The following is a 55,044-nucleotide window of genomic DNA, read 5'->3' as shown; positions in this document are numbered from 1 at the left end:
GAGTGCCCGCCGACGGTGAGATAGCTCCCTTCGCGCAGCGCGTCGCGGTCGGACGCGGTCAGCGCGGAGGTGTCGAGCGCTACCCCTTGCACCACCGCACCGCCGCCCGGCAACAGGTGCACGGCGCCGCTGACCCGCAGGTGCGTCGCCGCCGCGGGCGCGAGCAGCGCCACGGCGCTGGCCTGCCAGCGCGGAGGCAGCGTGGCGGTCCAGGGCACGACGGCCGTGACGGCCGTGCCCGCAGCCAGTGCAGGAGGCGTGGCCGCAGCGCTGACATCGAGCGCTCGGCCCGCCAGCAGCAGCGCCCCGTCGGCGCCCTGCTGCAAGGTACCCGTGAGCCGCGCCGGCAGCGCGCCGACGGCGGGCAGCTTCTCGATGCGCGTAGCGCGCACGAACTCGCCGGCGCCATCGGCGGCCTGCAGCACGCCATAGACCTGGACCGGGTCCCCGGCCCGCATTTCGGCCAAGCTCCCATAGCCCGCCAGCACGGTGACCGGCCCGCGCGCTGAATCGCCATTGACGGCCACGGCCTGGCCCCAGACCGTGAAGCGGCCCGCGCCCGGGGCTACATCGGCCACGCTGCCCACGAGCTGCGAGGCGATCCGCACGCGCACCGGGGTGGCCGCCGCATCGAGATCCACATAGGCGTACTGGCCGACCTGCAGGTCCGCGAGCGCTAGCGGCACGGCGGTGACGAGATCGGGCCGGCGCTCGAGCGCAGCGTGGCTGTCGTCGAACCGGGTGCCGTCCACGATCACGCTGCCCAGGCCGGTCACCGTGCCGGCAACGATGCCGGTGCCGCCGGTGCCCACGCCGCTGCCGTCGCCGCTCGCGATGAAGCCCGATCCGGGTCCCGCACCGCCGCCGCCGCAAGACAGCAGCAGGAACGCGAAGGCGCAGGCCAACAGGCGAAGCAAGGGTTTCATGGGTTCGGCTCCTCCGGCTCCGCAGGAGTGGACTCCCACGGCGCCGACCAGAAGTAACTGCCGATGCGCACGCGTACGCGGCTGTCGGCGCTGGCCTGGTCGGCTTGGTGGAGGCGGGTTGCCTCCTCGATCAGTTGACCGCGCGCCTGCGACCACAGCGTGCGCGCGAGCGCGTGCATCCGTGCGGCAGAGGCGGGCGTCAGGCCCGCGGCAAACACGCTCTGTTCCAGCAGCGGCTCGCCTCCGAGCACGTTGGAAACGGCGGCCGCGGCATGGTCCGCGAGGTTGGCCGCGAGCAGTTCGAGGGCGTCGCGCGAACCGGCCGGCGGCACGAAATCCGTGCGCGTGCTCACCACCCATTCCTGCGCGTCGCGCACGTCCACCCGGGCGATGCCGAGGCGGATCAGCTCCTGCAGCACGGTGAAGGGATGGACGTCCTGCGTGACCGCGCGCACGAGCGATTCGAACGACGGGGCGGCACCGGTTCGCGGCAGTTCGCGCGGCGCCCCGTTGCCGTCGGCATAGGCCCGGTCCGCGATCCAGCGGGCAAACACCCGCGCGCTGGCCGCCACCGGCTTGCTCACGCCGGCCGGCTGCCCGGTGAGGCGCCATGCCCGCACGTCCTTGCGATGCACGCCGCTCAGGACGCTGATGGCCGAATCGGTGCCGCCTGGCCCTGACTGCTGCAGCGCGGCCACGGCCTGCTCGATGAAGACACCCTTCAGCGCCGCGGCCAGGTGCGGGTAGTCGACGCCGGCATGCAGCAGCAGGCGCACGGCCGGACCCAGCACCGCGAGCGCAGCCTGCAGCACCTCATCGGGACGATGGGGGGCGGCAGCGGCAGGGCGAACCTGCTGTACCGGGCGCGGTTTGCGGGGCATGGCTTGGGGCGCCGGCGAACAATGGCTCGGCGATTCTTGCGTATCGTAACGCGCCGGTGGCATTGCATGGTAATTTTTCCCATGTAATCTCCACATCCCGGCGTCACCGCGCCGCAACCAAGGAGATGCTCATGTGCAACTGGAAAATCCAAGCGGGCGCGATCCGGCGCTGGCTGAAGCCGGGGCTGGCCCTCGCGGTAGCGGCTGGCCTGGCCGCGTGCGGCGGTGGTGGCGGCTCGACGAGCGCGGACAGCACCGGCTCGGGCGGCACCGGCACGACGGCCTCACCCACGGTCGTCTCGTCGGGGGTCATCACCGCGTTCGGCAGCGTGTTCGTCAACGGCCATCGCTTCGGCACCAACAGCGCCCGCGTGATCGACGACGACACGGGCGTTGCCACGGCGGGCGCCGTCGGCCTCGAGGTGGGCATGGTGGTCGACGTGCGCCACCGCGACAACGCCGCTGAGGCGGACGAGTTGCACGTGCATCCCCTGGTGCGCGGCTTCATCGACGCGGCCGACACCACGACGGGCCGCATCACGGTGATGGGCCAGACCGTGCAACTGAGCTCGGCCACCGGCTTCAGCGACCATCGCGCCTGCCTCACCGCCGCCACGCCCTGCACCGCCATCGCCACGGCCGCGGGACTCGGCGCGACCACCGGCGCCGGCAGCACGGCCACGCCGGGCAGCTTCGTCACCGTCAACGGCTTCCTGTTCAACGGCACCGGCACGGCGGCCAATGTGGTGGCCACGCTGGTTTCGGTGGCCGATGCACCGACGGGCGCGTCGCCCTTCAACTTCAAGGCCGAAGGCGTGGCGACCGTCACGACCACCGGGGTGAGCATCAACGGCTTGCGGCTGGACCTGTCGCATACGGTCTGCGTGATCGCCGGCCAGCCGGCCAATTGCACCGGCCTGGCCAACGGCCAGGTGGTGTCGGCGGGCTCGGCAAGCGCCCCCGCGCTGCCAGCCACCGTGCTGGCGGCGGACCGCGTGCGGCAATCGGCACGGGTGGAGGTCGAAGCCGCCGGCAACAGCGTGGAGCTGGAAGGCGTGGTCTCCACCGTGGGCACCGGCAGCTTCGTCGTGCGCGGCATCACGGTCAATGCCTCCGCGCTGCCCGCCGGTACGGCGCTGCCCGCGGTGGGTGATGAAGTGCGCGTGCTCGGCACGCTCTCGGCCACGGGCGACACGCTGCAGGCCACCAGTCTCGCCGTCGAACACCAGGCGCAGGCAGCGCGGCTGGCGCTGCTGGGCGACGTGACCAGCGTCACTGCCGGCGCGGCGAGCGGCACCTTCACCGTCACGGTGCTGGGACAGCCGATCACCGTGAATGCGCAGACACGTCTGGCCGACATGTCGGTGCGCGACTGGGATCGGCGCGATCCGACGGTGAACGCGTTCAACATCACGAGCTTCGCCTCGTACCTCGCGGCCAGCGTGTCGCAGCACGTGCAGATCGTGGCGGAGAGCGATGCCTCGGGCGCGCTGGTCGCCCGTTCCCTCACCATCCTGCCTGCCGCCACCGAGGTCGCGGTGGCCGGCCCGGTCGATGCGAGCCCGGCGCCGGTCGGCGGCACGCCCACCGTGTTCTTCGTGCATGGCATCCGCGTGAGCGCGGCGCCCTCGGCGATCGTCACGGCCAGCAACAACCGCGGCTCCGGCTCCGGCCGGACGACGACGACGACCGTGGCAGCGGGTGATCAGGTGGTGGTGACCGGGACGCTATCGGCCGGCAGCATCGTGGTCGCGGCGACGCCGAGTGAGAGCAACCGGGTGCTCGATGTCGGGACCTTGCGCGCGGAGGATGACGATCATGATCGCGGCTTGTTCTAAGTCGCAGTCCGGGTCGTGAAGGAAAGAAGGGATGTCATCCCGTAAAGAAGGATGTCATCCCGGGCTTGACCCGGGATCCATGCGGCGCCTGATCCACCGCCGCATGGATTGCGGGTCAAGCCCGCAATGACATCGTTGGCTCCCCCAATGACATCGTTGGCTCCCGCAATGACATTCGGGACGCCTTACGCGAGAAACAGCGCCTGCAGATCCGACAGGAAATCGAGGCCGCGCTCGGTCGGCTTCACGCGTGCAAAGTCGCGCTCGATCAGCCCCTTGGCCTGCGCTTGCCGCAGCGGCTGCTCGATCGTCGACAAGGGCAACCCCGTGCGCGCGGTGAAGTCCTGCAGGGCGAAGCCGTCCGCCAGGCGCAAGGCGTTGAGCATGAACTCGAAGGGCAGGTCGGCGCGCGTGACCTCCTCGTCCTGCGCAATGGCGTTGCCGGCGAGCGCGTTCTCCATGTACAGCTTCGGGTCGCGATTGCGCACCTGCCGCACGACCCGGTGCGGGAAGGAAAGCTTGCTGTGCGCGCCCGCGCCTATGCCCAGGTAATCGCCGAACTGCCAGTAGTTCCAGTTGTGCCAGCAACGATGTCCGGGCTTCGCATAGGCCGAGACTTCGTAGCGCTCCATCCCGGTGGCCGTGGTCATCTCGGTGATGCGATCGAGCATCGCGTACGCCAGGTCCTCGGGCGGCGTGACCGGCGGGAACTTGGCGAAGTACGTGTTCGGCTCGATGGTCAGGTGGTAGATCGACAGGTGCGGCGGCAGCAAGGCCATCGCCTGCGTCACGTCCGCCTCGAGCTGCTCCAGCGTCTGGCCGGGCAACGCGTACATCAGGTCGATGTTGAAGGTCTCGAAACTGGCCGCGGCCTCTTCCACGGCGGCGATCGCCTGGCCCGCGTCGTGCACCCGCCCCAATGCCTTCAGGTGCGCGTCGTTGAAACTCTGCACGCCGACCGAAAGCCGCGTGACGCCGGCGGCGCGAAACGCCTTGAACCGATCCTTCTCGAAGGTGCCGGGATTCGCTTCCAGCGTGATCTCGGCATCCGCCGCGAGCTTCACGCGCGCGCGCACGTCGGACAGCAGCCGGTCGATCGCTTCCGGCGAAAAGAGGCTGGGCGTGCCGCCGCCCAGGAAGATGCTGTGCACCTCCCGGCCCCACACCAGCGGCAGCGCCGCTTCGAGGTCGGCGCGCAGGGCGTCGAGATAACGCGCTTCGGGCAGGGCCGCGGGCTGCCATCCGGTGCCGGACCGCCCCAAGCCGGATGCCCCCACCTGCAGGGCCGACCCCGCGAACGTGACGGGCGCCAGTTCGTGCGAATTGAAGTCGCAATACGGGCACTTCTTCAGGCACCACGGCAGGTGGATGTACAGCGCGAGCGGCGGCAGCGCAGTCAGCTGCAGCGTGCCGGGGCGCATGTAGTGCTGGATGTCGTTCACAGCCATCTTTCGCGCATGAGCTGCACCATCTGCCGCGCCGCCTGGCCGCGATGGCTGTGCGCGTTCTTCACCTCGGGCGGCAACTGGGCAAACGTCTGGCCGAAGGCGGGGATGAACATGACGGGATCGAAGCCGAAGCCGTGGCCGCCCGCCGGCGCGCGAGTGATTTCGCCCACCGCTCGCCCCACCGCGATCAGCGGCTCGGGATCCTGCGGCGTGCGCACGGCGACCAGCGTGCTGACCAGCGCGGCGCGCCTTTGCGCCACGCCCTCCATCTGTTCGAGCAGCGCCTTCACGTTGTGGTCGTCGCCCTTGGGATAGCCGAATTGCGTCGCGTAATACGCGGTGTCCACACCGGGCAGGCCGCCGAACGCGTCGACGCACAGGCCCGCGTCGTCGGCGATCGCCGGCAGGCCCGTGTGCTGCGCCGCATTGCGCGCCTTGGCCAGCGCGTTCTCGACGAAGGTACGGTGGGGCTCCTCGGCCTCCGGCACGCCCAGCTCGCCCTGCCGCACGAGCGCGATGCCCAGCAGCGCGAACAGCGCCTGCAGTTCGGCGAGCTTGCCCGCGTTGTTGGAGGCGAGGACGATGCGGTCCATCACGCGCCCAGCGCCTGCTGCTGCAGCCGCACGAGTTGGGCGATGCCCTGCTCCGCGAGGCGCAGCAGTTCGTCCATCTCGGCCCGGGTGAAGGCCGCGCCTTCGGCGGTGCCCTGCACTTCGACGTAGTGGCCGGCGCCCGTCATCACGACGTTCATGTCGGTGTCGCAGGCGACGTCCTCGATGTATTCCAGATCGAGCAGCGGCGTGCCTTCGACGATGCCCACCGAGATGGCGGCGACCGGGCCGATGACGGGCGAGGCGGCGAGCTTGCCGGATTGCAGCAGCTTGTTCACCGCGTCCTGCGCGGCCACGAAGGCGCCCGTGATGGCGGCGGTGCGGGTGCCGCCGTCGGCCTGCAGCACGTCGCAGTCGAGGGTGATGGTGCGTTCGCCCAGCTTCTTGAGGTCGAACACCGCGCGCAGCGACCGGCCGATCAGGCGCTGGATCTCCTGCGTGCGGCCGCTTTGCTTGCCGCGCGCCGCTTCGCGATCGCCGCGCGTGTGGGTGGCGCGCGGCAGCATGCCGTATTCCGCCGTGACCCAGCCCTCGCCGCTGCCGCGCTTGTGCGGCGGCACCCTTTCTTCCACCGACGCGGTGCACAGCACCCGCGTGCCGCCGAACTCGATCAGCACCGAGCCTTCGGCATGGATGGTGAAGCCGCGCGTGATCCGCACGGGGCGCAACTGGTCGGCGGCGCGACCGCCGCTGCGGGAGAAAGTCGTCATCGACGAATGATAGGCAAGGGGGAGAGGACCTGCCTGACGGATGTCATTCGCGGACTCGACCTGCACGTTCACCCCCTGGATGCGATTGCGGGCTTGAGCCGCAATCCAGGCAGTGGATGTCATTGCGGGCTTGAGCCGCAATCCACGGCGGCGGTGGATCAATCGCTGCATGGATCCCGGGTCAAGCCCGGGATGACATCCTTCGGCGCGGGGCCGCGGCCCGCAAGGCTCAGGCCTTCTTCGCCGCCGAGCGCCGGATCGCCTCGTTGATCTCGGCGATCGAGCGTTCGATGGCCGCGTCATCGAGGTCATCGACCAGCGTGTCGAGCACGCCGGCCTGGATGGTCGAGGCGAAGACGCCGTCCATGATGCTGTCGGTGGAGATGCCGCGCGTGGACTCGAAGGTGTCCGGCGTCTCCCATTCCATCGCGATCACGGTGACGTTGTCCGAGTGCTCGCCGCCGTTGCGCAGCGCGCTCTCGACCAGGTCGGGCACCGCCTCGGAGACCGGCTTGTTCGACAGGTCGCGGACGATGTCGTTGTCCTCGATGCTGCCCCACAGGCCGTCCGAGCACAGCAGGATCTTGTCGCCCTGCTGCATCTGCACCGGGCCGGTGACGTCGAAGACCGGCTTGGTGGGAGAGCCAAGGCAGGTGAACAGGATGTTGCGGTTGATCCGGTCCATGCGGATCACGCCGGCGTTCTGCTGCTCAAGGTACGAGTGGTCGCGCGTGCGCGTCAGCAGTTCGCCGTTGCGCACGACGTACAGGCGCGAGTCGCCGCAATGCACCCAGGTGGCATGCGTGCCCTGCACGATGGCCGCCACCAGCGTGGTGCGGGGCGTGTCGAGCATGCCCTTCTCGCTGGCGTAGCGGATGATCTGGTGGTGCGCGGCCATCAGCGAGGTGGAGAGGAATTCCGCCACGTCCTTGACGACGGGCCGGGCTTCCTTCTGGTACAGCGCGGAGATGGTCTGCAGCGCGAGCTGCGCGGCGACCTCACCCTCGGGGTGGCCGCCCATGCCGTCGGCCAGCAGGAACAGTCCGGATTCGCGGGTATAGCAATACCCCATCCGGTCCTCGTTCTTTTCGCGCCCGCCCTTGCGGCTGATCTGGAAGACGGAGAATTTCACTTTGCCTTCGCTCCGAAGCCCGTCTTCTTCATGGTCTTCTTGGTGTCGGTCACCATGTTGTCGAACTGCAGCCGCATCTTCTCACCCACCGACAACTTCGTATAGCGCCGCTCGCCCTCCCGGCTCAGCTCCTTCTGCAGGGCGAACACCGACTGCGGACGCGACAGCGGATCGAGCGACATGCACCATTCGACCACTTCGATCAGGTTGTCCGAATAGACGCCGCGCAGGCGCGACAGCGCCAGCGAGAGGCGGTCCTTCTCGAGCCGCTGGGGCGCGTCGTTGGGCGGGTAGCCCTGCATGCAGGCATAGATGCAGGCGCCGATGGCGTAGATGTCGGTCCAGGGCCCCATGGAGGAGTCCCTGCGATACATCTCGGGGGCGGCAAAGCCGGGGGTGTACATCGGGCGAATGAAGTTGCCTTCCTTGGACAGCACTTCACGCGCCGCACCGAAGTCGATCATCACCGCACGGTTGTCATCCGTGATGAAGATGTTGGCAGGCTTGATGTCAAGGTGCAACATCTTGTGCTGGTGCACGATGCGCAAGCCCCGCAGGATCTCGTCGAACAGCGAGCGGATGGTCGACTCGCGAAACACTTTTTGCTTCTTCAGCTCGCGCGCGGTGATGACGAAGTCCTGCAGGGTCGCGCCCTCCAGGTAGTTCATCACCATGTAGACGGTCTCGTTCTCGCGGAAGAAATTGAGCACGCTCACCACCGAGCTGTGCGAGATCTGGGCGAGCGAGCGGCCTTCTTCGAAGAAGCTTTTCAGGCCGAGGCGATAGAGCGAGAGCTTCTCGGGCGCCACCTGCGGCAGCAGTTCGCCGGGCGGCCGCGTGGCCAGCGAGGAAGGCAGGTATTCCTTGATCGCGATCTGCTGGCCTTCGTTGTCGACTGCGAGGTAGACGACGCCAAAACCCCCCGCGGACAGCTTGCGCACGACCCGGTAGCCACCGATGACGGTATCCGGCGGCAAAGGAGCCGGTTTGAGCTTTGACATAATTTGAGATGTTGGAACGCTGCGGCGCTCCTTCGCAATCCCCGAAATCCCCCGCAACGAACGCAAAGACTTCTGAATGCCAGTTTACAGCATGACCGGTTACGCCTCGGCACAACACAGCTCAGGTGAGGCCGCGTCCGGTCAGGAAGTCGGCAAAGGAGCAACAGGCCGCCTGGGCCTGGAGATCCGCTCGGTCAACAGCCGCTTCCTCGACCTGTCTTTTCGGCTGGGCGAGGAACTGCGCGCCCACGAACCGCAGCTGCGCGAACTGATCACCGGCCGCATCAAGCGCGGCAAGGTGGAAGTGCGCGCCGGCGTGGAAGGCACGGAGGGCGAGGCCCTGCGCGAGCCCTCGACGGCCACGCTGCAGCGCCTGTCTGCCGTGCAGGACAGCGTGCGCACGTGGATGCCCGACGCGCCCGCGCTGTCGGTCGCCGAGATCCTGCGCCTGGCCGCCGCCGAAAGCGGCAGCGACGGCGACTGGGGCGAGCGCCTGCAGCAGCTGGCGGTCCAGGCCGTGGCCGACCTTCTGGCCGCCCGCGAGCGCGAGGGCGCACGGCTGGCCAAGATGCTGCTGGGCCACCTGCAGCAGTTGCGAACGCTGGCCGAACAGGCCCGCCCGCTGGTGCCGCAACTGGTGGAGCAGCAACGCCAGCGCTTCCTGGAGCGCTGGAAGGAAGCCATGGCGATGGGCGACGCGGGCGCGACGGTGGAAGCGGCGCAGGACCGCGCCCTGACCGAAGCCACCTCCTTTGCCATCCGCATCGACGTGGCCGAGGAGCTGACGCGGCTGGCCGCGCACCTCGACGAGATCGAGCGCCTGGTCAACAAAGGCGGCGAGGTCGGCAAGCGCCTGGACTTCCTGATCCAGGAACTGCACCGGGAGGCCAACACGCTGGGATCGAAGTCGGCGGCCCTGGAACTGACGAAGATCTCGGTCGACATGAAGGTCCTCATCGAGCAGATGCGCGAGCAGGTCCAGAACATCGAATAAGCTCGCTTATGGATTACCCCGGAAATCTGTTCGTGGTCGCCGCGCCCAGCGGCGCCGGCAAGTCCAGCCTGGTCAAGGCACTGCTGGAGCTCGACTCGCATGTCCAGCCTTCGGTGTCGCACACCACCCGCCCCCCGCGCGGGCAGGAAAAGCATGGGCGCGAATATTTCTTCGTGCCCGATTCCGAGTTCGACCAGATGGTGCTGGCGGATACCTTCGTCGAATGGGCGCATGTGCACGGCCGCCGCTACGGCACCTCCAAGAAGGCGATCGAGGACCGCATCGCCCACGGCGCCGACGTGATCCTGGAAATCGACTGGCAGGGCGCGCTGCAGATCAAGCGGATTTTTGCCAACGCGATCCTGATCTTCATCCTGCCTCCGAGCTGGGAAGAATTGCGTTCGCGCCTGGAGCGGCGGGGCGAAGACGCCCCCGAGGTGATCGAAACCCGACTGGCGAACGCGGCTACCGAGATGGCGCAGGCAGAAGAATTCGACTTCGTTATAATCAACGAGTTATTTGAGCGCGCGCTTTTCGACCTGAAAGCGATCGTGCATGCCCAGCGGCTCAAGTTCCTGTCGCAGCGTCGCGCCCGTGCGGACACCTTCGCCGCCTTGGGCATCCACTAAGCACTCCCGGAGAAAATCATGGCCCGCATCACCGTCGAAGACTGCCTCGAGAAAATCCCCAACCGCTTCCAGCTGGTGCTGGCCGCGACCTATCGCGCCCGCATGCTGAGCCAGGGCCACGCGCCCAAGATCGAGAGCAAGAACAAGCCGGGCGTGACCGCCCTGCGCGAGATCGCGGAAGGCAAGATCGGCCTGGAGATGCTCAAGAAGGTGCCGGGCTAAGCGGCTCGCGCGCAGACAAAAGGCACCGCCGAGGCGGTGCCTTTTTCATTACACGGGCTATCCGGGGCCAGGGGAAGGCGCCCGATTCTTGACCCTGATCGCTGGCCTGCAGTTGCTAGCCCCTATGATGGGACCATGAGTGCGGTGCTCCCACCGATTTCGGGCAGTGGCAAACGCCCCAGCAGTCCCATCCGCCCCTCCCCCGCCGCAGCCAACGCCGCTGCTGCGAGCTTTGCTGCGCTGACTGCGCGGCTCGACTACCTCGAGTCGGCCGAAGTCGACCTGGTCCGCAAGGCCTATCGCTTTGCCGACGAGGCGCACCTGGGCCAGATGCGCGCCAGCGGCGAGCCTTACATCACCCACCCGATCGCGGTCGCGGCACAGTGCGCCGAGTGGAAGCTCGATGCGCAGGCGCTGATGGCGGCCCTGCTGCACGATGCGATCGAGGACTGCGGCGTCACCAAGCCGCAATTGATCGAACGCTTCGGCGTGGCGGTCGCCGAGCTGGTCGATGGGCTCACCAAGCTCGACAAGCTGCAGTTCAACACGCGCGAGGAGAACCAGGCCGAGAGCTTCCGCAAGATGCTGCTGGCGATGGCGCGCGACGTGCGCGTGATCCTGGTCAAGCTGGCCGACCGCACGCACAACATGCGCACGCTCGAAGACGTGCCGCGCGAGAAGTGGCATCGCATTGCCAGCGAGACGCTGGACATCTACGCGCCCATCGCCCACCGGCTCGGCCTGAACACGACCTACCGCGAGCTGCAGGAGCTCTCGTTCAAGTATCTGCGGCCGTGGCGGTATGCGGTGCTCTCCAAGGCGGTCTCGCGCGCGCGCAGCCGCCGGCGCGACCTGATCCAGAAGGTGCATCGCGACATCGAGAGCGGCTTCGAGACCGCCGGCATGAAGGTGCGCATCTCGGGGCGCGAGAAGACGCTGTTCTCCATCTACAAGAAGATGGACGAGAAGCACCTGTCGTTCGCGCAGGTCACGGACATCTACGGCTTTCGCATCATCGTGCCGACGGTGACCGACTGCTACACCGCGATGGGCCTGCTGCACCAGTTGTACAAGCCGGTACCCGGCAAGTTCAAGGACCACATCGCGATCCCGAAGATCAACGGCTACCAGTCGCTGCACACCACGCTGGTGGGCCCTTCGGGCGTGAACGTCGAATTCCAGTTGCGCACCGAGGCGATGCACCTGGTGGCGGAGTCCGGCGTCGCCGCCCACTGGCTGTACAAGGCCAGCGTGCCGCAGGAAGAAAACACCGAGCGCCTGGGCACCAAGTGGCTGCAGTCGCTGCTGGATATCCAGAACGAGACGCGCGATGCCGCGGAGTTCTGGGACCACGTGAAGATCGACCTGTTCCCCGATGCGGTCTACGTCTTCACGCCCAAGAGCCAGATCCTGGCCTTGCCGCGCAGCGCGACGGTGGTCGATTTCGCCTATGCGATTCACTCCGACGTCGGCGATCACACGGTGGCCGCGCGCATCAACGGCGCGCAGGTGCCGCTGCGCACCGAGCTGAAGAACGGCGACGTGGTCGAAGTGGTGACCGCGCCGGTGTCCACGCCGAACCCGGCGTGGCTGGGGTTCGTGCGCACCGGTCGCGCGCGCTCCAAGATCCGCCATCACCTGAAGACGCTGGCGCAGGCCGAGTCGCAGCAGCTGGGTGAAAAGCTGCTGGCGCAGGCGCTGCGCGCCGAGGGCATGGAGCGGCTGCCCGCGGACAACGAGCTGTACCACCCGATCTGGGACAAGCTGCTGCGCTTCACCGGCAACCGCAGCCGGCCCGAGCTGCTGACCGACCTGGGCCTGGGCAAGCGCATCGCGGGCATCGTCGCCAAGCGACTGATGACGCTCCTGTCCGAACTGGGCGAGAAGCCCGACGCCCTCCTGATCAGCCGGGAGCGCTTCACCGCGCACGAGAACGTGTCGCAAGGCGGGCTGACGCTCGATGGCAGCGAGAACGCCTCGGTGCAGTTCGCCAGCTGCTGCCGTCCGGTGCCGGGCGATTCCATCCTCGGCTACCTGGGACGCGGCGAAGGCCTGGTGGTGCACACCGCCGACTGCACCGTGGCCAAGCGCCTGCAGCACAAGGATTCGGAGCGCTTCATCGGCGTCGAGTGGGCCGAGGAGCCGGTGCGTTCCTTCGAGACCGGCGTGCTGGTGACGGTGGCCAACGGCAAGGGCGCGCTGGCCCGGGTGGCGGCGTCGCTGGCCAATGCCGAGGCCGACATCACGCACGTCGACATGGACGACGAACGCGCGCAGGACGCGACGGACCTGCGCTTCGTGATCGCGGTGCGCGACCGCTCGCACCTGGAGTCGGTGCTGCGCAACCTGAAGCGCACGCCCAGCGTGATGAACGCGCAGAGGATACGGGCGGGGAGCTGAGGAGCTGGATGACATCCGGGAACGATGTCATTGCGAGCTTGACCCGCAATCCACGCACACCTACGCGGCCTCCGGCGCCGGATACCGCACCTCCAGGATCTCCACCCCCTTCACGCCCGCCGGCGTCACGAGCTTCACCACGTCGCCCTCGCGCGCCTTCAGCAGCGCGCGCGCAATCGGCGAGATCCAGCTCACCTGGCCATGGGCGCTGTCCGCCTCGTCGATGCCCAGGATGGTGATCGTGCGCTGGGCCCCCGTGTCTTCCTCGGCGTAGCTCACGGTCGCCCCGAAGAACACCTGGTCGTGCCCGTGGTGCAGCGAGGGATCGGTGACCTCCGCGATCTCCAGGCGCTTGGTCAGGAAGCGGATGCGGCGGTCGATTTCGCGCAGGCGCTTCTTGCCGTAGATGTAGTCGCCATTCTCCGAGCGATCGCCGTTGCTGGCCGCCCAGTGCACCACCTCCACGACCTTGGGCCGCTCCTCGTCGATCAACTGCAGCAGTTCGGAGCGCAGGCGCGCGTATCCCTGCGGCGTGATGTAGTTCTTGCCGCCGGCGGGCAGCGCGGGCAGCGCCGCGCCCTCCTCGTCTTCCTCGCTGTCGCTCTCGCGCGTGAAGGCCTTGCTCATGCGGCAAGCATACCCAGTGGCACGAGGCCGCGACAGCGCCCGCGTCCTACAGCGACAAGGGCACGCCGCCGAATGGACGAGCCTTTCTCCGGCCGCACGATGCGTTGTCCGAGGACCCGCGCCATGACCACCGAATACGCCGCTCTCCCCGTCATCAATCCCATGGCCGAAGAGGCCTACTGGCGCGAGGCCTATCGCCGCGAGCCGTACTACCGCGACGATCTGACCTACGACGATTACGGGCCCGCCTATCGCGTGGGTTACACCGGTCCGGTTCGGCGCCAGGGAGAATTCGAACAGCTCGAAGGTGCGTTGAAGCGCGATTTCGACCAGGTCCGCGGCCGCTCGCGGCTGCGCTGGGAGGATGCGCGCGAGGCCACCCGGGCGGCGTGGCGCCGGGCGACGGCTGGCAAACGCGCGCACTGAATCTGTCCAAAAATCAAGTGACTTTTATTCCAGCTTCTCCCCTGCAAATGGGGGAGAAACAATCGTGCGCTCTGTCCAACAATGGCTCGCAGGACCCAGGACCGCGTCGCAGCGCCACCCGACCTTGAACTCTCAATCGCCCCTGTCAGACCCCGCGCCGTATGTGCCGCCAGAGCTCAGCCGGCCGCTGGTGGCGGTGCTGCCCTTCCGGCCGAACGGCGACAACGCCGACCTGCGCATCCTCGGCGAGGAAATCGCCGACCTGCTGCGCGAGCGGCTCGCCGCGGATCCCGCGATGCAGGCAATCCTGATCAGCTCCGACTTCCTGGCCAAGGCGCCGCCGCATGCGCTGGAACTGATCTGCCGCGAACTGCGCATCGGCCACCTGATCTCGGGCAAGTGCCACGGCACGGCCAGCGAGCCGTCCCTCTATGTCGAGCTGAGCGACACCCGCGAATGGCACATTCGCTGGGCGAACTTCTACCGGGGCGGCGCCCGCGCCCTGCTCGCGGCCGAGGGCGAGGCCATGCAAAGCATGGCAGGCCAGCTGCGGCGGATCCTGGTCGAACGCCCCCCGCACTGATCTCCTCTCCTGCGGAGATCCCCCGTTTGGAGGATGTTCGCCTGTCGAGCGGCTTCCTAGCATCGGCCCAGGGGAGAGCACAACATGGCCAGTTATTTCGTCGCCTGCGAGCCGCAGCCCGATGGTGCCTATCCGGTCCACGACCGCAGCCGATGTCCGCCGCGCTGCTTCCCGCGCGAGGCAAGCACCGAGTATCTCGGCGAGTTCCTCGATGGCCAGCAGGCGCTCGCGGTGGCGCGCCTGCGCTACCGAAAGGCGCGGGATTGCGCCTGCGCCACGGTGGCGCCGCAGCGGGTGCTGGAACCGCCGCCGGTCTGTCTCGACGCGCTCGGCGCCGTGGGCGCGCTGCGCCCCTGAAGTGCTGCGGGGAAGCGTCAACGCCGTCCTACGTCAACAGTCCAGGGCCCGCGCCCATACTGGGCCGGCATGCCCCTCAATGCCATCGATCTGCTGTTGCTGGCCGTCGTGGCCATCGGCGCCCTGCTCGGATGGGTGCGGGGCTTCCTGTTTGCTGCGCTCGACCTGGTGACGCTGGCCCTCAGCCTGGGCGCAGCTTTCCTGGGCTACCGCGGCGTCACCGGATGGGTGGCACAGATCGCGCCTTCCCTCGGCATCTGGATCGCGCCGCTCACGTTCGTTGCCATCTTCCTGCTGGTGCACGTGATTCTCGGCGGCGCCGTGCTGCGGCTGGCGCTGCGCCTGCCTGAGCGCACGCATCGCAACGTCGGCAACAAGTTGCTCGGGATCCTTCCCGGTGCGGTCAATGGGGCGATGCATGCGGTCGTCGTGGCCGTGCTGCTCCTGACGCTGCCGCTCGGGCCGCGCGTGGGCAGCTGGGCCCACGAGAGCAGCCTGGCAGCGCGCTTCGCCGCGCCCGCCGAGTGGGTGGAGGTGCAGCTCGCGCCCGTCTTCGGCCCGGCCGTCGAGCGCACGCTGCAGGCCGTGACGGTGGACCCGGAGTCGCGCGAAAACATCCCGCTGCAGTTCCGCGTCACGCAGGCGCAGCCGCGGCCGGACCTGGAAAGCGAGATGCTGGAGATGGTGAACGCCGAGCGCCGCGCGGCGGGCCTGAAGCCGGTGGCGCCCGACGTGCAGCTGACGGAACTGGCGCGCGCGCACAGCTTCGACATGTTCGCGCGTGGCTACTTCTCGCACGTCTCACCCGATGGCAAGGACCTGGGCCACCGCCTGCAGCAGGCCAGGGTAGGTTACCTGTCCGCGGGCGAGAACCTGGCGTTCGCGCCCACGCTGTACACGGCCCACACGGGGCTGATGCACTCGCCCGGCCATCGGGCCAACATCCTGCGGCCGCAGTTCGGGCGCCTGGGCATCGGCGTGCTCGATGGCGGCAGCCACGGCCTGATGGTGACGCAAGACTTCCGGAATTGATCATGAAGGACACCGAAGCCCTGGCCGCGACTCCGGTCGATCCGCGCGAAGCGGCCGAGTCCGCCGGCCTGGTCTACGTGAACGACGAGGAGCCTGGCATCCGGCGCGAGCGCAAGGGCGAGGCGTTCGTGTACTTGCGTCCCAACGGCGATCCGCTGAAGGACGAGACGACGCTGGAGCGCATCCGCAAGCTGGCCATTCCGCCCGCCTACACCGACGTCTGGATCTGCCCCCGCGCCAACGGCCACCTGCAGGCCACCGGCCGCGACGCCCGTGGCCGCAAGCAGTACCGCTACCACCCGCAGTTCCGCGAGGTGCGCGAGAGCACCAAGTACGAACACATGTTGGAGTTCGCGCGGGCGCTGCCGGACGTGCGCGCCAGGCTGACCGAGCACATGGCGCTGCGCGGGCTGCCCCGCGAGAAGGTGCTCGCCACCGTGGTGCACCTGCTGGAGACCACGCTGATCCGCGTGGGCAACGACGACTACGCGAAGGAGAACAAGAGCTACGGTCTCACGACGCTGCGCAATCCGCACGTCAAGGTCGAGGGCTCGGAGCTGCGCTTCCAGTTCAAGGGCAAGAGCGGCAAGCAGTGGCGGCTGCAGGTGAAGGACCGCCGCGTCGCCAAGATCATCCGCGCCTGCCAGGACCTGCCCGGCCAGCGCCTGTTCCAGTACCGCGACGACGACGGCGAGGTGCGCGAGGTCACCTCCGCCGACGTCAATGCGTATCTGAAGGAGATCACCGGCCGCGACATCACCGCCAAGGACTTCCGCACCTGGGCGGGCACGGTGATGGCGGCGCTGGCGCTGCAGGAGTTCGAGGCCTTCGACACCAAGGCCACGCAGAAGAAGAACCTCAAGCAGGCGATCGAGCGCGTGTCCTCGCGCCTGGGCAACACGCCGACGATCTGCCGCAAGTGCTATGTGCACCCCGAGGTACTGAACGCGTACATCGAGGGGCAGTTGCTGCTGGAGATCAAGGAGGAAGTCGAAGAGGAACTGCGGCAGGACCTCTCGCGCCTCAGGCCCGAGGAGGCCGCGGTGCTGGCGATGCTGGAGTCGCGCTTGCAGCGGACGCTGGAGGGCTCGCTCAAGGAGAGCCTGGAGGTGGTGAAGAAGAAGACGCGGGTGAAGGCGGCTGGGAAGAAAGCCACGGTTCGTGCCAGCGAATAGCCGATAGCCGTCAAGCGCCTGCCAACGGATGTCATTGCGGGCTTGACCCGCAATCCACGACTTCGTTCATCCGGGGCCGTCTGGATCCCGGGTCAAGCCCGGGATGACATCCTGAAAGATATCTGAAGACATCCTCACGACATCCTTTTCCTGCGCTGCAGGTGGGGCGCCTACCGCCCCCCGTGCCGGCACTTCACCAGCACCCGCAGCACCTCCGCCACGCTCCACGCCTGCGCGACGCAGCCGCGCGGGGTGAAGGGCGGCTCGGCGTCGAAGACCTCGCTGATCGAGCCGATGCAGGCCTCGCTCAGGTGGGCGGCAAAGCCATCCATCAAGCGCTCGGCGCCGCGGTAGTCGTCCGGGTGCACCTTCAGCCAGGCATCGGCATACGGGCCGGCCAGCCAGCCCCACACCGTGCCCTGGTGGTAGGCCGCATCGCGCGCGCGCAGGTCGCCGTCGTAATAGGGCTTGTAGTCGGGATGGCCAGGCGCCAGCGAGCGCAGGCCCACCGGCGTGAGCAGCATGCGTTGCGCGACGTCCAGCACGCTGTTCCAGCGCTGCGGCTCCAGCACCGGGTGCGGCAGTGAGATCGAGAACAGCATGTTGGGGCGGATCGCCGCGTCGTCGCCGTTCTCGCCGTCGACCACGTCGTACAGGCACGAGGTCTGCGCATTCCAGAAGCGCCGGTTGAAGCTTTCGTAGGTGCGCTGCGCGTGCTGCGCCATTTCGCTGGCGCGCGCCTCGTCGTGCTCCTCGCGCAGCCAGCGCTCCATCAGGCGCAGCGCGTTGTAGAACAGCGCATTCAGTTCCACGGCCTTGCCGCGCCGCGGCGTCACGACCCACCCGTCGACCTTCGCATCCATCCACGTGAGCTGGTAGCCCTCCGCCCCCTGCTTCATCAGGCCGTCGCGCGCATCGACACCGATGTTGAAACGCGTGCCACGCAAGTGGTGGTCGATGATCGAGAGGAAGGTGGGCATCGCCTGGCGCAGCGTGAGCCGGTCGCCGGTGACGGTGACGTAGCGGTCCATCGCATGGAAGAACCACAGCGTGGCATCGGCCGTGTGGTACAGGCCGTCGTTCTGCCCCTCGGGAAACATGTTGGGGATCAGGCCGTCGCGCACGTAATGCAGGAAGGTGCGCAGGATGTAGCCCGCCTCGGCGTGGCGACCGGTCGCGAGCGTCAGGCCTTCCAGGCTGATCATCGTGTCGCGGCCCCAGTCGGTGAACCAGTGGTAGCCGGCGATCACCGTGCGGGCCTGGTCGCCTTCGGCCAGAGCGCGCGCGGCGTCGGCCTGGCGGCTGAAGGGCGAGATGATGAACTGGTCGGCGGCCAGCACCAGTTCGGCGGCGCGGCCGCTGCGTGCCTGCGGGTCCGCCTGTTCCAGCAGGCGCTCGCGCCGCGCGTGTTCCGCCTGCAGCGCCTGCTGCGGCGTGAGCGCATCGACCTTGTCCCAGCTTTCGGTGGACGCGATCAGCGTGCACTCTTCGCCGGGATGGAGCTGCGCGCGAAAGCGCCCCGGCGTCCACTCGCTGCCGCGCGCCGGATAGCCGCGCGCAGCCTCCACGCGGTAGAAGAATTCCTGGCAGGCGCCGCCTTCGAGCACGAGGTCGGCCTCGCGCCCCTGCAGCATCATGCGCAGGGGCGGCAGGTGGGTGTCGCGGGTCGAATGCACTTCGCAGCGGCGCCCCTGCACCTCCACGCGGCAATGCACGTCGCACTCCTGCGAAACCGGCGCTTCGTGGCCGCGGAAGTTCATGCGCGGTCGCAGGATCAGGCGCACGGGTTCGCTGCCGCCGCTGACGCGGTAATTGACGTGCACCGTGTTCTGGCCATAAGGCAGCACGATGCGCTTTTCCACCTCCACGTCGCCGACCCGATAGCGCCACACGGGCAGCCCCATCTCCAGCCGGAACTCGGTCAGCACCTCGGGCAGTTCATACCTGCCCTCGGATCCCTCTTCGCCGGACAGGCGGATCACGCGCTGGTCGGCCAGGCGCAGCCACTCGCCGATGTGGGCCAGCATCACGGTGCGGCCGATCGGAGTCGGCAAGGCCGCGATCAACAGGCCGTGATAGCGGCGCGTGGCGACACCGGCGATCGAGCCGGAGGCATAGCCGCCCAGCCCGTTGGTCACCAGCCATTCACGGGTCAGCAGGCTTTCCGGGTTGTCGTTGTTGCCCTGCCAGGGCATCGTGTTCAGGATGGCTTCGGCCAACGGCTTCCTCCACGGCATGCGGTGCGAGTACGGCGAGCGCGTGCGGCGGCAGGCGCCAGCTTTGCTCCCCATCGGGTTCGGACATTCCATTGCCGCCATAGACCGGCGCCTCGCTGTGCCACAGCAGGCGCCAGCGGCAGCCGGCCGGCGGCGCCAGCAGCGGCTCGGGCATCGGCAGCAGGGGCAGCGTCGCACCGAGGTTGATCACCAGGAGTCGGTCGTCGCCCCGCGGATCGAGAAAGCGCAGCAGGAAGGCCTCCGGCCCCAGCACCGCGCCATGCATGCGCTGCCGGTCCTGCAGCGCGAACACCGGGTCTTCGCGCCGCAGGCGCAGCAGGTCGCGGTGCAGGCGCACGATGTGCGCATTGCGTTCGCGGTCGGCGTGGTCCAGCTTGCATCGTCGGAATGTTTCTTCGTCGGCCGGCAAAGCGAGCAGCTTGCCACCATCTTCGCTCGCGATGTTGGGGAACTGCACGAGGAACTCCTGCCGGCCGCGGCGAATGAGCGCGTCCAGTTCTTCTCCGTGATCGGCGAAGTACAGGAATGGTGCGCGCGCGGCGAACTCCTGCCCCTGGAACAGCAGCGGCGTGCTCGGCGTCAGCAGCAAGAGCGCCGTCAGTGCGCGCAAGCGGCCGGGCGAGGTCAGTTCGTGCAGCCGCTGCCCGCGCGCGCTGTTGGCGATCTGGTCGTGGTTCTGCAGGAACTGGATGAAGGCGGTGGCTGGCGCGTCCAGCGCCGGTTGGCCGCGGCGCTTCTTCTGCCAGGCGTAATACTGCCCCTGGTACAGGAAGCCCCATTTGAGCGCGGAGATCAGCTCCTGCGGCGTGCCGCGCGTCTCCGTGTAATAGGCTTCGCAGGCGCCGGTGCCGGCCACGGTGGCGCTGTGATGGAAGTCGTCGTTCCAGAGCGCGTCGAGGCCCATGCCGCCCTGCGCGACCGGGCGGACCAGCACCGCGTGCTGCGGCTCGTTCTCACCCGCCAGATAGATGCTGCGCCCGGGTGCCGCGGCACGGGCGCGCTCGGCGATTTCGCCGACGATGTGGCGCGGGCTGGCATCGAACAGGCATTGGGTGGCGTCGATCCGCAGGCCATCGAAGTGGAATTCGCGGATCCAGTAAGCCGCGTTGGCGGCAAAGAACTCGCGCACCGGGCCGCTGTGCTCGTCGTCGAAGTTGATCGCTTCGCCCCACTCGTTCTCGTAGCGCTCGCTGGTGTAGTGCGGCGAGAAGCGCGCCAGGTAATTGCCGCTCGGGCCGAAATGGTTGTAGACCACATCGAGGATCACCCCGAGGCCGATCGCGTGCGCGCGATCGATGAAGTGGCGCAGCGCATCCGGGCTGCCATACAGCCGCGTCGGCGCGAACAGCTGCACGCCGTCATAGCCCCAGCCGAAAGCGCCGTTGAATTCATTGACGGGCATCAGCTCCAGCACCGTGATCCCCACGTCCTTGAGGAAGGGCAGGTGCTCCTCGGCGGCGGCATAGGTGCCTTCGGGCGTGAAGGTGCCGATGTGCATCTCGTAGAGCACCTGGCCCTGCGCGCTCACGCCCTTCCAGCCGCCGTCGTTCCAGCGATAACTGTCCAGGGGCACGATTTCCGACGGCCCGTGCGGCCCCTCGGGTTGCCAGCGCGATGCCGGATCGGGGAAGGCTTCGCCGCCGTCGAGGCGGAAGCGGTAGCGGTGACCGGGCCGAGCCTGCGCCGCCAGCCCGGCGAAGTAGCCTTCGCCTTCGTCTTGCAGTGCCACCGCCGGCACGGCCTTCTCTTCGAACAGCACGTCGACGCGCCGCGCGGCCGGCGCCCACACCCGGAAATGGGTGCCTTCGCGCGGCCGGTACTCTGCTCCTGTCGGAAGTCGCCTGCTTGCAGTCATCGCACCACACCCATTGCCTGAGGTAGACCAACGATTGTCGGTTCCGGGCGGGGCGGCGTACATGGCGCAGCTGTGCGCCGGCGCAGCCAGTGCATGCAGGACAGTTCGCGCAAGACGGAGCGCGTCGCAGCGTGGCGAGGTGAGGCGAGGCGACGCGCTATCGTGCCGCGAAGAGCACAACGCGCACTTCGCTCAGGCAGTCGGAAGCGGAATTTCCTGCGCGACCGCGTGGGCGGCCGGGACGCTGCGGAGTTCGCGGCTGATGTCGTGCAGCGAAGTGAACAGGAAGGTGCCCTGGTGCAGGTCCACGCCCGCGTACCACTGGCAATAGGCGGTGTCGCCGCTGACCGCCCGGACGATCATGGGCGCACCGCCAGCCTTCAGGCGGACTATGTCTCCCGTATGGAACTGCCGGTCCGGATTGGTCACGCGCCATTCTCGTCGTAACTCTCCCCAACAGCGCGTCAGTCTGATACTCGCGCGGCGTAGGACATTCCGCACAGAGGCTGAGCTGCAACTGCATGCAAGTGGCGTCACACGTTGGAACAGTCGCCCTAGCGACGGATTAATTTGCTGTTGTGCTGCTAAAGTTCTCATCCATGAAACTGCCGACGCGGCGCCTGATCGTCCTTGCCATGGCAGGGCAGTTGGCGAACGCGTACGCGGGAGACCTGTCGCCGCACGCCTTCGCGACGCTGACGCAGGTCGACTACTACCGCAACGTGACGCAACAGGAACTGGTGAGCTGCGGCGAATCCGTCCAGGCCTTGCTGAAGCGCAACGCTTCATGGGACCGCGAGGGCAACTGCATCGTCATCGGCCAGCAGCTCTGTCGCGCCGACTTCGAAGCGGCGCTGCGGGAACTGCGCAAACCCGCCGCTCGCGCTGCACTGAGGGCCTACCACTACGCCTTCGTCACCGCCCTGAACGGCATCGCGCCACAGAAGAACGAACCGCGCGACGGCTACGAGCGCCGGCAACAGGAACTGCAGCACCTGCTGGCGCACGCCTGGACGCGGTTCGAGCTGGCCGAGTAGATCCCGCGTCCTCTAGCTTGCGCCGGCGGCCGCCTCGAACACGGCAGCATGCACAGGGCCGATGCCGGCCGGTTGCCAGGGTTCGCGTTGCAGCCCCGACAGCGTGAACGCAATCGCGCCCTCGCGCCAGGGCAGCGTGGACAGCTCGATGCGGGCCGCGTCGCCTTCGATGCGGCCGAACGACGCCTCGAAGTCGACGAACGCTTCCAGTTCGACGCGGCTCGCCTCGCCCAGCTCGATGCGAGCCTGGATGCGCACGGCCTCCGCATCCCACACCGGGCGCTCGCGCACGAACAGGAAACGGTCTCCGGCGACACAAGCGATGCGGCGCGGCCCGGCGGTGTCCTGCCAAGCCCGCGCGCCCGTGCCGGTGCCGGGCAGCCGCTGCCACAGTTCGTAGTAGTCGGCATGCACGCCGAACTCCTCGACCTGCTCGCCCGCGAAGGCCATGCGGCCGACGTCCTGCGAGCGCCGGAACCGGAAATCGATCATGCGGTGCCACCAACAGCGGTCGCCGCTCACCGTGGTGATGCCGGCGAAGGCTTCCTGCCGCACCAGCCAGCGCAGTTGCTGGACGGAACAGTCGGCAGGCGACGCCACGCCAGCGAAGGAGGGGCGATCGGCCGGCACCCTCACGTCCGCGTGCCAGTGCGGCGTCTGCAGCCAGAACACGCGCGTTCGGGTGTCCTGCGGCTCGCTGCCCACGCGCAGGACCTTGCGTTCCCAGACGCCCAGGTAGTGCCGCGGCACCTCGTTCATGACGGCTCCCCGCGCACGGCAGGCAGCCGCCGGAAAAAGTCCATGTCGTGGTTGGGCCAGAGCTCGGCGCCAGTCTCGGCCGCCAGGGCCTTGAGCTTGCGGATGCTGGCGATCGCCTGGGCCTCGCGGCCCTGCCAGAGACCGCCGGGGGCGACCTCGTCGTCGAGGTTCTCCTGCAGGTCGGCGGCGTCGCCGCACAGCAGCACCGGCGCGCCGGTCGGCAGCTCGATCCACATCGACATGTGGCCGGCCGTGTGGCCCGGCGTGGCGACCGCCTGCACGCCCGGCGTCAGCTCGTACTCGCCCTCGCGCACGGTGAAGGGCAGCGGCCGGCCGGCCTGGTCCAGCAGTTCGTCGGCGAAGACGGCAACGTCCTCGCCGCTGCGGGCTGCTTTCAGTTCCTCCTGCTGCACGTGGATCTCGGCGCCGCAGCCGCAGCGGCGCAGCTCCCGCAGGCCGCCCGCGTGGTCGAAGTGCAGATGGCCGACGAACACCACGTCGACGTCGGCCGGCGTCAGCCCGAGCCGTGCCAGGTGCCGCGGCAGGCATTGCTCCTCGCCCATCTCGGGCGCGCCGAAGGCGAACACCGCGGGGTCGTAGTGGCGCGCGCGCAGCGCCGGATCGGCGATCTTGGCGTGATCGCAGCCGACGTCGTACAGGATGCGGCCATTGGGCGTTTCGACCAGGTAGGCGAGGATAGGCGCCTCGATCGTCTGCCCGGCGCCGCGCCGGTACGTCGAGATTGACTTGTCGTAGCGGTGCGTGGCAGTCAGCAGCGGCCACAGGCGCGTGGCGCGCGTCACGGTTGCGCCTCCAGCGTGGCCGCGGCCATCTCGCGCAGCACGTGCCCGGTGCACGCGACCGAGCCGAAGATCCCCCCTTCGACCCGCAGCATGGCGAGCGCGGGGGCCTGCAGCGCCGGGTCGCTGGCGGCAGTGGCGTCGGCCACCGTCACGCAGCGGAATCCCCGGTCGGTCGCCTCGCGCACGGTGGAGTGCACGCAGACCTCGGTGGTCACCCCGCAGACCACCAGCCGTTCGATCCCGTGCGCCTGCAGCAGCGCCTGCAGTCCGGTGCCGTGGAAGGCGCCGTAGCCGGGCTTGTCGATCACCGGCTCGCCGGCCGCGGGCCGCAGTTCGTCGATGAAGTCGTGCCCGTGTTCGCCGCGCACCAGCAGCCGGCCCATCGGCCCGGCGGCGCCGATCGCCGCGCCCGCGGCGGTGCTGCGCGCCAGCTTGGCCGGCGGGCAGTCGGACAGGTCCGGCAGATGCCCTTCGCGGGTGTGCACCACCAGCCACTTGCGGGCGCGGGCCGCATCCAGCAGGCGCCGGATGTTCGCGATCGGCTCGGCCAGGCGCGCGACGTCCAGCCCGGCGCGGTGCGCATAGCCACCCGGCGCGCAGAAATCGCGCTGCATGTCGATCACCAGCAGGGCGCTGGCATCGGCGCTCACGCAGCCTCCTCGCTCATCGAAGATCGTCGGGGTCGGGTTCATGCAGGCTCCGGGGCGGCCATGGATCGCTTCACACGGCGGTGAGAAAGGACACGCCGACCGCGCCGAGGAAGCCGTCGGCGCGCGCCGGCGTGCCGGGGGCCAGCACCGCGCCGTAGTCGGGCGCGAGGATGCGGCTGACGCGATGGACGTGGAAGCTGCGCACCAGATCGCGTACCGGCACGACCTGCGCACAGGCGTCGCCATAGAGCTCGCGGTGGTAGGCCGGCAGCCGGTGCCACGCGAGCACCGGGCGCTCGTGGTGTGCGTTGTGGTAGCCGAAGTTCAGCCACAGCAGGTTCAGAACGGGGCTGTCGATGCCGACCACGTTGGTGTAGGTATTGAGCTGCTCGTAGACGCGGTCGCGGACCTTGTCTTCGGGGATCGGCTGGTCGCCATCGATCGGATAGGCGTCGTAGGTGTGCTGGAAGCAGTCGGCGAAGCGCAGCACCGTCACGAACACCAGGTAGGCCAGCGCATAGAGCACCAGCGCCTTCGGCGACCACCAGCCCAGAGCGACGATCGCGGCGAGCCGCACCAGCGCGATGGTGACGATGCGCTTGCGCGCGGCGTGGCGCGCGGGGTCGCGGAATGGCAGGGCGATCACGAAGCCGCGCATCAGGAATTCGACCGCCGGCAGGTAGCACCACTCCAGCGCCAGCACCGTTGTTCGCACCCAGGCCGGCGCACGCAGCAGGAAGCCGCGCACGTCGAAGGTCACGACGTCGGCGCGTTCGACGTGGTGCCGCATGTGCTTGCGGCGCAGGTCCGCGAAGGGCGCGTAGCAGCTGCCGTTGATCCACGTCATCACGCGGCCCCAGCGCTCGTTCACAGCGGGCGATCGAAAGATCGCCAGATGCGCGAACTCATGGATGTAGTAGGCGGACCAGGTGAGCGCCAGCACGACGAGCATGAAGCCCGTCGCGTTGAGCCACCACGCCGGGGCGCCGAGCAGGGCGATGCCGACCGGCCAGCCAGCGAGCACCACGGTGAGCGCCAGCACGTTGGGGACGGCCCCGCCGGGGTCGCGCAGGTGTTGGGAGATCATGCTTTTGCTCCGTGCGGCACGCGGCGGCGGCACCCGGCGCCGCCGGGCCCGCCGCTGGCGTGGATTACTTCTTGGCCAGCGCGTTAACGAACTGCGCGTCTATGGTGGCTTCGGTGGCCGGCAGCGTGGTGATCTGGCCCTTGGCCTTCAGCAGCCCGCCGATGACGGCGCCGCTGGCGTAGTAGGAGGTGGTGTCCTTGCCCTTGGCGAAGGCCTTGGGCATCTCGGCCAGCGGGATGTTGTAGACCCCGGACAACTGCTCGCGCACTTCCTTGGCCGACACGCCCATGGCCTTGCCGATGATCTTCGCCGCCTCATCCGGCTTGGCGCGCATGAAGGCCAGGCCATCGAGGTAGCCCTGGATCACGCCGGAGACTTCGGTCGGCCGCGCCTTGATGAACTTGTCGTCGAACACCAGCACATCGGCGATCAGGCCGGGCGCGTCCTTGGAGGAGAACAGCACCTTGAACTTCTTGCCGCCGCCCTGGCCGACGATCTGCGACAGGCTCGGCTCGTAGGTGACGCCGATCGGCATCTGGCCGGAGGCCATCGCCGCCGGCACCGCTTCCGGCGTCATGCTCACGGGCGTGATGTCCTTCGCCGAGAGGCCGGCCTTGCTCAGGGCATAGGACAGCAGGAAGTCGGAGGGCGACAGCGGGTTGTAGCCGATCTTCTTGCCCTTCATGTCGGCGAGCTTGACGATGCTGCGGTCCGCCACGATGGCGTCGCCGCCGTTGGAGTAGTCGATCGGCATCACGACCTTCTGCGCCTTGCCGGCGGCCACCTGGCCGATCACCTGGTCGTAGGTCACCATGGCGCCGTCGATCGCGCCGCCCACCAGCGCCGGCGGGATCAGCGCCGGATCGCTGAACACCTGCAGCGACACCTTGAGGTTGTACTTCTTGAACAGGTCCTGCGCCTCGGCCACGTAGAACGGGCCGTAGCCGATCCACACCACGGTGCCGATCTTGAGCGGCGTCGGCGCTGCCACCGCAGCGGTCGCGGCGCTGCCGGCGAGCGCCAGCACGGCCAGCGGCCTGATCAGGCGGCCCAGCAGCGACTGGGCGCCGGATTGCAGGGACGGGAGGAAGGAAGTCATGGCGAAGGCTCCTGGTTGTGAAAATCGGGTGACGCCTGGCGACGCAGGGGGCGCAGCGCGCTTCCCCAAAGCGGTGCGGCGTCAGGCATTGAGCTTGTCCAGCAGCTCCACATCGGTGCTGAGGCCCGCGTTCTGGCGGATGCAGTCGAGGATCTCGGCACGCAGCGCGCGGAAGGCCGGCTCGTGCTTCATGTCCTGGTGCCGCTCGGCGGGAAGGGGTACGTCGTAGATGCGCTGGATGCGCCCGGGGCGCGGCTGCATGACCACCACGCGCTGCCCCAGGTAGATGGCCTCCTCGACGTCGTGCGTGACGAACACGATGGTCGTGCGCTCGATCCGGTGGATGTGCAGGATCAGGTCATGCATCACCTCGCGAGACTGCGCGTCGAGCGCTCCGAAGGGTTCGTCCATCATCAGGATGGAGGGCCGCCCGAGCAGTGCGCGCGCGATCGCCACCCGCTGCTGCATGCCGCCCGAGAGCTGGCGCGGCCAGGCATGGGCGAAGCGCTCCAGGCCGATCAGGTTCAGCAGGGCGTCGGCCCGGCCGGAGGCGGTCTCGACGTCGGACGACGTGAGCTCCCGGCGGTTGACCCGCAGCCCGCGGCTGAACTTGATGTTGTCGATCACGGACAGCCAGGGATACAGGCTGTAGTGCTGGAACACCATCGCCCGGTCGGCGCCCGGGCCGCGCACCGGATGCCCGTCGCACACCAGCTGGCCGCTCGTGTGGTACTCCAGGCCGGCGAGGATGCGCAGCAGCGTGGACTTGCCGCAACCGGAGGCGCCGACCAGCGTGACGAATTCGGCTTCGCCGACGTCCAGGTCGATGTTCTCCAGGGCGGGGACCGGGCTCGCGCTGCCGGCGAACACCTTGCCGAGTTTGCGGATGGCGACCTTGGACATGGTGCGATCAGCTCCCGCCATGCAGGTAAGCGAAGGCGCGGCGGTGCAGCCAGCGGAAGGCCTGGTCGATCACCAGCCCGATCACGCCGATCAGCACGATGCCCGCGAAGATGATGTCGGTCTTGAGGAAGCGCTGCGCCTTCAGGATCGAGTAGCCCAGGCCGGAGTTGGCTGCCACCAGTTCCGCCACCACGAGGTAGGTCCAGGCCCAGCCCATGGTGATGCGCAGGGTGTCCAGGATCGCCGGCTTGGCCGACTGCAGCAGCACCAGCCGGATGATCTCGCCGCGGGTGGCGCCCATGGTCTGGGCCGCCTCGATCTGCGCCCTGGGCACCAGCCGCACGTTCTCGGCGACCATCAGCACCATCTGGAAGAAGGTGCCGATCCAGATGATCGCCACCTTGGCGCTCTCGCCGATGCCCAGCCACAGCATCACCAGCGGAATGAAGGCCACGGCGGGCATGTAGCGGATGAAGTCGGTCAGCGGCTCCAGCAGCGCCTCCACCGGCCGGAAGGCGCCGATCAGCAGCCCGAGCGGCAAGGCGATGACCGCGGACAGCACGAAGCCGCCGACCACGCGGCCGACGCTGATCAGCGTGTCATGCGCGAGGTCGTCCTCGATGGCCCATTCCACCAGCCGCCGCACCACCTGCAGCGGCCCGGGCAGGAACACCGGGTCCACCCAGCCGGAGGCAGACAGCAGGGCCCAGAGCACGAGGGGAACGACCAGGCCCAGCGCGGCGAAGCCGATGTACTGGGCGCGCGAGAGCTGCCCCGCGATGGTCCACAGGCCGGGGCGGGCGGAGGAGGTGGCGCTAAAGAAGGACTGCATGGCTCCAGGCTCGAGTGGCGGGCAACGGGAGAGACGACGTCGAACTTGCGCTCGCCGTGATCTCCCGGGCTTTTGTCCCTCCGTGGAACCGCAACGATCTGCGGCCGACCGCTCTCGGACCAGACGGCCGCGCGAACGGCCCGGAACCCTAGCGGTCCTGCAACAGCGGGCCGCTTGCGCGGGGCCGCCTCTCACCGCCGGAAATGTGCAAGATCGGTGCCAGCAGCGAGGGCGGCGTGCCGCCCCATGGCGGTGCGCGCTGTGCGGCCTCATGCACGAGCGGCGGGGGGCGCGAGTCGCCCCTCGCCGCTCAGGCCAGTCCCGCCACGGCCCGCGCGAACAGCTCGAGCGGCGGACGGTACAGGCCGCGGCCGACGAAGCCGGTCGCGCCGTCGGCACCGAGCATCGCGAGTGCCACGAGCGGCGCCGCCGCCTCTGCGCACACGCGTCGCGCATCGACGGCGACCGGCCGCTCCAGCACCGGGTGCCACGCAGCCAGCAGCCGCCCGGCGAGGCGGGCATGGTCCGCCGGCAGGTGGCCCGCGAAGGCCTGCAGCGGCTCGGGCGCGCTGTCCAGCGCGAGCCCGCCGCAACCGAGCATGTCGATCACCGCGCTGTCGCCGATCGCGCCGGCCACGCCGGCCGGCGCAGGCCTCAGCAAAGTGCCGGAGGGCGGCTGGGCATCGGCACAGATCCACTCGCGCGGCGCGCCGGCCAGTGCGATGCCGAAGCGCTCGCCGTTGCCGCCCGCGCGCGTCACCAGCGTAGGCAGGTCGCCGCCTTCCGCGGCCCGCAGGATCAGCGCACTCGCCGCCATCCACAAGGTGAGGAAGAAGAGCGGCGTGGCATCCAGCGCATCGGCCAGCGCGCCGGCGTGCTGGCGCACCCCGGCCGCGAGCGCAGCGGTTGCCGCCGTGGTGCGACTGTGCAGGTCGTCGCCCTCCTGCAGCGCGCGCGCCGCCAGCGGCAGCAAGGGCACCGGCCCATGCTGCGCCAGCAGGCACCGCCAGGCAGGGGCGATCAGCTCGTCGCGCGCAAGCAGCCGCTCGCGCAGGCCCTGCTCGCGCGATCCCATGCGCGTGTCCGGCCCCCGCACGGTTGAGACGGGCGCGTACATGCGGCGGCCCTGCGCCTCCACCGCGAAGAGCGGGGTGCGCGCGGAGGCCACGAACGCGAGCGGCAGCACGCAACCATGCTCCTGCGCCGGCGTGAGCGTCACCCCGCCCGCGCGCACCAGCGCCTCGGCGTCCTGCTCATTCGCCGCCAGGCCTTCGTGCAGGATCGCGATCACGGCCGACGAGAGGACGACCGGCGGCGGCCGCTGCGGATCCCGCAGTGGCGGCCCCGCATGCAGCATCGTCCGCGCCGCCAGCCCCAGCGCTTCGCCCGCCGATGCGACCCCCGCCAGCAGCGGCTGCACGGAGAGCAGGCTGTCGATCGCGGACGGCATCGTCAGATCGCCATGCAGACTGCGCGCGGCCCGTTGCACGGGTTCATCGCCGCCCCCCTGGCGAGACGCGCCGCGCGAGCCGCGACCAGCGCTCGCGCAGAACCCGCGCGAGCAGGGCCGTGAGCGACAGCGGCAGCGCGCCGGCGCGACCTGCGGACGCGGCGGTGGCGCCCGCCGGCACCGCCTCGGCGGCCAGCCACATGGGCGGGCTGTCCGGGGCGATCTCGCGCGGGATGTGCTGGGCTGGCGGCGCCGCTGGCGCCGTTGCTGGTGCCGCCGCGGGCAGCGTTGCATTCAACCGGGCCTCGAGATTGGCGGCGAACTGCGCGGTCAGCGTATTGGCGATCTCCCGCACGAGACCGATGCGGCCGAACTGCGCCAGCGTGCCCGACAGCGTGTAGTCCACCCGCACGGTGACCTCGGTACCGGCCCCGGCCTCTGCCAGCGCGAAGTCCGCCGCGCCCTTGACGCGCGAATTGGTCTTGCGGTCGGCGGCCGCGCCCTCGAAGCGCCCGCTGCGCGCCGCCTCGTCGAAGCCGACGCGGCCGCTGCCGGTGAAGGCGGCCACGATCGGCCCCATCCTGACCTCGAAGCGCAGCGGCACCTCGCCGTCCCTCAGCTCGCCGGCCAGCGAGGCGCCGGGCAGGCACTCGACCAGCAGCGCGATGTCGTGGAAGGCGGGCCAGGCCTGCGCCGGCGGCACCGGCAAGGTGAAGCGCTGTTCAACCTGCATGGTTCGCCTCCGCCTGGCACTGCGCCAGCACGCGCTGGATCGCCTGCACGATGCCGCGGTAGCCCGTGCAGCGGCACAGGTTGCCCGAGAGTTCGAGCCGGATCCGCGCCTCGTCGGCATCGGGCAGGCGCTGCACGATGTCGCGCGCGGTGACCAGCATGCCGGGCGTGCAGTAGCCGCACTGCAGCGCGTGCTCGGCGCTGAACGCCTCGCGCAGCCGGGTCATGACCGGGTCGTCCAGCAGGCCCTCGATGGTGCGGATCGGACGGCCTTCGCAGCTGGCCGCGTAGGTGATGCAGGAGCGGGCGGGCGCTCCGTCGATCTCGATGGTGCAGGCGCCGCAGACGCCGTGCTCGCACCCCAGGTGGGTACCGGTCAGCCCATGCTGCTCGCGCAGGTGGTCGGCCAGCGAGGTGCGGCCTTCGGACTGCGAGCGCAGCGTGCGGCCGTTGACATGCAGGGTGATGGTGTTCATTCGGATGCGTCCAGGTCGGCCAGCGCGCGCCTGAGCATGGTGGCGTGCAGCTGGCGTTCATAAGCTTCCACAAGGCCGGCGTCGTCGAGCGCGCGCTCCAGGCCGGCATCGGTGCGCAGCAGTTCGAGCGCGCCCTGGCCTTCGATGACGTGCGGCATGCCGCCGAGCGCACCCAGCACGACCCGCGCGCTGCCATGCGTGGAGTCGGTCCACACCGCCGCGATCGCTTGCGCGAACTCGCCGGGCTTGCGGCACGCCTTGCGGTAGGCCCAGCGCGCCCGCGGCGAAAAGCGCCTGATCTCGATCGCGACCAGCAGTTCGTCCTCGCGCAGCGCGGTGGTGAACGGGCCGAGGAAGAACGCGCCCGCGCGCAGGCGCCGCTCGCCGACGGGGCCCAGCAGCACCAGCGTCGCGTCGAGCAGCGTCATGGTGCTGACCCAGTCGGCGGCGGGGTCCGCGTGCGCGAGGCTGCCGCCCAGCGTGCCGCGATTGCGCACGGCGCGGTAGGCGATGCCGCCAGCCACCGCGGGCAGCAGACCGCGGGTGATCTCCGGCAGCTGCCCGTCCTCGATGCGGGCGTGGGTGACGCCGGCGCCGATGCGCAAGGTCTCGCCCTGCAGCGCGAAGCCGCGCAGCGCCTCCACCCGGCTCACGTCGACCAGCTGCGCGGGCTGGGCGAGCCGCAGGTTCAACATCGGGCCGAGCGATTGCGTGCCACCCGCGGCCTTGGCCATGCCATCGCCCGCGGCGAGCAGCGCGATCGCCTCGGGCAGGCTGCGGCAGGCATGCAGTTCGAATGGTGCGGGCTTCATTCCGTCCCCTTGTGGCGCGCGGCATGCAGCGCAGCCAGGATGCGCCGCGGCGAGGCCGGGCACTCCAGGATTTCGACGCCCAGCGGCGCGAGCGCGTCGTTGATCGCGTTGACGATCGCCGCGGGCGGCGCGATGGCCCCGCCCTCCCCGATCCCCTTCTGCCCGAACTCGGTGTACGGCGACGGCGTCTCCATGTGCTCCAGGCGCGCCGAGGGCACCTCGGTGGCACCGGGAAGGATGTAGTCGGCCAGCGTCGAGGCGAGCGGCTGGCCTTCGCCGTCGTACGGCATCTCCTCGTAGAGGGCGGTGCCTATGCCCTGGGCGAGGCCGCCCAGGATCTGGCCGTCGACCACCATCGGGTTGAGCAGCACGCCACCGTCCTCGCAGATCGCGTAGTCGAGGATCTCCACCGTCCCGAGCTGCGTGTCCACCGCCACGGCACAGGCATGCGCCGCGTAGCTGAAGGTGCCCGTGTCCCGCGCCGGCTTGTAGCCGGCGCTGACCTCCAGGCCCGCGGGGTGGATGCCCTGGGGCAGTCGCTGCGGCTGGCGGTACCAGGCATGCGCCACGTCGAACAGGCTGATGCGCCGGTCGCTGGCGGGATCGACCACGCCGCCGTCGGCGAGCTTCAGGGCGGCGGCGGGCACCTCGAGCAGCACCGAGGCGATCGCCAGCACGCGTTCGCGCAGCTCCTTGCACGCGGTGGCGACGGCGCCGCCGGACATCACGGCACAGCGCGAGCCCCAGGTGCCGGTGGAATACGGCGACAGCGCGGTGTCGCCATGCACCAGGCGAACGTCGCCTTCGTCGATGCCCAGCATCGAGCAGGCCACCTGCGCCAGGGTCGTCTCCATGCCCTGTCCGTGCGAATGCGCACCGATGCGCAGTTCCAGGATGCCGTCGGGGGTGAGGCGCGCGTTGCAGGCCTCGTGGCCGGGCACCATGGGGATGCCCCAGCCGTGGTAGACCGAGGTGCCGTGCGCGGCCTGCTCGCAGTAGATGGCGTGGCCGATGCCGATGCGGCGGCCGTCGCTCTCGCCCTGCTTCTGGCGCGCCCGCCACTTCGGCAGGTCCAGCGCCTGGAGGGCGCGGCGCAGCGCCTGCGGATAGTCGCCGGAATCGAAGTGCTTGCCCGTGATGTTGTCGTAGGGCATCTCGTGCGGCTGCACCAGGTTGGCCAGCCGCACCTCGTGCGGCTCGAGCCCGGCCTGGCGCGCCACTGCGTCCATCATCACCTCCAGCGCGAAGCACACGCCAGTGCGCGCAACGCCGCGGTAAGGCAGGATCGGCGGCTTGTTCGTCGCCACCGACCAGGTGCGGCAGTCGTACGCCTCCATCCGGTAGGGCCCGGGGAGGATGGAGCCGATCTGCGCCGCCTCCAGGCAGGCCGAGAAGGGATACGAGGAATAGGCGCCGGAATCGACGCTCGCATCGCACTCGATTCCCAACAGCTTGCCATCCTTGCGCGCGTACAGCGTGATGTCGTAGTGATGCTCGCGGCAGTTGGTGCCGGCCGTGAGCTGCTCGCGTCTATCCTCCAGCCAGCGCACCGGCCGCTGCAGGTGCCTGGCCAGCCAGCCCAGGCACACCTCCTCGGGCAGCAGGATGCCCTTGTAGCCGAAGCCCCCACCCACGTCCGGAGCGATCACCCGGATGTGCCCCTGGTCGATGCCCAGGCACTCCGACAGCCCGGCCCGGTTGATGTGCGGCATCTGCGCGGCGCTGTGCATCACCAGCTGCTCCAGGCGCGGGTCCCACTGGCACAGCACGGCACGGCCTTCCAGCGGCGCCATGCTCTGGCGCGCCGTGCGCAGCTGGCGACGCACCACGATCTCGGCCCGCAACCGGACCTCGTCGAGGGCGCCCTGGACGTGCGTGTGCAGGAAGACGTTGTCGCCCCATTCCTCGTGGACCAGAGCGGGCGGCGTGGCGCCGCGCGCCTGGAGCATGTCCACCACCGACGGCAGATCCTCGATCTCCACGAGCACCTGCGCGGCGAGGTCCTCCGCCTGCGCGCGCGTGGGCGCCACGCACAGTGCGATGGCCTCGCCCACCTGGCGCACCTTGCCGCGCGCGAGCGGCCACTGATCGCTGGGCTTGAAGCCCTTGAGGCCGCTGACCGCGCGGATGGGCCGGACGCCGTGCAGGTCGTCCATCGTGAAGACGCTGTCCTCGTGCCCCTCGGGTTTGCTGATGGACAGGATGCGACCGTGGGCCACCGGCGAGCGCACGAAGGCCACCTCCAGCATGCCGTGCAGGCGGATGTCGCCCACAAACTGGCCGCGGCCGGTGAGGAAGCGCGCGTCCTCCTTGCGCCGCAAGGACGCCCCCACGCCGTGCCGGGCAGCGCCCAGGTGCAGCTGTTCGCTCTGGTTCATGCGGCCTCGCTGGCGAGCGCCTCGATCACCGGCAGGATCGAGGCATCCGCGTCGAAGCGCCGACCCTCGCGCAGGCAGAAGTCGGGGTTGAGCACCCGCTCGCCCACCAGCTGCGTGCCCTCGTTGTCGCGCAGCGCGAAGCGGCCGCGCAAGTCGTGCAGCACGCTGATGTCGGCGGGGTTGCCCACCTTGAGCGTGCCCAGTTCCGCCGGCAGGCCGAACACGTCGACCACGTTGCAGGTCACCATGCGCACCACGTATTCGAGCGGCATACCGAGGGCCAGCATCGCCGTCATCGCGGAGGCCAGCGAGAAGCGCTGCTGGCCGAAGAACATGTGCTCCTTGTCCGGATGTTCGTCGGGCGTGCCGGCCGGCTGCGGCACGTTCGTGTTGTAGCCGTGCGTGTCGGCACCAAGGGTGTGCGGCATGATTCCCGCGTCCAGGGCGATGCGGGCCATCCGGTAGCTGAAATGCGAGCCGTGGCCGACGTCGACCTTCAGCCCCAGCGCCAGCGCCTCGCGCACGATGGCGTGCACGCGCCCCTGGCGGTCGACGAAACCGCCAGGGTGGCGGGTGAACGGGTGGGCCAGGATGTCGCCCGCCTTGAGCAGCGGCACCACCTGCTCCAGGATCGTGTCAGGGTCGACGCCGTTGGCGCCCTCGGAAGGCAGCGGCCAGAGCTGCCCGAAGTGGATGTACAGCGGCATGCCGGCGCGGCGCGCGATCTCGGCGGACTTGGCCATCACCTCGATGCCCCAGCGCGCGAAGCCGCCGAGTTCGGCATGCGCCTTGAAGCCCTTGACGATGTCGCGGTTGGCCAGCGCCGCCTTGAGCGTCGCCTCCACGTCCACGCAGTCGGGCTTGTACAGCGAAGGGTAGTAGTGCCCCTCCAGCCCGCCGACCAGGTAGGAAGACAGGTAGGCAAAGACGCGGCTTGCCTTGGGCCGGACCACGTACTCGCGGAAGGCCGACAGGGTGATCGAGGACGGACCGCCCTGGTCGATCAGCGTGGTCACCCCGGAGCGCACGCCGCAGAGGTCGGCCTCCAGCCCGAAGCGGCCGGTGACGTGCTCGAAGACGTGGGCGTGCGTGTCGATCATCCCCGGGATCACGAGGCGGTCGCGCACGTCGATGCGCTCGCGCGCGGCGAGCGGCTGGCTGCCGGCGGGCACGATCGCCGCGACCTTGCCGTCGCGGATGGCGATGTCGTGGCAGCCGTCCAGGCCCTGCGCCGGGTCGACCAGGTGGCCGCCGGCAAGGAGGAGGTCGTAGTCGGGAAGCATGGAGTTCCTTGTGGTGTGGGCTGGTTCAGAGGGAGCGGCCGGCGCCGCCGTGCGCCGCGGCCAGTGCCAGGCGCTGCAGGGTGATGCGGCTGATTTCCGCGCGCGAGCCGTCGATGTGGCGCTGCACCAGCGTCTCGGCCTCTGCCGCGTTGCGCGCCAGCAGCGCGTGCAGGATCTGCGCGTGCTCGTCGAACGCGGCGTCGATGCGCTCCTCGCTGATGAAGTCGAGACTGCGGATGATGCGGATGCGTTCGGTGAGGCTCGCGTGCGTGCGCGCCATCTCGGCGTTGCCCGCCAGCGCCACCAGCGCGCTGTGGAAGTTCTCGTCGGCGCGCGCGACCGCCCCGCCCTCGCGCGTGCGACTGGCCGGGGGCGTCAGCCAGAAGTCGCACAGCGCCGACAAGTCGGGAGCGGGAGCCAGCGCGCACAGGCGCCGCACCGCGATCAGCTCCATCTGCGTGCGGAAGTCGTACAGGTCTTCGTAGTAGGCGAGCTCGAACGGCTTGACTTGCCAGCAGGCGTGGCCCTCGAGGCGCACCAGGTAGCCTTCGCGCGCGAGCACGTGCAGGGCGAAGCGCAGCGGCGTGCGCGACACGCCCAGACGGGTGGCGAGCTCCTGCTCCGCGTACCGCTGCCCAGGTGCCATGCGGAATTCGAAGATGTTGTCCTTGATCCGCGCATACGTCAGTTGCGCCAGCGTGCGCTTGCCTGCGCTGGCCTCGACCGGCGCGATGTCCTGCACGCTTTGCGACGCTCTGCTGGCGGCCTGCGCCCCGGTTTGGCTCATTCGTGTTCCAGTTTGGGATCCCGATCCGGAAACAGACCGGGTTCCCAGGATCCAGTGCAGGAGGCGTGCCAACACGCGGCCGCGCAGCAGGGTCTGCGCGAGCCCCCGGAGCGCTCAGGCGCTCGCCGGGATGGGAGCCGGCCGCGTCGCGAGAGCGAGGCGATGCAGGGTCAGGTGCCGGATCTCCGCGCGCGACGCCGCGATGTGCGCCGAGAGCAGCATCTGCGCCTCGTCGCAGCGGCGCGCGCGCAGCGCGCCGAGGATCCCGTCGTGTTCGTCGTAGGCCGCCTGGATGCGGGCGGGCTCCACGAAGTCCAGGCGACGGATGATGCGGATGCGTTCGGTGAGGTCCCGGTGCGTGCGCAGCATCTCGCCGTTGCCGGCGAGCGCAACCAGCGTGCTGTGCAGCGTCTCATCCTCGCGCGCGACGATCTGGCCGTCCAGCACGCGCTCGTGCACGGGCACGCGCCAGAAGGCGCACAGCGGCCCGAAGTCGGGCGCGGTTTCCATGGCGCAGAGGCGCCGCACGGCAATCAGCTCGATCTGCACCCGGAACTCGTAGAGGTCCTCGTAATAGGAGAGCTCGAAGGCCTTGACCTGCCAGCTCGCGTGGCCGTCCACGCGTACCAGGTGGCCCTCGCGCTCCAGCAGGTGCAGCGCGAAGCGCAGCGGGGTGCGCGAGATGCCGAGCCGGCGCGCGAGCTCCTGTTCCGCGTAGCGCTGGCCAGGCGCCATGCGGAAATCGAACAGGTCGCTCTTGAGCCGCTCGTACGCGTCCTGCGCCAGCGTCTTGCCGGTCTCCCGGCGGGACTCCGGCGCGAGGTCGGGGCCGATCGGTGGTGCACCCGCCGCCGTCGCGCCGGGTGACGGCGACGCCATCGAAGTGGATCGGACAGCGGCCATGGAGCGACGTCGCAACACCCATGCCAAGCTCGTGCGACGCTTCACGGCGGCAACAAGCATGCGGGTCGCACGCTCGTGGGGCGGCAGGCACCAACGCATGCCAGCTCGTGCATCAATTTGTGCTTGCATCGAGATCAGATTCGGGATCCCGATTGGGGATACCGATGCGACGCGACCGCCCTGCCCGCACTCGCGCGCTCGGCTCGCCCCTGGCAAGCGCGCCGCCGTCGCCAGGCCGCGCAGCCGTGGCATGAAAGCTGCTGAAAGAGCCCCTGCAAACCCGGTGTCGAGGGCGCATGCGCACCACACCGATTTTCCTTGGCAACCGCTCCTGCAGGAGGTATTGAATGAAACGTGTCTTCGCCATTTCCGGCAACCAACTTTCGATGTCCGCGAGTCGCTGGCTTCTGGGAATGCTGCTGGCCGGCCTGGCCGCCACGTCCGCTCTGGCGCAAGCCACGAGCGAGCAGATCGCCGCGCGCGGCCGCATCGATGTCGCCACCGAGGACGACTTCAAGCCCTTCGAATTCTTCGAGAACGGCAAGGCTACGGGTTTCGACACCGAACTGCTCGAACTGGTCAAGAAGAAGCTGGCACCGATCGACGTCAAGCAGCAGTTCATGCCCTGGCCGGGGATCCTGCCTGGCGTCGTCACCGGCAAGTACGACGCCGCCGTCACGGCCGTCCTCGTCACGAGCGAACGCAAGGGCACGTTCACCTTCACCACGCCGGTGGCGGAATCGACCACTTTCTACGCCTTCAAGAAGGGCGCGGCCATCGAATCCGCCGATGCGCTGCGCGGCAAGGTGGTCGGCGTGCAGACCGGCAGCGGGATGCTGGGCGACCTGAAGGCCTTCGATGCCCAGCTCAAGGCAGCCAACGGAACGGGCATCAAGCAGATCGTCGAGTACACGTCCTATCCGGAGGCCTACCAGGACCTCGCGCTTGGCCGTGTGGACGCCGTCGCCAATACCCGCATCAACCTGAACTCGCTGACCGAAACGCGTCCCGGCGTGTTCGTCATCGGCCAGAAGATCGGCAATCCCGTCTACATCGCCTGGGCGGTGAAGAAGGGCCACGCCGGGGCCTTCCCGATGATGAACAAGGCGCTGCTCGAGCTGCGCGCCAGCGGCGACCTGTACCGGCTGCAGAAGAAGTGGTTCGGCGCGACCTTCGAATCCATGCCGCAGGACATCAACTGAGCACCTGACGCGCTGACCGGCTGCGAGATGAACGCTTCCGACTACTGGCAGATCACGCAAGCTGCATTGGCGACGGTCACGCTGTCGCTGGCCAGCATCGGAATGGGCATGCCGCTGGGCCTGGCCATGGCGCTCGTGAGCTGGGGGCGCGTCCCCCTGCTCACGCCACTGGTGCGCGGCTATGTCAGCGTGATCCGCTCATGCCCGACGGTGACGCTGACCCTCCTGGTCTTCTTCGGATCCAGCCAGGCGGGCTTGAATCTGGACGCGATGGTCGCCGCCATCGTGGCGCTCACCTTGTCGACCGCCGCCTTCAACTGCGAGATCTGGCGCAGCCACCTGAACGAGTTTCCCCGCGACCAATACGACGCCGCGCTGGCCTTCGGCATGCGACCTGCCCAACGTTCCTTGCGGATCGTGCTGCCGCAAGTGGTCCGCCACAGCATCCCGGCGCTCGTCAGCGAAATGACACTGCAGATCAAGGCCACGCCCGCCGTCGCGGTGATCGGCATCGTGGAGATCACGCGCGCCGCGCTGCGCGTCGGCTCCGCCACCTACCAACCGCTGCCGCCCTTCCTCTACGCGCTGGCGCTGTACAGCGTGGTCGTGTTCGCCTTCGTGCAGCTGCAACGGATGGCGGAGCGGCGCATTGCGAGGTCCCCCGCATGACCGAAGGCCTGCTGAAGATCTGGTCGCTGAGAGCCGAAATCCTGAATGCGTTCGGCAGCACCATCCTGCTCACCCTCATCGGCGGCCTGTGCGCGCTGGCCGCGGGATTGCTGCTGGCGCTGACGGCAATGTCTCGCCGACGCGCCGTGCAGCGTGCCGTGACGGTCTACATCGACACGATGCGCTGCGTCCCCTTCCTGCTGTTCGTCTACCTCCTGTACTTCGGCCTGCCGACGCTGGGCTTTCGCATGAGCAACTGGGAAGCCGGCGCGCTGGCGATCCTGATGTACCACAGCGCCTACATGGCCGAAGTGCTGCGCGCGGCGATCCGGCAACTGCCCAGGGACATCCTGGAGTCCGCCACTTCCTTCGGCTACGTGGGTTGGCCGCTGGCCCGCCGGATCATCATCCCGCCGGCCCTGCTGCGCAGCATTCCACTGGTCGGCAACCAGTTCGTGCAGATCCTGAAGGACACCGCACTCCTGACCGTGATTGCCGTGACCGAACTGACGCACGCGCTGACCGGCATCCAGAGCACGTACTTCATTCCCGTCGCAGCCTACCTGACGGCTGTCCTTCTCTACTGGGCGCTCTGCGTGACGATCGAATTGACCGCGAGCCGGCTTGAATTGCTGGCACGAAAGCGCCGCGCATGAATCCATCCACTCCCTCCCCGGGCCTCCTGGCGCCGGCCCTGCGCCTGTCCGGCGTCTCGAAATCGTTCGGCGCCAGTCACGTCCTGAAGGACGTGTCCCTGACAGTGGCGAAGGGCGAAATCGTCTGCGTCCTGGGACCGTCCGGCTGCGGCAAGTCGACGCTCCTGCGCTGCATCAACTGGCTGGAGGAACCCGACGCCGGAACCGTCATCGTGTCCGGCGAGCGGATGGGAGCACGCGGTGCCCATCGCATGAGCGAGAAGGAGCTCGCCAGGGCCCGTTCGAAGATCGGCATGGTGTTCCAGCACTTCGCCCTCTGGCCCCACCTGACCGTCCTGCAGAACGTCATGGAGGCGCCCGTCCACGTGCACAAGCGGGATCGCTCCGAAGTCCGACGCGAAGCGATGGAACTGCTGGAGCGCGTCGGCCTGGAGGAGCGGCGCGATCATTTTCCCTCCCAGCTCTCGGGCGGGCAGAAGCAGCGCGCCGCGATTGCCCGGGCCCTCGCCATCAAGCCTGACCTGCTGCTGTTCGACGAGCCCACGAGCGCGCTCGACCCGGTGCTGGTGGGAGAGGTCCTGGGCGTGATGACCGGCCTGGCCAAGGATGGCATCACGATGGTGATCGTGACGCACGAGATGGCTTTCGCGCGCAAGGTCGCATCCCGCATCGTGTTCATGCATGACGGCCGCATCGCCGAGGAGGCCGCGCCCGCCAGGTTCTTCGACCAGCCCGGCACGCCCGAGGCCCGCGCGTTCCTGCGCCATTTCCAGCACGGCGCATCGGCTGCGCCGCTACATCTTGTCCATGAAGGAGTGAGTCCGTGACCGTAACCGAAACCAGGCTTGTCGAGCGCCACCGCGAAGTCGTTCCCGCGAAGGGACGCTGGTCGCGCCGGCTGCAGGCTGGAGAACAGTTGAAGATCATCGACACCCATGGTCGCCAGGCCGTGGACTTTCTCTGCTACGGCGATGGCCTGCCGCTGGACCGGATCAACATTCCCAACACGGTCAAGCTGAACAAGTCCCTGTACATCAGCAAGGGTTGCACGATCTACTCCGACCATGCCAGGCCGATGTTCACGGTGGTCGAGGACACCTGCGGCTTCCACGACACCCTCGCGGGCTGCTGCAGCTGCGAGATCGACAAGGTGCGCTACGACGTCGTCAAGACCGAAAGCTGCCGCACCAACTTCATCGCGGAGTTGGGCAAGTGGGCTCTGGCACCTTCAGAGATCGTCTCGAACATCAATTTCTTCATGCGCGTGCCGTTCAAGGAAGACGGCTCGGTGGTCATCGCGGAGGGCGTTTCCCGCCCCGGCGACCACGTCCTGCTGCGCGCCGAGATGCCGGTGCTGGCGGTCCTGTCGAACTGCCCCCAGCAGAACAATCCGGCCGCGGGATTCGCACCGACGGACATCGAGGTCGTCGTCTACGGACCCTCCGTCTGACCGGAGCCAGCTTCGTCGGTGCGCACGGCGTGTCCTTTCTGACCGTCATCTAGGGATCCCAGTGACTTCGTCCACTTCCCTGTCCGGCCGCACGGCCGTCGTCACCGGCGCCGCAGGCGGCATCGGCCGTGCGATCGTGGCGGAGCTTCTGCGGCAAGGCGCCGAGGTCCATGGCCTCGATCGCAACGCCGAAGCCCAGGCGCGCATGGCGGATGCCATGTCCGCGGTGGGCCGCTACACGCCCCACGTCGCCGACCTCGCAGACCGCGCGGACACCGACCGGGTGCTCGCCTCGCTGCGCGGCTTGCTGGCCGGGCGCTGCGACATCCTCGTCAACAACGCCGGCATCAGCACGCTGGTGAACTTCGCCGAGACGACGGATGAACAGATCGACGGGCTGTTTGCGATCAACGTCCACGCGGGACTTCGCATCACCCGCAGCCTGCTGCCGGAACTGCTAGTGGGCACGTCCCCCACGGTCATCAATATCGCATCCGAACTGGCGCTGGTCGGCCAGCCGGGCTACGTCGCATACAGCGCCACCAAGGGAGCCGTGCTGGCCTGGACGCGCGCGCTCGCGATCGAGCTCGCCCCGCGCGTGCGCGTCAACGCAATCTGCCCGGGGCCGGTGGACACCCCCATGCTGCAGTCCGAGTTCGCTGCCGCCGCCGACCCCGTTGCCGCCCGCGCAGCGGAAGTGGCTCACGTGCCGATGGCCCGGGTCGGCCGGCCGACCGACATTGCTTCGGTGGTGGCTTTCCTGGCCAGCGATGCGGCGGCCTTCGTCACCGGGGCAGCCTGGACGGTCGACGGCGGCAAGACGGCCGCCTGAGCCGTCCCCAGCCCCCACCGGATCAGCGGAACGTCGGCACCACGGGCAGCCCTTCGATCTGCCCGTAGCGCTCCGAGCGGGGCTGCCACAGGCCGTCGGCCATGCACTGGCGCACGTGCCGCGCGATCTCCCGCAGCGGCGCGAACCACACGCCGCCCTGCTCCAGCATCTTCTCGATCATCCGGTGCGTCTGCTGCCAGCGCGCCAGCCGGCCGGAAAGGAAGGGATGCCACACGGGGATCCACATCCCGCCGTGCTCCCACTGGGCCTCGAACTCCTCCCACCAGTTGCGCCAGGCGAAGGCCGGTGCCTGGATCGGCATCTGGAAGCCGAACTCCGTGCTGTGCATGAAGGGCGGCCAGTCGTCCATTCCCCAATGCGACGGCAGTTCCAGCAGACTGGCCTTGCTGCCCTCCACCAGGTAAGGCACGTCGTCGCCCATCAGCGATGCGTCGTACCGGATGCCTTCTTCCAGCAGCAGATCGGTGGAGCGGTGGGAGTAGTTGTAGAGCGGCGCGCGCCAGCCCACCGGCTTGATCCCGGTGATCTTCTCCACCGACGCCAGGCTGTGGCGCAGCCAGAAGCGCTCCTCCTCGTCGGAGAGCTCGTTGGGATGCTCGTGCAGCCAGCCGTGGCCGGCCACCTCGTGGCCGTCCTTGGCCATGGCCTCCACCGCCTGCGGATAGCGTTCGGCGCACCACCCCGGGACGAAGAAGGTCTGCTGGATGCCGAAGTGGCGGTAGCTCTCGAGGATGCGCGGCACGGCCACCGTGGGGCCGTAGCGCAGCTGCGAGGCCGTGGCCACCATCGCGTGCGCGCGTTCGGGATAGGAGAGGTACAGCAGGCTCTCGGCATCCATGTCGAAGGTGAAGGCCACCGCGCAGCGCGCGCCGTTGGGCCAAGGGACCGGATTGCGGATCATGGGTTCAGGCGTCCGGATTCGTAGGCGTGGGCAGTCATGTGGCACGGGTCGACAGGCAATAGGCATGCCTGCGCGCAGGCGCGGACGGGCCTGCCGACGGTGCAGACCAGCGAGCGCGGCACCGCTGAGCGCACCGGACGTGTGCGCGCAGGCGCATCGAGAGAGCAACGAAGGTTTCCCCTAGTCATCGTCGATTTTCCGCGCCCCAGAATGAGGCGCAGGCCGGACTGCATCCCCTGCCGGCTCGTTGCGAATCACACTCCGCAGCCCCCGGGATGACCATGCCAAAGGAGCTCCCATGCGCTTGCCCTCCATCACCGCCATCGCACTCGTTGCAACGCTGGGCGCCGGCATAGCCCACGCCGAATCGCCAAAGCTCAAGCAGAAGGACACCTACAAGGTGGGCTTCGCGCAGACGGAGAGCAACAACCCGTGGCGCATCGCGGAAACCAGGTCGATGCAGGAGGTGGCCAAGAGCTGCGGCTGGAACCTGGTCTACACCGACGCGGGCGGCTCGGCCGCCAAGCAGGTCGCCGACGTCGAAAGCATGATCGCGCAGAAGGTCGACCTGATCGTGCTGGCCCCGCGCGAGGAAAAGCCGCTGATCCCCGCCGTGATGAAGGCCAAGAAGGCGGGGATCCCGGTGATCCTGATCGACCGCAACGTCGACCAGAAGCTCGCCGGTGCGGGCAAGGACTACGTCACGTTCATCGGCTCCGACTTCATCGACCAGGGCCGCCGCGCGGGCGAATGGCTGGTGAAGGCCACCGGCGGCAAGGGCAAGATCGTGGAGCTCGAAGGCACGACCGGTTCTTCGCCCGCCAACAACCGCAAGAAGGGCTTCGACGACCTGGTGGCCAAGCATGCCGGGATGAAGGTGGTGGCCTCGCAGTCGGGCGACTTCGCGCGCGACAAGGGCCGCCAGGTGATGCAGACACTGCTGCAGGCGCACCCCGACGTGACCGCGGTCTACGCGCACAACGACGAGATGGCCATCGGCGCGATCGCCGCGCTCGAGGCCGCCGGCAAGAAGCCGGGACAGGACGTGATCGTCGTCTCGATCGACGGCACCCGCGACGCCCTGACCGCCATCGCGGCCGGCAAGATGGGCGCGACCGTGCAGTCCAGCCCCTTCTTCGGCCCGGTGACCTGCGACACCGCCAGGAAGTTCGCCAAGGGCGACCAGATCCCTGCCTGGGTGAAGGTCGAGGACAAGTTCTACGACAAGTCCAACGCCCAGGCCAGCATGGCCGACGGGTACTGATCGCCTCACTCCCGCACCATGACCGCCGAGGTCCCATCCGCGCCGCTGCTGGAAATGCGCGGCGTCGACAAGGCCTTCGGCGGCGTGCCCGCCCTGCGCCAGGCGCGGCTCGTGATTGCACCGGCGCAGGTGCATGCGCTGATCGGGCAGAACGGCGCCGGCAAGTCCACCTTGATCAAGGTCCTGACCGGCGCGTACGCGCGTGACGCGGGCAGCATCCGCTTCGGCGGGCAGGACGTCGCCTTCGCGGCGCCGCTCGACGCGCAGCGGGTTGGCATCAGTACCATCTACCAGGAACTGAACCTCGTACCGCAGCGTTCGCTGGCCGAGAACATCTTCATCGGCCGCGAGCCCATCCGCTTCGGCCTGATCGACTGGCGGCGGATCCACGAGGAGAGCGCCCGGATCCTCTCGCGCTTCGGCCTGGCGGTGGACGTGATGCGCCCCCTGCACGCCTGCAACACCGCCACCCAGCAGATGACCGCCATCGCCCGCGCCGTCAGCACGCGCGCGCGCCTGGTGATCATGGACGAACCCACTTCCTCGCTGGACGAGAACGAAGTCCAGACGCTGTTCGGGGTGATCCGGCAACTGCAGGCCGACGGTGTCTCGGTGCTGTTCGTGAGCCACAAGCTCGACGAACTGTATGCGGTGTGCGAGCGCATCACGGTGATGCGAGACGGGCAGACCGTCGCCGAACGCGCCATGCAGGACATGGGCCGACTGGAGCTCGTTGCCACCATGCTGGGCAAGGAGCTCTCCGCGCTGCAGGGCGCGCGGCGCGCTGCACCGGATGCTGCCGCACCGGAGGTGCTGCGCGTGGAGCATCTGCAAGGCGGTCGGGTGCACGACGCGAGCCTGGCGGTGCGGCGCGGGGAAATCGTGGGCCTGGGCGGCTTGCTCGGCTCGGGCCGCACCGAACTCGCCCGGGCCGTGTTCGGCGCCGACCGGGCGGAGTCCGGCGAAATCCGCATCAACGGGCAGCACGCCCGGCTCGAGCAGCCCGCGGACGCGATCGCCCGCGGCGTCGCCTACCTGTCGGAAGACCGCAAGACCGAGGGCATCGTGGCCGACCTGTCCGTGCGCGAGAACCTCACGCTCGTGCTGCTGCCGCAGCTCACGCGCCTGGGCGTGGTCGACGCGAAACGCCAGCTGGAAGTCACGCAGGAGTTCATCCGGCGCCTGGGGATTCGCTGCGCCGGTCCGGAGCAGCCGATGCGCGAGCTTTCCGGCGGCAACCAGCAGAAGGTGCTGCTGGCGCGCTGGCTGGCAGCGCGCATCGAACTGCTGCTGCTGGACGAACCCACCCGCGGGATTGACGTGGGCGCGAAGGCCGAGATCCTGCAACTGATTCGTGGCCTGGCCGACGAGCAGGGGCTCGCCGTGCTGATGATCGCCAGCGAACTCGAAGAACTCGTGGGCGCCAGCGACCGGGTCACCGTGCTGCGTGACGGCCGCAGCGTCGCGGAACTCGAAGGCAGTGAACTCACCGAGGCTGCCGTGATGAACGCGATGGCCCATGCTTCCCCGGGCGAAGCCGCGCATGGCTGAACTGGTTCCCCCGGCACCCACGCCAATCCACGCAGAGTCGCGGCGGCACGCGCCAGGCTGGCTGCAGCGCGCCCGGGCATTCACGGCCCTCCTGTTGCTGCTTCTCTTCAACGCCATCTTCACGCGCGACTTCCTGACCCTGCAGACGCTGAACGTGAACCTCTCGCAGGTGGCGCAGATCGTCGTCGTGGCGATGGGAATGGCGCTCGTGATCGCCACCGCGGGCATCGACCTTTCGGTGGGCGCGGTCGCCGCCTTTGCCGGCACGCTCGCCGCAGTGTTGCTGACGCAGGCCGCGGAACCGTTGGCGCGCACGGGGCTTGCCCTGCCCGCGGCGCTGCTGCTGCCACTAGTGGCTGCGGGGGGCTTCGGGCTGATGAACGCATTTCTGATCACCCGCTACGGGGTGCAGCCCATCGTCGCCACCCTGGTGCTGTTCATCGCCGGCCGCGGGCTGGCGGAAATGCTCACGGGCAGCAACCTGCGGACCTTCCCCGAGGAGACCTTGCACTGGTTGCGCGGCAACTTGCTGGGCGTGCCGGCGCAGGCCTGGCTCATGGCGGCTGTCGTCGCCGCCACCGCCTGGGTCGTGCGCCGCACGCTGTTCGCGCGCTGGCTGCTGGTGGTGGGCGGCAACGAACGCGCGGCACACCTGGCCGGCGTGCCCGTGGCGCGCGTGAAGTTCATCGCCTACGGCGCATGCGCCGTGCTGGCCGGCGTGGCCGGGATCATGAACGTGGCCATGATCTCCGCGGCCGACCCGGCCAAGATCGGGCAGAACATCGAACTGGACGCCATCGCGGCCGTGGCGGTAGGCGGCACGCTGCTGTCCGGGGGACGGGTCAACGTGGCGGGAACGCTGGTCGGCGCGCTGGCCATCCAGTTGCTTGGCTACACCCTGCTGGCGCACGGAGTGGCCTACGAGTACGCGCTGGTCGCCAAGGCCGCCATCATCCTGCTGGCGGTGTACCTGCAGCGGCGTGAACGCACGGCATGAATACCCACCGCGTTCCCGGGACGCGCCAGCCGCGCACGGCAGGCTGGTCTCAGCGCGTGCAGTCGCAAGGTGCGCTGATCGCGCTGGGCCTGCTGCTCCTGTTCGGCGGCGTGCGCTATGACGAGTTTGTCGGAAGCCAGAACATCTCCTTCCTGCTGGCCGGCACCTCCAAGTTCGGGCTGATCGCGATCGGGATGGCCTTCGTCATCATGAGCGGAGGCATCGACCTGTCGGTGGGCACGGTGGCGGTGCTGGCCAGCGTGGTCGCCGCCAGACTCTCCCAGCACGGGATCGCGCCGGCCATTGCAGGGGGTGTCGCCGTAGGCGTCGCCGCCGGGCTTTTCAACGGGATCGCCATCGCGCGCTTGAAGCTGATGCCCTTCGTGGTGACGCTGTGCACCTTCATCGCGGCGCGCGGCCTGGCCCTGGTCGTCTCCGGGCGCGAGACCGTGGCGATCAGCTACGAGAGCGGCTTCGACCAGCTGGCGGACGGGGCCTTCCTGGGTGTGCCGGTGCCCGTCTGGATCGCGGGCTTCGCCTTCGCAGCGGGCGAGCTTGCGCTGCGGTACATGCGCTTCGGGCGTGCGGTGCTCGCGGTCGGTGGCAACGAGGAGGCCGCGCGGCTGATGGGGCTGCCGGTGGAGCGCGTGAAAGTCGGCGTGTACACGCTCTCGGGCGCGCTCGCTGGCCTGGCCGGCGTGCTGGTGGCGGCGCAGACGTCGGGATCGCCCACCGAAGGCGTGGGCTGGGAGTTGATTGCGATCGCCGCGGTCGTCGTGGGCGGTACGCAGCTGACCGGCGGGCAGGGATCGATCCTCAATACGCTGACCGGCGTACTGCTGCTGGCAGTCATCCTCAACATGATCAACTTCGAGAACGGATACACCGACGGGCCGCACCTCACGCTGGGCTCCTACTGGCAGACCATCGTGCGCGGCGCCTTCCTGCTGGCCGTGGTCGTGCTGCAAGCCAGGCTGACCCGGCGCGCATCGTCCACCCTCTGATGCTGCGGGGCACCTGAGCCCGAGGCCCGGGTAGGCACCGGCTTGACGCGCGGATGGCGCGCACCGTCCAATGCGATTTTCATCCCAGGGGAACCCATGCAGAAGATCACGAAGGCCGCCATCGCTCTCGCGGCGGCAGCCGCGCTCGCGGGTTGCGCCATGCCGCGCGGCTCCGGCGATTGGGAAACGCTGATCGACGGCGGACGGGGCATGGACAACTTCGACAACATGGGTGGCGCGAACTGGCGCGCCGAAGCAGACGCGATCGTGGCCGACCGCCGGCCCGGTACGGAGCCCACGTACTACCTCGCGACCAAGAAGACGTATCACGACTTCGAGGTGCGTGCGGAGTTCTGGGTAAGCGAGGACGCCAACTCCGGCCTCTACGTGCGCTGCACGGATGCGCGGCCCATGACCGATCGCACTTGCCACGAAGCGAACATCTTCGACAAGCGGCCGGACCCCGCCTATGCCACCGGCGCCATCGTGTGGCTCGTGAAGGCACCGATGCCGGTGCCGCGAACTGGCGGCCAGTGGAACACCATGGACGTGATCGCGCGCGGGGGCCACATGGAAGTGGTGCTCAATGGGGTGAAGACGGCAGTGACGGACGAAGCACGCGACGTGGATGGGGTGATCGGGCTGCAGTACGCGGGGGGAACGGTGAAATTTCGGAAGCTGCAGATTCGAAGGCTGTGAGCGCGCAAGTTCGCGATGGACGATCTCTGGCGTGATGTCCAGGGAGGCCGCATGACCTTGCCAGAACCATGTGCTCGCCGGCAGCCGCGTGCGACGCCACTACCTGAAGTACGACTACGCGGACGAGACGAAGGTGGCCTGGGAAAAGCTGGGCGCAGCGATCGAAGCGTTGCTGGCGCGGCGCCTGCGGCTGGTGAGTAGCTGAACGTGACGCCTGTCAGCGTCGCGCGCCGGGTCAAGGGCGGGCGCAGCCCGGCCGAAGGCGCACCCTTGACGCGGCGCGTGGCGCCGTACGCTTGCGGGCTGGGGCAGGCTTGCAGGAAACGCCTGCCCCCGAGCCCGTCCGGCGGCGAGGAAACCATGGCTTCCGCTTTTGCGTTGTTGCATTTCCTCGGAGAAGGCCAGCAATCTCCGAGGATTCGCAACCCGGCACGGCGCGGCTCTCTCTCGGAGTCGCAAACGCAGAATGGTACAAACCATCGGATAATTCTGGCAATCATCCGAGGTTTCAGAACATGCCCCAGCCGCTTGCCTCCACCCAGCGCGACCAGGCGCTGACGCTGCTCAAGCAGCGAGGCATCACGCGCCTAGCGGAATTCCAGTCCGCAGGCGTGACGGCTACGACGGTCAGTCGCATGGAGCGCTCTGGTGAAGTCGTCCGGCTCGCGCGCGGCCTCTACCAGCTGCCTGATGCCGCCCTGGACCCGCACCAGTGGCTCGCGGAAGCCGCGCGCCTGGTCCCGAAGGGGGTGATCTGCCTCGCCTCTGCTCTGGCCTTCCACGGCCTGACTGACCAGATGCCGCCCAAGGTCTGGGTCGCGATAGGCCGCAAGGACTGGCGGCCCCGCATCACCTACCCGCCGCTGCGCGTGGCTCGCTTCTCCGACGAAGAACTGCGCCGCGGCGTCGAGCACAAGAGGATCGCCGGCACGGCGGTGCCCGTGTTCGGCGTGGCCAAGACCGTGGCGGACCTGTTCCGGTATCGGCGCACCGTCGGCGAACTGCTCGTCGTCGAAGGGCTGCGCCAAGCGCTGCGACAACGCAAGGCGACTCCGGCGCAGCTTGCTCGCGAGGCACAGGTTGCGGGCGTCTGGCCCTCGATGCAGCCCTATCTCACCGCTCTCACCAGCGATGCCTGACAAGCCCCGCAATGTCGGCGCCTCGGTGCGCCAGCGCCTGCTGAACCTGGCGCACGCGCGCGGGCAGCCGCTGGAACTGCTTCTGACGCGCTATGCGCTCGAACGCCTGTTGCACCGTCTGAGCCTGTCGCCGCATCGCAACCGCTTCGTCCTCAAGGGCGCGCTGCTGGTGACGACATGGTTCGACGAACCGCACCGCGCGACCCGCGACCTCGATCTTCTGGGCTTCGGCGATCCGTCGGAGGACGCGCTCGTGGTCGTCTTCCGGGAGGTGATGGCGATCATGCTGGATGACGGCGTGAGCTTCGACACGGCCAAGCTGCAGATCCAGCCGATCCGCGAAGGCCTCGAGTACGGCGGCTCACGCCTGCGCACGACGGCTGCCCTCGCTGGTGCACGCATCCCCATCGTCGTCGACGTCGGCTTCGGCGATGCCGTCGAGCCGGGTGTTGAGGACATCGACCTACCAGTGCTGCTGGACCTGCCTTCACCGCGCCTGCGCGCCTACCCACCGGAGACGGTGATCGCCGAAAAACTGCACGCGATCGTGATCCTCGGCCTGGCGAACAGCCGGATGAAGGACTACTACGACGTGTGGATGCTGCTGCGCAGATTCGAGCTCGATCCTGGTCGGCTGCGGCGGGCGATCGAGGCGACCTTTGCACGGCGAATCACTCCGTTGCCGACGGCCATCCCGGAAGGACTCAGCGATGCATTCGCTGAAGATCCAGGCAAGCAGGCGCTGTGGCAAGCGTTCTCACGCAACCTGTCTGCGCCAGCGCCGACGCTCAGCGCCGTGGTCGCCGACCTGCGCGCGTGGCTCTCCGCCGCCTTCACGCCCGAGTAGGCGGTCGAGCACCCGGTCTTCGCCCCTGCGATCAACGCTCCCAGCCCGGCTCGGGCCGCGACCGCTGCGAAATCGTGCGCTCCAGCCCCGGCAACTCCCGCTGCGGCTGCTTCTCGGGCGGGTTGTAGCGCACGCCCGGCAGCCAGCGCGCGTAGTTGACAACCGAGCGGCCCAGCTCGCGATCGGCTAGATCGTCCGACGACGCGAGCGCCTTGGCGATTTCGCACCAGGCCTGTGCCGCATCCCGGCGGGCCGGAGTCAGCTTCGCCTCGGCGCTGCGGCGGTGCTCACCGACACGGCCCTGCTCGCGTGCTTTGCGCTCCCAAAGCCGTTCGTTGTGATGCCGACTGCCGCGCGTGAGCTTCGACGAGGCTTCCGCTTCGATGCCCCAGCCGCGCAGCTTCTCGGCAAACACCTCGCGCCAGCGCCGCAGGTCCTGCTTGCGTGGATTGAGCCGCCGACCGTCCCGGCCCTCGGCACGCACGGCCAAGTGAACGTGCGGGTTCGCCTGGTGCGTGTGCAACACCATCACGTATCGATAATTCGAGAGTTCCGCCTTCGCGAATTCGCGCGCGGCATTGCGCACGATGTCCGGCTGTGTCCCGGCCGGCATCGACAGCATGATGTTGAACGCCTCCCGCCGCTCGCTGTGTTCGGGAATTCGGCTTCCGCCGCATCGCCATTGATCGATGACGTCGCGCAACGCATCCCGTCCGTCACGCACCACGGCGCGATCGTCCTCAAAGGGCAACCGGCCGGACTTGCTGATATAGCGCAGGTGCGCCGCAATTGCAGCCATTCCTCGCCCGCCGCCGGTGACCTTGACCATCACTTGCGGCGCGTGGCGGACCACGATCGCCTGGATGCGATGGCGCAGCACGTCAGCGCGGGCATGCAAGCCCGCCCCGGTCAGGACCGGGGTGCGGCTTCGGACGGGGCGATTCGATCCATAGAACAGCCGATCGCCCCACTGCACCAGCACGCCATCAATACGGTTCGTGGTCATCGTGCGTCCTCCGGAACGGCCAGCAACCGGGATGCGAGATCGAGATGCCGTCGCACGTCGGCCTCGAGGCCGCGCAAACTGTCGCCGTACTCGCGCGCGGCCTCCGAGCCCTTGGCCTGACGCACCATCCGGATCACCGCGTTGATGTCACCGGACAGCACGGCCAATTGATCGGTTGAATGCCGCAGCGCTGCGCGATCAGCGTCACGCTGCGCAACCGGCGCCGGCAACGGTGTACCGACGACCAGCCGGCCAACGTATTCGCCGTAACTCAGGCCAAGCAGGCGCGCGTTGATGATCAACGCTTCCGCCTCTTGCGCGTGCATGCGCAGATGGAGTTTCGTGACGCAGGGCGACCGCTGAACCCGCGGCTCCAGGCGTGAGGTCGCAAGCGAGCAGGGACCCGCCGCCGCCACAAGGGCGTCTCGCGCAAACGCTGCCACCGGCTGATTCCGGTCGGTGGCAGCGGCCCGCACTGCATCGGCGATGCCGCGCAGATCGATCGTCACGCGATCACGCGAAGACCTTGCCATGGTCGGCCGCCCGGCGCGAAAGCCGGCGTGGCAGCCACTTTGTGGCAGCCCGCCTATCCTGCCTTACGTTCATGAAAATAGTATTGGCCTCATTTGGCTGGATGGAGGCGATGAAAACGGCGACGAAATCATCGGCCCATCCGATAAGGGCCAGCAGCGTCGGTCAAGGCGAACCGGAAGCGACCCGTATCCGGACCGAAAGCGACCGGAAATCGGCCCATATGCGACTCAGAGGCGGCCACACAAGCGGCCAAAAGCGATGAAGAGGCGCCGCTGAAACCAGCGTGGGCAGACTTCATGGGGTCTGACGGTCAGACCCCGACCAACGCGACAACGCCGAGACTTTCGCGCGAAGGACCGAAAGGTCCTTGCGTTCAGCCTCATGCCCTTGCGAAGCGATTCGGCCCAGCAGTCTCTCCAGCCGATCGCACGCCGCGCTGGCCTCGGCAATCAGGCCGGGAGCGGACAGAGGCACTGCACGGGTCATCACGCGCGCGCAAGGTCGCCACGACTTCGCGCGTTATGTCGCCCCTCCCATCGATCAGCGACTTGACCTCCTCGGGCTGCCGCTCGTGCAGCTTGCTCAACTCGTGAAGCGTGCGCGGTGAGGAACAGCGACCCGATCTCAGCGCATCGGCCAGGACGGGCGGAGACTTGCAGGACCCTGCACATCACCCGGACTGGCCACTGCGCGCGATGTTTGGCAATGAAGCCGTATCTCACATCGGGTCCTTCGCGAAGTAGCCCAGCGCCTTTTTTAAGATGTCGCGCTCCATCTTGACCTTGGCCAGCTCGCGGCGCAGGTGCTCCACCTCGCTCTGAACCTCCGTCTTGAGCGGCGCGCCAGGTGTCATCTCGTACTTGCCAGCCTGCGCATTCTTGACCCAGATCCCAATGAGCGTGCGGTTCACCCCGAGATCGCGCGCCACCCCGGCCATCGAGTTCCCCGGGCTGGTTGCCAGCCGCACCGCCTCACGCTTGAATTCTTCCGTGTAATGCTTCCTTGAAGCCATTTCGCTCTCCTGAACACATGTTGCCATTCAATGTGTCCGGGAAATCGGGGGCAGCCCAAGGTGTGTCAAGCCGAAGCAGCTCAAGGAAGTCGTTTTTGACAAGGGGGTTCTAGGCCAGTGCGACTACTGCAAGCAGGTAGACCTCGTGGTCAATTTATCCGTCCTGTTTGATCACATCATCTACCTTGTAGACACTAACATTGCCACCGAAGAAGATCTGACCGACTACGAACTAGGCTTAATCTACGAATGCGGGTCCGATCACATAGCCGTTCAAAGCATCGACATCGTTCTATCCGAGTGGTTTGGCCTTCAGGACGAGCCATATTTCGACAACCTGATGGCCCATGTACCCGAGGTCAACCTGAAGAACGAGAACGGCCACGAACGGCACTACTTCTCGGATGCCGGAGACCTTGAGCTAAACATCTACGACCACAAGTGGGAGCGGTTCATTGCAGGCATCAGACACAGCCACCGCTTCTTCAACCCCAATGCAAAGGATTTCCTCGACTCCGTTTTCGGCATGTTGTCGGTCGAAGGCGGGGAGCTTAAGCCTGAAGTGGTTCGCGTCATCGGCAAGGGCCAGATGCTGTACCGAGCAAGGACCGCGCAGACCTTTGATGCCGCCAAGAAGATCGAGGACAGTCCACATACAGAGCTTGGCCCGACGCCCAAGGACAAGGCGGGGAGTCAGCGGATGACCCCTGCTGGCATTTCCGCCCTCTACTGTGCTCCGGAGCGGGAGACGTGCTTGAGCGAGATCCGCTCCATCACCGGTGACAACGTTGTGAGCGGTGCCATGACACCAACGACCCAAGTGAAGCTGCTGGACCTGACTAAGCTAGAGCTAGTCGAACCGCCAAAGCTCACCCTGCTCGATGTGGGATTTCGCGACTCCCTGCATCTGAAGACCTTCCTCACGTCGCTCGTGAAGAAGATGTCAAAGCCTAAAGGCCGCAACGATGACCTGAGCTACTTGTCTACACAGGTCGTGTTCGAATACCTCCGGCTTCAGTTCGGCAAGCAGGTCGATGGACTGGTCTTTCCTTCAGTTCAGACAGCGGAGGTTGGAACCAACGTCGTGCTGTTTCCTGAAGCCAGTGTCATCAGCGACGACGACTACTACCCGCCTAACGAAGTGAGGGAGCTCATTGGCCAGAGCACCGTGCTCGAGCAGCCAGCCTTTCGGCAGGACGACAAGCTTGCCTTCGTGGCTACCTCACTGCGGTTCCACCAGATCATGGCTATCGAGACGAGGGCTGAGGAGCACAAGCAGATCTACGAGCTGTTCGCGGGTGATCTGGTCCGCCAGCGTCTGAAGCCGCGTTTCCGCATGCGCACGGACAGATCGTAGATCCCAACCAGGTACAACTCGCCCAAAGACGAGACCATCTCCCGAAAATCCTGGTCTCGGCTCCAAGTTTCGGGAGCCGCAAGGATTCGCCAGAGCCGTACGAACGCTTCGGCCATGTTGCCGGAGTGTACGAGCGCAGACCGCTTTCACACAGCCTCGGCCAAAAGCTGCCGCCGCTGATGATGGGTCGACTTCTGTACTATTCCATCGGTCGGGGTGCTGTGTGCACCAATTGGTGGTCGAACGGAGTTACGTCCATGCTGTTACTTCGAGAAGGGCAGCGCCCTTTGCTGGAATACCTGCGAAATCTGACGCCTCAGATCCTGCTCGCTAGCACGGCCCTGGTGTTGGGTGTGCGCTTAGACTTTCACAGGTTCGACCCAGCGAATTGGCTGGCAACCTTCGCGTTTATTTTCTGTGTAGGGCTGTTTGTGCTCGCGTTCTTCGCAAACATGAACATCTTTTTGGACGCTTTGCTCGATACGCTGAGTCCGTATGGGCGCGTCGCTCGAAGGCTCAGGGTGCGGGGCATTCCCCCTAGACAGGCCGCTCTGGCGTCCCTGCGTGTGATGTTCGCCAGAGGCCGACGCTTCTGTTTGACGTCGTCGGCTCGATGGCTGTCGTCAACATCGGACTGCTTGCGGTGACTTTCGGCGCTTTGCATGCGGCGAGGGCACTGCTCAAGTGACCTCGCAACCTAAGGAAAGTCTGATTAAGTCCACCGATCATGCCGCCGCGCGTTGATTGACGCAAAGGAGCCTGCACGATGAGCCAGATCAGTTTCTCGGACGCGGAGTACGCCGGCAAGCGGAAGAAGACGCGGCGTGA

55 protein-coding genes and 1 riboswitch (1 of these 56 only partly in view) are annotated in these 55,044 nt (G+C 68.2%); of the genes, 25 read left to right on the top strand and 30 right to left on the bottom strand.

Translation table 11 applies throughout. The annotated features are described in order from the left end of the window. Both JWP60_RS13720 and JWP60_RS13715 read right to left on the bottom strand, forming a co-directional pair. On the bottom strand, positions 1–926 hold the 5' portion of the coding sequence (locus tag JWP60_RS13720) for a DUF5666 domain-containing protein (protein WP_299792119.1). Its footprint begins 496 nt before the window's first position; the window shows 926 of its 1,422 coding nt (coding positions 1–926); its start codon is at positions 924–926; the stop codon falls past the left edge of the window. Then, entirely contained in the window at positions 923–1,807 is an 885-nt protein-coding gene (locus JWP60_RS13715; protein WP_299792116.1) for a DUF6502 family protein, read from the bottom strand. Before JWP60_RS13715 ends, JWP60_RS13720 begins: the two co-directional genes overlap by 4 nt. A 131-nt stretch (positions 1,808–1,938) precedes the next feature. On the opposite strand from JWP60_RS13715, the gene JWP60_RS13710 reads away from it, so the two are divergent. Continuing rightward, entirely contained in the window at positions 1,939–3,645 is a 1,707-nt protein-coding gene (locus tag JWP60_RS13710; protein ID WP_299792112.1) for a DUF5666 domain-containing protein, read from the top strand. A 185-nt stretch (positions 3,646–3,830) separates the two neighbouring features. On the opposite strand, the gene hemW is transcribed toward JWP60_RS13710, so the two are convergent. The 5 genes from hemW to JWP60_RS13685 form a co-directional block, all read right to left on the bottom strand. Next, on the bottom strand, positions 3,831–5,093 hold the full coding sequence (gene hemW / locus JWP60_RS13705; protein ID WP_299792109.1) for a radical SAM family heme chaperone HemW: 1,263 nt from the start codon (positions 5,091–5,093) through the stop codon (positions 3,831–3,833). Then, positions 5,084–5,686 (bottom strand): RdgB/HAM1 family non-canonical purine NTP pyrophosphatase, encoded by a 603-nt coding sequence (gene rdgB / locus JWP60_RS13700; protein ID WP_299792106.1) that lies wholly within the window; start codon positions 5,684–5,686, stop codon positions 5,084–5,086. Before rdgB ends, hemW begins: the two co-directional genes overlap by 10 nt. Then, entirely contained in the window at positions 5,686–6,414 is a 729-nt protein-coding gene (gene rph / locus JWP60_RS13695) for a ribonuclease PH (RefSeq protein WP_299792103.1), read from the bottom strand. Before rph ends, rdgB begins: the two co-directional genes overlap by 1 nt. 229 nt (positions 6,415–6,643) lie before the next feature. Beyond that, a complete protein-coding gene (locus tag JWP60_RS13690; protein WP_299792100.1) occupies positions 6,644–7,546 on the bottom strand; it encodes a protein phosphatase 2C domain-containing protein in 903 nt (300 codons plus the stop codon). Next, on the bottom strand, positions 7,543–8,547 hold the full coding sequence (locus JWP60_RS13685; RefSeq protein ID WP_299792098.1) for a serine/threonine-protein kinase: 1,005 nt from the start codon (positions 8,545–8,547) through the stop codon (positions 7,543–7,545). Before JWP60_RS13685 ends, JWP60_RS13690 begins: the two co-directional genes overlap by 4 nt. A 76-nt stretch (positions 8,548–8,623) precedes the next feature. Here JWP60_RS13685 and JWP60_RS13680 point away from each other — a divergent pair, with 76 nt between their 5' ends. From JWP60_RS13680 to JWP60_RS13665, 4 genes are all read left to right on the top strand, one after another. Continuing rightward, positions 8,624–9,541, top strand: a complete 918-nt coding sequence (locus JWP60_RS13680) for a YicC/YloC family endoribonuclease (RefSeq protein WP_299792095.1) — start codon at positions 8,624–8,626, stop codon at positions 9,539–9,541. A gap of 8 nt (positions 9,542–9,549) precedes the next feature. Continuing rightward, a complete protein-coding gene (gene gmk / locus JWP60_RS13675) occupies positions 9,550–10,170 on the top strand; it encodes a guanylate kinase (protein ID WP_299792092.1) in 621 nt (206 codons plus the stop codon). Positions 10,171–10,188: 18 nt separating this feature from the next. Next, the gene (gene rpoZ / locus JWP60_RS13670; RefSeq protein ID WP_077592946.1) at positions 10,189–10,392 is read left to right on the top strand and encodes a DNA-directed RNA polymerase subunit omega; all 204 of its coding nucleotides are present in this window, start codon (positions 10,189–10,191) and stop codon (positions 10,390–10,392) included. 135 nt (positions 10,393–10,527) lie between these two features. Further along, positions 10,528–12,792: a bifunctional (p)ppGpp synthetase/guanosine-3',5'-bis(diphosphate) 3'-pyrophosphohydrolase gene (locus tag JWP60_RS13665; RefSeq protein WP_299792085.1), complete on the top strand. Its 2,265-nt coding sequence runs from the start codon at positions 10,528–10,530 to the stop codon at positions 12,790–12,792. A 60-nt stretch (positions 12,793–12,852) separates the two neighbouring features. Here the strand turns inward: JWP60_RS13665 and greB are convergent, their stop codons facing one another. Then, positions 12,853–13,419, bottom strand: coding sequence for a transcription elongation factor GreB (greB, locus tag JWP60_RS13660; RefSeq protein ID WP_299792082.1), 567 nt, complete (start codon positions 13,417–13,419; stop codon positions 12,853–12,855). Positions 13,420–13,542: 123 nt separating this feature from the next. On the opposite strand from greB, the gene JWP60_RS13655 reads away from it, so the two are divergent. The 5 genes from JWP60_RS13655 (at position 13,543) to JWP60_RS13635 (ending at position 16,992) form a co-directional block, all read left to right on the top strand. After that, positions 13,543–13,845 (top strand): hypothetical protein, encoded by a 303-nt coding sequence (locus JWP60_RS13655; RefSeq protein WP_299792079.1) that lies wholly within the window; start codon positions 13,543–13,545, stop codon positions 13,843–13,845. Between the two features lie 163 nt (positions 13,846–14,008). Continuing rightward, entirely contained in the window at positions 14,009–14,428 is a 420-nt protein-coding gene (locus JWP60_RS13650) for a hypothetical protein (protein WP_299792076.1), read from the top strand. A gap of 84 nt (positions 14,429–14,512) precedes the next feature. Continuing rightward, positions 14,513–14,785 (top strand): hypothetical protein, encoded by a 273-nt coding sequence (locus JWP60_RS13645; protein ID WP_299792074.1) that lies wholly within the window; start codon positions 14,513–14,515, stop codon positions 14,783–14,785. 69 nt (positions 14,786–14,854) lie between these two features. Then, on the top strand, positions 14,855–15,817 hold the full coding sequence (locus JWP60_RS13640) for a CvpA family protein (protein WP_299792071.1): 963 nt from the start codon (positions 14,855–14,857) through the stop codon (positions 15,815–15,817). 2 nt (positions 15,818–15,819) lie between these two features. Then, complete coding sequence (locus JWP60_RS13635; protein ID WP_299792068.1) at positions 15,820–16,992, top strand: DNA topoisomerase IB; 1,173 nt, start codon at positions 15,820–15,822, stop codon at positions 16,990–16,992. A gap of 170 nt (positions 16,993–17,162) precedes the next feature. Here the strand turns inward: JWP60_RS13635 and JWP60_RS13630 are convergent, their stop codons facing one another. The 3 genes from JWP60_RS13630 to JWP60_RS13620 all read right to left on the bottom strand — a co-directional run bounded on the left by JWP60_RS13630 (position 17,163) and on the right by JWP60_RS13620 (position 21,513). After that, a complete protein-coding gene (locus tag JWP60_RS13630) occupies positions 17,163–19,211 on the bottom strand; it encodes an amylo-alpha-1,6-glucosidase (protein ID WP_299792065.1) in 2,049 nt (682 codons plus the stop codon). Further along, a complete protein-coding gene (gene treZ / locus JWP60_RS13625; RefSeq protein ID WP_299792062.1) occupies positions 19,138–21,084 on the bottom strand; it encodes a malto-oligosyltrehalose trehalohydrolase in 1,947 nt (648 codons plus the stop codon). The genes JWP60_RS13630 and treZ overlap by 74 nt, the downstream gene beginning before the upstream one ends. 192 nt (positions 21,085–21,276) lie before the next feature. Continuing rightward, positions 21,277–21,513 carry a DUF2158 domain-containing protein gene (locus JWP60_RS13620; protein WP_299792059.1) on the bottom strand — a complete coding sequence of 79 codons (237 nt, stop codon included), beginning with the start codon at positions 21,511–21,513 and terminating at the stop codon, positions 21,277–21,279. 170 nt (positions 21,514–21,683) lie between these two features. Here JWP60_RS13620 and JWP60_RS13615 point away from each other — a divergent pair, with 170 nt between their 5' ends. Continuing rightward, entirely contained in the window at positions 21,684–22,121 is a 438-nt protein-coding gene (locus JWP60_RS13615; RefSeq protein WP_299792056.1) for a hypothetical protein, read from the top strand. Positions 22,122–22,133: 12 nt separating this feature from the next. On the opposite strand, the gene JWP60_RS13610 is transcribed toward JWP60_RS13615, so the two are convergent. From JWP60_RS13610 to JWP60_RS13540, 15 genes are all read right to left on the bottom strand, one after another. Then, positions 22,134–22,880 carry a hypothetical protein gene (locus JWP60_RS13610; protein ID WP_299792053.1) on the bottom strand — a complete coding sequence of 249 codons (747 nt, stop codon included), beginning with the start codon at positions 22,878–22,880 and terminating at the stop codon, positions 22,134–22,136. Next, entirely contained in the window at positions 22,877–23,683 is an 807-nt protein-coding gene (locus JWP60_RS13605) for an N-acyl homoserine lactonase family protein (protein WP_299792050.1), read from the bottom strand. The genes JWP60_RS13610 and JWP60_RS13605 overlap by 4 nt, the downstream gene beginning before the upstream one ends. Next, on the bottom strand, positions 23,680–24,375 hold the full coding sequence (locus JWP60_RS13600; RefSeq protein ID WP_299792047.1) for an isochorismatase family cysteine hydrolase: 696 nt from the start codon (positions 24,373–24,375) through the stop codon (positions 23,680–23,682). Before JWP60_RS13600 ends, JWP60_RS13605 begins: the two co-directional genes overlap by 4 nt. Before the next feature lie 28 nt (positions 24,376–24,403). Continuing rightward, positions 24,404–25,420 (bottom strand): fatty acid desaturase, encoded by a 1,017-nt coding sequence (locus JWP60_RS13595; protein ID WP_299792044.1) that lies wholly within the window; start codon positions 25,418–25,420, stop codon positions 24,404–24,406. Between the two features lie 64 nt (positions 25,421–25,484). Next, positions 25,485–26,519 carry an ABC transporter substrate-binding protein gene (locus tag JWP60_RS13590; RefSeq protein WP_299792041.1) on the bottom strand — a complete coding sequence of 345 codons (1,035 nt, stop codon included), beginning with the start codon at positions 26,517–26,519 and terminating at the stop codon, positions 25,485–25,487. A gap of 81 nt (positions 26,520–26,600) precedes the next feature. Beyond that, the gene (locus tag JWP60_RS13585; RefSeq protein ID WP_299792038.1) at positions 26,601–27,422 is read right to left on the bottom strand and encodes an ABC transporter ATP-binding protein; all 822 of its coding nucleotides are present in this window, start codon (positions 27,420–27,422) and stop codon (positions 26,601–26,603) included. A 7-nt stretch (positions 27,423–27,429) separates the two neighbouring features. Beyond that, the gene (locus JWP60_RS13580; protein WP_299792036.1) at positions 27,430–28,254 is read right to left on the bottom strand and encodes an ABC transporter permease; all 825 of its coding nucleotides are present in this window, start codon (positions 28,252–28,254) and stop codon (positions 27,430–27,432) included. Positions 28,255–28,313: 59 nt separating this feature from the next. Continuing rightward, positions 28,314–28,417: riboswitch (guanidine-I (ykkC/yxkD leader) on the bottom strand. Between the two features lie 147 nt (positions 28,418–28,564). After that, positions 28,565–29,704, bottom strand: coding sequence for a DUF1116 domain-containing protein (locus JWP60_RS13575; RefSeq protein ID WP_299792033.1), 1,140 nt, complete (start codon positions 29,702–29,704; stop codon positions 28,565–28,567). A 43-nt stretch (positions 29,705–29,747) separates the two neighbouring features. Continuing rightward, entirely contained in the window at positions 29,748–30,437 is a 690-nt protein-coding gene (locus JWP60_RS13570) for an SRPBCC family protein (RefSeq protein ID WP_299792030.1), read from the bottom strand. Continuing rightward, positions 30,427–30,912, bottom strand: coding sequence for a (2Fe-2S)-binding protein (locus JWP60_RS13565; protein WP_299792027.1), 486 nt, complete (start codon positions 30,910–30,912; stop codon positions 30,427–30,429). The genes JWP60_RS13570 and JWP60_RS13565 overlap by 11 nt, the downstream gene beginning before the upstream one ends. Further along, complete coding sequence (locus JWP60_RS13560) at positions 30,909–31,724, bottom strand: FAD binding domain-containing protein (RefSeq protein ID WP_299792024.1); 816 nt, start codon at positions 31,722–31,724, stop codon at positions 30,909–30,911. The genes JWP60_RS13565 and JWP60_RS13560 overlap by 4 nt, the downstream gene beginning before the upstream one ends. Further along, a complete protein-coding gene (locus JWP60_RS13555) occupies positions 31,721–34,102 on the bottom strand; it encodes a xanthine dehydrogenase family protein molybdopterin-binding subunit (protein ID WP_299792021.1) in 2,382 nt (793 codons plus the stop codon). The genes JWP60_RS13560 and JWP60_RS13555 overlap by 4 nt, the downstream gene beginning before the upstream one ends. Continuing rightward, entirely contained in the window at positions 34,099–35,385 is a 1,287-nt protein-coding gene (locus JWP60_RS13550; RefSeq protein WP_299792018.1) for an amidohydrolase/deacetylase family metallohydrolase, read from the bottom strand. The genes JWP60_RS13555 and JWP60_RS13550 overlap by 4 nt, the downstream gene beginning before the upstream one ends. 25 nt (positions 35,386–35,410) lie before the next feature. Further along, positions 35,411–36,172 carry a GntR family transcriptional regulator gene (locus JWP60_RS13545; protein ID WP_299792015.1) on the bottom strand — a complete coding sequence of 254 codons (762 nt, stop codon included), beginning with the start codon at positions 36,170–36,172 and terminating at the stop codon, positions 35,411–35,413. Between the two features lie 114 nt (positions 36,173–36,286). After that, entirely contained in the window at positions 36,287–37,051 is a 765-nt protein-coding gene (locus JWP60_RS13540) for a GntR family transcriptional regulator (RefSeq protein ID WP_299792012.1), read from the bottom strand. A 371-nt stretch (positions 37,052–37,422) separates the two neighbouring features. On the opposite strand from JWP60_RS13540, the gene JWP60_RS13535 reads away from it, so the two are divergent. The 6 genes from JWP60_RS13535 to JWP60_RS13510 all read left to right on the top strand — a co-directional run bounded on the left by JWP60_RS13535 (position 37,423) and on the right by JWP60_RS13510 (position 41,884). Further along, positions 37,423–38,277, top strand: coding sequence for a transporter substrate-binding domain-containing protein (locus tag JWP60_RS13535; protein ID WP_299792009.1), 855 nt, complete (start codon positions 37,423–37,425; stop codon positions 38,275–38,277). A 27-nt stretch (positions 38,278–38,304) separates the two neighbouring features. Then, positions 38,305–38,946, top strand: coding sequence for an amino acid ABC transporter permease (locus JWP60_RS13530; protein WP_299792006.1), 642 nt, complete (start codon positions 38,305–38,307; stop codon positions 38,944–38,946). Further along, positions 38,943–39,602, top strand: a complete 660-nt coding sequence (locus JWP60_RS13525; RefSeq protein WP_299792003.1) for an ABC transporter permease subunit — start codon at positions 38,943–38,945, stop codon at positions 39,600–39,602. The genes JWP60_RS13530 and JWP60_RS13525 overlap by 4 nt, the downstream gene beginning before the upstream one ends. Continuing rightward, on the top strand, positions 39,599–40,429 hold the full coding sequence (locus JWP60_RS13520; RefSeq protein ID WP_299792000.1) for an amino acid ABC transporter ATP-binding protein: 831 nt from the start codon (positions 39,599–39,601) through the stop codon (positions 40,427–40,429). The genes JWP60_RS13525 and JWP60_RS13520 overlap by 4 nt, the downstream gene beginning before the upstream one ends. Continuing rightward, positions 40,426–41,052, top strand: a complete 627-nt coding sequence (locus JWP60_RS13515; protein ID WP_299791998.1) for a DUF1989 domain-containing protein — start codon at positions 40,426–40,428, stop codon at positions 41,050–41,052. Before JWP60_RS13520 ends, JWP60_RS13515 begins: the two co-directional genes overlap by 4 nt. A gap of 61 nt (positions 41,053–41,113) precedes the next feature. Beyond that, on the top strand, positions 41,114–41,884 hold the full coding sequence (locus tag JWP60_RS13510; protein ID WP_299791996.1) for an SDR family oxidoreductase: 771 nt from the start codon (positions 41,114–41,116) through the stop codon (positions 41,882–41,884). A 22-nt stretch (positions 41,885–41,906) separates the two neighbouring features. Here the strand turns inward: JWP60_RS13510 and JWP60_RS13505 are convergent, their stop codons facing one another. Beyond that, on the bottom strand, positions 41,907–42,806 hold the full coding sequence (locus JWP60_RS13505; RefSeq protein ID WP_299791994.1) for a polysaccharide deacetylase: 900 nt from the start codon (positions 42,804–42,806) through the stop codon (positions 41,907–41,909). Positions 42,807–43,104: 298 nt separating this feature from the next. Between JWP60_RS13505 and JWP60_RS13500 the strand changes: the two genes are divergently transcribed. The 7 genes from JWP60_RS13500 to JWP60_RS13470 all read left to right on the top strand — a co-directional run bounded on the left by JWP60_RS13500 (position 43,105) and on the right by JWP60_RS13470 (position 50,307). Then, positions 43,105–44,070 (top strand): ABC transporter substrate-binding protein, encoded by a 966-nt coding sequence (locus JWP60_RS13500; RefSeq protein ID WP_299791992.1) that lies wholly within the window; start codon positions 43,105–43,107, stop codon positions 44,068–44,070. A gap of 18 nt (positions 44,071–44,088) precedes the next feature. Beyond that, positions 44,089–45,621 carry a sugar ABC transporter ATP-binding protein gene (locus JWP60_RS13495; protein ID WP_299791990.1) on the top strand — a complete coding sequence of 511 codons (1,533 nt, stop codon included), beginning with the start codon at positions 44,089–44,091 and terminating at the stop codon, positions 45,619–45,621. Then, the gene (locus JWP60_RS13490; RefSeq protein ID WP_299791987.1) at positions 45,614–46,618 is read left to right on the top strand and encodes an ABC transporter permease; all 1,005 of its coding nucleotides are present in this window, start codon (positions 45,614–45,616) and stop codon (positions 46,616–46,618) included. Before JWP60_RS13495 ends, JWP60_RS13490 begins: the two co-directional genes overlap by 8 nt. After that, on the top strand, positions 46,615–47,622 hold the full coding sequence (locus JWP60_RS13485) for an ABC transporter permease (RefSeq protein ID WP_299791984.1): 1,008 nt from the start codon (positions 46,615–46,617) through the stop codon (positions 47,620–47,622). The genes JWP60_RS13490 and JWP60_RS13485 overlap by 4 nt, the downstream gene beginning before the upstream one ends. A gap of 96 nt (positions 47,623–47,718) precedes the next feature. Continuing rightward, positions 47,719–48,321: a DUF1080 domain-containing protein gene (locus tag JWP60_RS13480; RefSeq protein WP_299791981.1), complete on the top strand. Its 603-nt coding sequence runs from the start codon at positions 47,719–47,721 to the stop codon at positions 48,319–48,321. Between the two features lie 515 nt (positions 48,322–48,836). Then, positions 48,837–49,460: a type IV toxin-antitoxin system AbiEi family antitoxin domain-containing protein gene (locus JWP60_RS13475; RefSeq protein ID WP_299791978.1), complete on the top strand. Its 624-nt coding sequence runs from the start codon at positions 48,837–48,839 to the stop codon at positions 49,458–49,460. A 25-nt stretch (positions 49,461–49,485) separates the two neighbouring features. After that, on the top strand, positions 49,486–50,307 hold the full coding sequence (locus JWP60_RS13470) for a nucleotidyl transferase AbiEii/AbiGii toxin family protein (protein WP_299791975.1): 822 nt from the start codon (positions 49,486–49,488) through the stop codon (positions 50,305–50,307). 31 nt (positions 50,308–50,338) lie between these two features. Here JWP60_RS13470 and JWP60_RS13465 read toward each other — a convergent pair whose 3' ends face one another. The 3 genes from JWP60_RS13465 to JWP60_RS13455 all read right to left on the bottom strand — a co-directional run bounded on the left by JWP60_RS13465 (position 50,339) and on the right by JWP60_RS13455 (position 52,859). Beyond that, a complete protein-coding gene (locus JWP60_RS13465) occupies positions 50,339–51,313 on the bottom strand; it encodes a relaxase/mobilization nuclease domain-containing protein (RefSeq protein WP_299791972.1) in 975 nt (324 codons plus the stop codon). Continuing rightward, entirely contained in the window at positions 51,310–51,822 is a 513-nt protein-coding gene (locus JWP60_RS13460) for a hypothetical protein (RefSeq protein WP_299791969.1), read from the bottom strand. The genes JWP60_RS13465 and JWP60_RS13460 overlap by 4 nt, the downstream gene beginning before the upstream one ends. Positions 51,823–52,565: 743 nt before the next feature. Beyond that, entirely contained in the window at positions 52,566–52,859 is a 294-nt protein-coding gene (locus JWP60_RS13455; protein ID WP_299791966.1) for a transposase, read from the bottom strand. A 145-nt stretch (positions 52,860–53,004) separates the two neighbouring features. Here JWP60_RS13455 and JWP60_RS13450 point away from each other — a divergent pair, with 145 nt between their 5' ends. Further along, the gene (locus JWP60_RS13450) at positions 53,005–54,216 is read left to right on the top strand and encodes an RES family NAD+ phosphorylase (RefSeq protein WP_299791963.1); all 1,212 of its coding nucleotides are present in this window, start codon (positions 53,005–53,007) and stop codon (positions 54,214–54,216) included. The last annotated feature ends 828 nt before the right edge of the window (positions 54,217–55,044 follow it).

Origin of the sequence: Ramlibacter sp. (genome assembly GCF_028291745.1) — a bacterium.
In the GTDB taxonomy this organism is placed as follows: Bacteria; Pseudomonadota; Gammaproteobacteria; order Burkholderiales; family Burkholderiaceae_C; genus Ramlibacter.
The sequence above is the reverse complement of the archived record's forward strand: the minus strand, read 5'-3'. Positions and strand labels throughout refer to the sequence as shown.

What these genes read in the sequence shown, in the direction of transcription:
- JWP60_RS13550 (WP_299792018.1), bottom strand. Translation starts at nt 35,385, where the DNA reads ATGCTTCCCGACTACGACCTCCTCCTTGCCGGCGGCCACCTGGTCGAC.
- JWP60_RS13570 (WP_299792030.1), bottom strand. Translation starts at nt 30,437, where the DNA reads ATGCAGGTTGAACAGCGCTTCACCTTGCCGGTGCCGCCGGCGCAGGCC.
- JWP60_RS13665 (WP_299792085.1), top strand. Translation starts at nt 10,528, where the DNA reads ATGAGTGCGGTGCTCCCACCGATTTCGGGCAGTGGCAAACGCCCCAGC.
- JWP60_RS13710 (WP_299792112.1), top strand. Translation starts at nt 1,939, where the DNA reads ATGTGCAACTGGAAAATCCAAGCGGGCGCGATCCGGCGCTGGCTGAAG.
- JWP60_RS13545 (WP_299792015.1), bottom strand. Translation starts at nt 36,172, where the DNA reads ATGAGCCAAACCGGGGCGCAGGCCGCCAGCAGAGCGTCGCAAAGCGTG.
- JWP60_RS13585 (WP_299792038.1), bottom strand. Translation starts at nt 27,422, where the DNA reads ATGTCCAAGGTCGCCATCCGCAAACTCGGCAAGGTGTTCGCCGGCAGC.
- JWP60_RS13610 (WP_299792053.1), bottom strand. Translation starts at nt 22,880, where the DNA reads ATGAACGAGGTGCCGCGGCACTACCTGGGCGTCTGGGAACGCAAGGTC.
- JWP60_RS13715 (WP_299792116.1), bottom strand. Translation starts at nt 1,807, where the DNA reads ATGCCCCGCAAACCGCGCCCGGTACAGCAGGTTCGCCCTGCCGCTGCC.
- gmk (WP_299792092.1), top strand. Translation starts at nt 9,550, where the DNA reads ATGGATTACCCCGGAAATCTGTTCGTGGTCGCCGCGCCCAGCGGCGCC.
- rdgB (WP_299792106.1), bottom strand. Translation starts at nt 5,686, where the DNA reads ATGGACCGCATCGTCCTCGCCTCCAACAACGCGGGCAAGCTCGCCGAA.
- JWP60_RS13590 (WP_299792041.1), bottom strand. Translation starts at nt 26,519, where the DNA reads ATGACTTCCTTCCTCCCGTCCCTGCAATCCGGCGCCCAGTCGCTGCTG.
- JWP60_RS13685 (WP_299792098.1), bottom strand. Translation starts at nt 8,547, where the DNA reads ATGTCAAAGCTCAAACCGGCTCCTTTGCCGCCGGATACCGTCATCGGT.
- JWP60_RS13635 (WP_299792068.1), top strand. Translation starts at nt 15,820, where the DNA reads ATGAAGGACACCGAAGCCCTGGCCGCGACTCCGGTCGATCCGCGCGAA.
- JWP60_RS13535 (WP_299792009.1), top strand. Translation starts at nt 37,423, where the DNA reads ATGAAACGTGTCTTCGCCATTTCCGGCAACCAACTTTCGATGTCCGCG.
- JWP60_RS13680 (WP_299792095.1), top strand. Translation starts at nt 8,624, where the DNA reads ATGCCAGTTTACAGCATGACCGGTTACGCCTCGGCACAACACAGCTCA.
- treZ (WP_299792062.1), bottom strand. Translation starts at nt 21,084, where the DNA reads ATGACTGCAAGCAGGCGACTTCCGACAGGAGCAGAGTACCGGCCGCGC.
- JWP60_RS13655 (WP_299792079.1), top strand. Translation starts at nt 13,543, where the DNA reads ATGACCACCGAATACGCCGCTCTCCCCGTCATCAATCCCATGGCCGAA.
- JWP60_RS13490 (WP_299791987.1), top strand. Translation starts at nt 45,614, where the DNA reads ATGGCTGAACTGGTTCCCCCGGCACCCACGCCAATCCACGCAGAGTCG.
- JWP60_RS13505 (WP_299791994.1), bottom strand. Translation starts at nt 42,806, where the DNA reads ATGATCCGCAATCCGGTCCCTTGGCCCAACGGCGCGCGCTGCGCGGTG.
- greB (WP_299792082.1), bottom strand. Translation starts at nt 13,419, where the DNA reads ATGAGCAAGGCCTTCACGCGCGAGAGCGACAGCGAGGAAGACGAGGAG.
- JWP60_RS13565 (WP_299792027.1), bottom strand. Translation starts at nt 30,912, where the DNA reads ATGAACACCATCACCCTGCATGTCAACGGCCGCACGCTGCGCTCGCAG.
- JWP60_RS13600 (WP_299792047.1), bottom strand. Translation starts at nt 24,375, where the DNA reads ATGAACCCGACCCCGACGATCTTCGATGAGCGAGGAGGCTGCGTGAGC.
- JWP60_RS13520 (WP_299792000.1), top strand. Translation starts at nt 39,599, where the DNA reads ATGAATCCATCCACTCCCTCCCCGGGCCTCCTGGCGCCGGCCCTGCGC.
- JWP60_RS13555 (WP_299792021.1), bottom strand. Translation starts at nt 34,102, where the DNA reads ATGAACCAGAGCGAACAGCTGCACCTGGGCGCTGCCCGGCACGGCGTG.
- JWP60_RS13485 (WP_299791984.1), top strand. Translation starts at nt 46,615, where the DNA reads ATGAATACCCACCGCGTTCCCGGGACGCGCCAGCCGCGCACGGCAGGC.
- JWP60_RS13530 (WP_299792006.1), top strand. Translation starts at nt 38,305, where the DNA reads ATGAACGCTTCCGACTACTGGCAGATCACGCAAGCTGCATTGGCGACG.
- JWP60_RS13540 (WP_299792012.1), bottom strand. Translation starts at nt 37,051, where the DNA reads ATGGCGTCGCCGTCACCCGGCGCGACGGCGGCGGGTGCACCACCGATC.
- JWP60_RS13615 (WP_299792056.1), top strand. Translation starts at nt 21,684, where the DNA reads ATGAAACTGCCGACGCGGCGCCTGATCGTCCTTGCCATGGCAGGGCAG.
- rph (WP_299792103.1), bottom strand. Translation starts at nt 6,414, where the DNA reads ATGACGACTTTCTCCCGCAGCGGCGGTCGCGCCGCCGACCAGTTGCGC.
- JWP60_RS13580 (WP_299792036.1), bottom strand. Translation starts at nt 28,254, where the DNA reads ATGCAGTCCTTCTTTAGCGCCACCTCCTCCGCCCGCCCCGGCCTGTGG.
- JWP60_RS13480 (WP_299791981.1), top strand. Translation starts at nt 47,719, where the DNA reads ATGCAGAAGATCACGAAGGCCGCCATCGCTCTCGCGGCGGCAGCCGCG.
- JWP60_RS13525 (WP_299792003.1), top strand. Translation starts at nt 38,943, where the DNA reads ATGACCGAAGGCCTGCTGAAGATCTGGTCGCTGAGAGCCGAAATCCTG.
- JWP60_RS13500 (WP_299791992.1), top strand. Translation starts at nt 43,105, where the DNA reads ATGCGCTTGCCCTCCATCACCGCCATCGCACTCGTTGCAACGCTGGGC.
- JWP60_RS13560 (WP_299792024.1), bottom strand. Translation starts at nt 31,724, where the DNA reads ATGAAGCCCGCACCATTCGAACTGCATGCCTGCCGCAGCCTGCCCGAG.
- JWP60_RS13645 (WP_299792074.1), top strand. Translation starts at nt 14,513, where the DNA reads ATGGCCAGTTATTTCGTCGCCTGCGAGCCGCAGCCCGATGGTGCCTAT.
- JWP60_RS13575 (WP_299792033.1), bottom strand. Translation starts at nt 29,704, where the DNA reads ATGCCGTCCGCGATCGACAGCCTGCTCTCCGTGCAGCCGCTGCTGGCG.
- hemW (WP_299792109.1), bottom strand. Translation starts at nt 5,093, where the DNA reads ATGGCTGTGAACGACATCCAGCACTACATGCGCCCCGGCACGCTGCAG.
- JWP60_RS13465 (WP_299791972.1), bottom strand. Translation starts at nt 51,313, where the DNA reads ATGACCACGAACCGTATTGATGGCGTGCTGGTGCAGTGGGGCGATCGG.
- JWP60_RS13455 (WP_299791966.1), bottom strand. Translation starts at nt 52,859, where the DNA reads ATGGCTTCAAGGAAGCATTACACGGAAGAATTCAAGCGTGAGGCGGTG.
- JWP60_RS13475 (WP_299791978.1), top strand. Translation starts at nt 48,837, where the DNA reads ATGCCCCAGCCGCTTGCCTCCACCCAGCGCGACCAGGCGCTGACGCTG.
- JWP60_RS13595 (WP_299792044.1), bottom strand. Translation starts at nt 25,420, where the DNA reads ATGATCTCCCAACACCTGCGCGACCCCGGCGGGGCCGTCCCCAACGTG.
- rpoZ (WP_077592946.1), top strand. Translation starts at nt 10,189, where the DNA reads ATGGCCCGCATCACCGTCGAAGACTGCCTCGAGAAAATCCCCAACCGC.
- JWP60_RS13640 (WP_299792071.1), top strand. Translation starts at nt 14,855, where the DNA reads ATGCCCCTCAATGCCATCGATCTGCTGTTGCTGGCCGTCGTGGCCATC.
- JWP60_RS13495 (WP_299791990.1), top strand. Translation starts at nt 44,089, where the DNA reads ATGACCGCCGAGGTCCCATCCGCGCCGCTGCTGGAAATGCGCGGCGTC.